Here is a 57,671-nt window from a genome sequence, read left to right on the forward strand (position 1 = left end):
ATGGTAAAATATATAGAGACAGTTTCTTATTTAATTTTTCCAGGAGGATTATGCGATGAAAAAAAGTAGTTTCGTTATTTTGCCGTTAATTATTGGTGCATTCCTCTTGTATTTGTTCTATGGCGACGATTACCAGGTAGTGGAGGAAACGGATGCAGCTGAACACCTGACTGTTGACAGATATACAGCTGAGCTGCAAAATTCTCCGGAAATTCAGGGTTATAAACGTTTTACAGATGAAGAAGAGAAAACGATAGTAGTCCTTTCGCTCGGCAGTGATAACCAGGGAAAAGGAATCGATGTAGCCGGGGTTGTCAATGACGAAGAAGGTACTGTCATCACTGTAGAGTTCACCGAAGAGGAAACGGGAAAGGACAATCCATATATAATAATCAGTCTCGATAGTGTCACGGATCCCCTCTTCGTTCAGACAGAAGGCGGACTATTTTTCGAGGAAATTGAGTAAATAAAGTGAAGCACCAGACTCTTCTTTTTGGGAGGGGCGGTGCTTGTTTTATAGTTTAGTGTTATATCTAGGCTAGGCTGGATGTTGTTTGCTGGACAAATTTTTGTTGAAAAGGTTGGATTTGTCCAGATTAGAAGATTTGCTGGACAAATCAGGACGTAGAAAGCGGAATTTGTCCAGAAAAAACAGTTTGCGGGACAAATATCAATAAAACAGCTAAAATTTGTCCAGAGTAAGTAGTAATATTTTGAATAAATTACTTTCATTAACTATTTTATGGACAAATTTTCGTTGAAAAGGTTGGATTTGTCCAGATTAGAAGATTTGCTGGACAAATCAGGACGTAGAAAGCGGAATTTGTCCAGAGAAAACAGTTTGCTGGACAAATTTGCTTAAACTTGTGACAATTTGTCCAGCAACAAAGTTGTAATTGTGTTTAAATAGTATAAGTGTGAAATTCCTGAATATTTGTGCCCTCAGGGTTTTACCAAAGTAGAATATTAAAGTGTAAGGGGTCTTTCCGATGAAGAAATTTTTATTGTTTATTTCACTATTTTTAATATTACTGATGGGTCTGCAGATAGTCTCCGGCATTTTGTTAACTCTGCAGTATACTCCGGACATAGCAGGGAGTTACGAGGGTGGAGCAGCAGGTGAGATGATGCTGGGCAACAGAAACCTCATTACAATACTTATACCAATAGCTGCCGCTTCGATTGCTTATATCCTTGCAGGGAAAATAGGCGCGGAAAAAGCAGCCTGACTAAAAAGTATAAAAAACATACTAACATTAGTAGCACAGACCAAGGCCATGGTCTGTGCTACTATTTTTTTATAGTAGAAGTGAAGAAAGGCCGAACAGCCTCTGGGACCAAGATAAGAGTCCGTATCAAAAAACCGGCCAACTTCACACCCTTGTTTGAATCAGTTTAGTATGTTGGGTCCAAGAGATCGTGTATAAGAAAATGGAATCAATAAGGCGCTGTGAAGACTTCTATGATTGGCTAAAAAGGAGAAGGTTCGTTTGAAGCATGTCATCGCACTTGATGTCAGTAAAGGAAAAAGTACTTTTGCTATTTATGACCGGTATAAACAATGTGAATTGGAAGGGGAATTAACTCATACTCGGATTGATTTTGAACGGCTTCATCACAGAATTGAAGAAATGACGGTTTTGGATAAACAAGCCCCCGAAATTGTGTTTGAAGCAACAGGTATTTACTCAAAACCACTGGAAAAGTTCCTGGCGACTAAAGGCCATACATACTGCCGTATGAATCCATTGGAAGCGAATTTACAAATGGCTAAGATGCGTCGTCATAAAACAGATATTAGCGATGCCCACGAGCTTGCGAAAACACACTTTAGTATGGCTCGCGAAGCGACATACCAACAAGATGACTACTTTGAACAAATGCGGGCGATTACACGTTACTATGATGAAATTGATGAAGAGATGATCCTCTTACGCAGTAGAATGCATGCGATTTTACATCTATCATTTCCGGAATTGGAACAGCTCATTACACCAAGTTCCGCGTTATTTTTAAATCTCGTACAGCTCTATCCCCATTCGGCACAATTACGAGCACTTTCAAAAACGATTATTAAAAACCGTTTGAAAGAGAACACCCGAAAGAATTTATCTTTAAAACGCGCAGAGGAGAAAGCCATTGTATTATTGAAAGCTGCCGAAAATTCGTATCCAGCTATTGATCCGTCGGACATTCGTTGTGATCAAGCAAGGGATTATGCTCGACGTATTGCGGATTTGATGGAGAAAAAGGTTCAGCTCGTCAAACAAATGGTAACTATCTCAGAAGGGAGAAAAGAATATAAGGTCTTGCGTTCATTTCCAGGAATCGGAGATTCAACAGCGTGTCGACTGATTGGCGAACTAGGGGATATCCGCCGTTTTAAAAACGCCAAACAGTTAAACGCTTACGCGGGCATTGATATCATGCGCTATCAATCCGGTAATATGCAATATCGTGATCGAATAAATAAAAGAGGTAATAAGAAGCTGCGGAAAATTTTATTTTTTATGATTTGTTCAATGCTTATGGCAAAAGGAAAACCTAATCACTTCGTGGACTATTATTACAAATTAAAAAAGCAACCTCAGAGTAAGCCTCATAAGGTCGCTGTTGTGGCGTGTATGAATAAGTTCCTGAAAGTGACGTTTCAACTTATCACACACGGCATATTGTACGATTATGAGTCCGCACTACCAGCTCAAAGATCGTAACGAAGTTTGATTCAACTATAGCACATTGACCTTTCGAAAAACAGGAAAGCGTAAGGTCTTTTTGTGATACAAAAACTTGGGTGTAGGAGGAAGGGGTCCCCCTTCCTCCTACACTCAAAAATGAAATGTAAAAGAAATTAACAAAAATGCGTTGACTAAAGGTAAGAAAGAGGCTGTCCTTTAAAGATCGCAATTTAGCGACCTTTTGGGACAGCCTCTTTTTATAAAAATGATTTAATAAAGACAGGTTCTTAGTGGGTTAAAGGAGATCGCAAACCATCTTACCCCCTCGTAAGGTGGTTTGCGATCTTCTTTATGTTCTGTGCGATGGCTGTCATCAGTGCTTGTTCACTGGCGCCCTTCACACTTCTCAACCGGCAGTAGCGAAGCCCGTGGAGTTGTTTCGCATCCGCAAAGCTTCGCTCAATCGTTTCTTTTCTCTTTTTATAAAGTAGTTTCCCTTCGGGAGACAGCCGGTTTTCCCTGACCTTCTCTTTACTTTCTTCCCATACATGCCTCGTCATCACCTTTTTATGATTTCTGGAAGACGTACATTGAGAGAGGAAAGGACAAACCCTGCAATTACTCGGATCTGAATGGTACTGCCTGTAACCTTCCCGGTTCGTTGTAGAGTAGGTCAACGTGCTTCCGTTGGGACAAGTATAGCTGTCTGTCTTTTTATCATAGGTAAACTTCCATTTTGGAAATAAGCCTTTCTTGGGAGTAAAGCGCCGATGGGCGATGACGCCCATAATGTTTCGCTTCTCCAGCCCATGGCAAATAGGGACGGTTAAGTAACCTGCATCCAGTCCAACAGCTTCTACTTCAAAACCAAAACGCTCTCGCTGGCGGTCCAAACGAGACAAATAAGGACGGGAATCATGGACGTTTCCGGGAGTGACATAGACATCTGTAATAATGTTATATTTCATATCTGTCGTGCGATGATCCAGATAAAAGAAGCCTTCTGGTTTCCCTTCCCGGTACATATATCCGCTATCTTTATCGGTTGTACTAACCTTGACTTCCTTTTCTTCCACCTCCTTCTCTTTTTTTCTTAAGGGCTTTTTTCCATGGGCTTTGCGATCCTCCTCAACGGCTTTATCAAGCTCTTCTATATATTCCTGCGTTTCTACCTGTACTTTTTCCTTAACGAACTTATGCTTATTAGCATTTGCCTTTAAATGAGTGGAATCTGTAAAAAGAACTCTTCCTCCTACCATCCCGTTTTCAGCCGCAAGCAGGACAATGTCATCAAAAATATCCTGAAAGACGGTAGTATCGTTAAAACGTTTATGGCGATTAAAGCTAATCGTGGAATGGTGGGGAACTTTATCTGTTAAATTTAATCCAAGAAACCATCGATAAGCTACATTGGTTTGAATCTCTTTTTCCAGCTGCCGCTCTGACCGGATCCCAAAGAAGTAACCAACAAGCATCATCTTAAAAAGCATTACCGGATCAATTGGCGGCCTGCCATTATCTTCACAGTAAAAAGGCTTCACTCTGTCATAAATGAAGTTAAAATCGATCTTTTCGTCTATTTTTCGAACAATATGGTCTTCCGGCACGAGCTGATCAATAGAAACCATTTCAAGTTCAACTTGTTTTTCCCTTATTGGACGTAACATTCTTTTCACCTCGGATAAGGAAATTTTGAATCAAAACTTTATGTATATCTTGCAATCGAAGAAGAGAAAGACGGCGACTCCTGCGGGAAAAGCAATAGCTGAAGATCCCCTCCGGAGCGCTTTTCAGCTCCGGAGGTAGCTGAAGCATTGCCCGCGGAAAGCGTCCGTCTGTAGCGAATGAGATTGTACAAATTTTAAGAACCCTATCTTTATTATACTATTTTTATCTGAATAATTGGATAATTAATCAAAAAAACAGGCTGTTGAGAAGACTTTCTCAACAGCCTGAGCACAGCCATTGGCTGTGCTTTTTCTCAAAGCTATTAACGGGAGTAGAACTCAACGATAAGAGCTTCTGTAATTTCAGCTGGAAGTTCAGAACGCTCAGGGAAGCGAACATATTTACCTTCTAAGCTGTCAACATCGAACTCAAGGTATGCTGGTACGAAGTCGTTAACTTCAAGTGCATCCTTAACGATGTCAAGGTTACGTGATTTTTCACGTACAGAGATTGTCTGACCAGGTTGTACACGGTAAGATGGAATATCTACGCGCTGACCATCTACAGTGATGTGACCGTGGTTAACAAGCTGACGAGCCTGACGGCGTGTACGTGCAAGACCTAAACGGTATACAAGGTTGTCAAGGCGGGACTCAAGAAGAATCATGAAGTTCTCACCGTGGATACCTTGCATTTTGCCAGCCTGGTCGAACAGGCTGCGGAATTGACGCTCATTCATGCCGTACATGTGACGAAGCTTCTGCTTCTCCTGAAGCTGAAGTCCGTACTCAGAAAGTTTTTTACGTTGGTTGGGACCGTGTTCACCAGGTCCGTAAGGGCGCTTTTGGAGCTCTTTTCCAGTTCCGCTTAAAGAAATTCCTAAACGGCGGGAGAGCTTCCAGCTTGGTCCAGTATATCGAGCCATAATATAGCTCCTCCTTTATATTTCAGTTTTAGTGAAATAAATAACAGTGGCAATCCCACTCACAAGGACATTTTATCTTCATGCACCCTCGCCTCGACAGCTAGAGGTTACGCGATGCACCTCGTTTTATAGCAGAGGCGTCCCTCTGCGGCGCATCAATGCGCCAGCACAGCTTACGTGCTATCAAACGGGAATAAAATGAACCACATGATGTTTACCGTGGCTGTCTTATTTGCACAAAGTATAGTGTATATTTTTTAGAGTCTGAAGTCAAGGGAAGGTTCTGTATTTTTTATACTGGGAACCTTTTCCGGTGTAGTGGGATGCTTTTTAAACGATTAGCCCGCTGGAGGGGAGGGAGCGTAAGTCTTGTTGTGGTTAGCGAGGTGGGGGACCATAAGTAAGGGATTGCGGTACTTGAGAAGGAAAAAAACGTTACTCAAGGGATGCAAGAGTTTCTTGCGGTACTTGAGCAGGAAGAACCGCGCTGCTCAGGGAGTGCAAGAGCGTCTTGCGGTACTTGAGAAGGGAGAACCACGCTGCTCATGGGATGCAAGAGCGTCTTGCGGTACTTGAGAAGGGAGAACCACGCTGCTCATGGGATGCAAGAGCGTCTTGCGTTACTTGAGAAGGGAGAACCAGGCTGCTCATGGGATGCAAGAGTGTCTTGCGGTACTTGAGAAGGGAGAACCAGGCTGCTCATGGGATGCAAGAGTGTCTTGCGTTACTTGAGAAGGGAGAACGACGCTGCTCATGGGATGCAAGAGCGTCTTGCGGCCCATCTTCTGGGTACTGACCCTATTTTTTGAAAAAAGAAAACGCTCGTTTCCTTCAGAAGTTTCCCTATTACTGTCACGGCATTTTATCACCGGAACATTGGGCTTGAGTTTTTCCCCCTGTACCAGGATTAAGCAGGTAGGGTAAAATATAAGGCAGGTGGATTTCATCCTTTCGATCAAAAATCGTGGAAGAAAACCACCTGCTAATATACGTGCAATAAATTATAACTTGTTTACTAATGTTTTAACAAAGAGCTCAAGTCCCTGCTGGTCTTCTTCCGTGAACCTGTTTTTCAGCGGACTGTCGATATCGAGTACTCCCAGCAATTCTCCATCTTTAACCATCGGTACGACGATTTCTGAATTTGAAGCAGCGTCACAAGCGATATGGCCAGGGAATGCATGGACATCTGCTACCCGCTGTGTTTTTCTTTCCGCAGCGGCTGTACCGCAAACTCCTTTACCACTGGCTATTCTTACGCATGCAGGAAGGCCCTGGAAAGGTCCTAATACCAGCTGGTCTTCTTTCCATATATAAAAGCCTACCCAGTTAGTATCGTTAAGGAACTGGTTTAACAGTGCAGAGGCATTACTTAAATTTGCTGTTAAGTCTGTTTCTCCTTCAAGCAATGCGTCAAGCTGACGGGAGAGGGATTCATATTGCTCCTTAAGGGAGCCGGAATATGCAGTAGTCTGAAACATGTGATAACCTCCTGGGATATTTTTCGAAAAGTATACCACAAACAAAAAGCTGTGTGTGATATTAGCTCTGAATCTGTCGATATTTTTATAAAGGAAACAACGGTAAAATCGAGAATTAAAGTAGTAACAGCATAGTTATCACAGGTATACAGGTGGTGTGAAAAGATGGCAAAAAAAGCTTCAAAAGAAAAAGTAATAAAAGCGGCGGTGGAGCTGTTTAATGTGCAAGGTTTTTCAGGCACTTCCGTCAGGGATATCGCACAAAAGGCGGAGTGTAATGTAGCGTTGATATCTTATTATTTCAGAAATAAACAAGGTCTCCTGGAACAGCTTATAACGGATTTTCTTGAAGGATATACTGCAGTAATTGAAGTGCAGGTCGATAAAGCATTAAGGGAAGAAGATAAAGCATACGACTGTCTTTTGCAGGCGATCTGGAATGTACTCGTATACCAGCAGAAAAGGCCCCACCTCGCCAGATTTGTTCACAGAGAGATTACACTTGACACGACGCTTGTCAGAGAGTTGATGAGCACATACCTGGCAAAGGAAAAACATCTCTTCAGCACCTTGCTGAAGAAGGGCTACAGTAATGAAGAAGTGTATGACCTTCCTGATGAATTTTTTGTTATACAGCTGAAGGGGATGCTGAACATGCCTTTTCTCCATCCGCAGTATATCAGGGAAGTCTATCATCTGATGCCTCATGACAGTAATTTTCTGGATAAGTATTTTTCACAGCTTGCACACTGGATTGGTGTCCATTTTAAAGAAAAAACAGTAAGCTGAGGGAAGCTAACTATTAAAGTTTTCAGAGAAAAATGGCAGCTTCCTCAGCTCTTGTATCCCCTGGCCCAGCTGTTGGGGATCATGGGCATCTGAACCGTAAACAAGACTGATCCCCTCTTTTTGGGCGGCTCTGATCCATTCTTCCGGCGGATAAAGTTCTCCGCAGTATGGCTTAATCAAGCCGGCCCCATTGATGTCAAGGGAATAACCTTGTTTCTTCAGAGCCTGTAATAAGGGTGTGAGATAGTTTTTATCATCAAAATGCCGTGGGAATAATTTTTGAAACTTCCTAACAAGTGTAATATGACCTATCCTCTTCGGCTTGTACGGTCCGAGGTCGGCTTCGACGGAACAAAGCAGCGTATCATAATATTTTTTATAAACAGCCTCGAGAGAAGAAAATTTCTCTGTCAGCAGTTTGAATGAATCAGGCGAATAGTCCAGGCAAATATAGCGGTTGTCCGGCAGTCTTAGAAAATGAACCGATAAAATTGCCTCATCCAGCTCTTTCCCCCAATTATCGAGAAACTCTTTTGTTTCTCCTTCAAATCCTTCAATAAAATCAACTTCAAGCCCAATATTAATTTCTATATCCCTTCGGTAACGTTCTTTTAATTGTCTTAAGTCTCTTATGTATGAAGGCAGGTCCCTGAGCTGCATTGCAGAGTCTTTTTCAGGTACAGGATCGGTAAAAGGTGCAGGAAGTGGGGCATGCTCTGTAAAAGTCATGCTTTTATATCCAAGGGAAATCGCTTTGTTTATGTATTTTTCAAAAGCGTCGCCAGAACCATGGGGACAGTATGGGGAATGTATGTGCCCGTCTCTCATTTAATAACACTCCTGTTTAAAGTTTTTAGTTGAAAACACAACAAAAAATGCGTAAAAAGTTATATGAAATTACCCTCCAGTTACATTACGATAAAAAATAAGAGAAATTGATCAAAAAAAGATAGATTTTGTAAGTAATTTCTTGTTTTTCTATGCTAAGATAAGATTATCTATTTATTATACTAACAATTCAAATTTTGTCGATGTATGAAATTTTATAAATAACCGGATCACGAAATAAAAAAACTAATAAAAGGAGAGGCCTTCAATGATATTTTACGTTATTTATGCATCCATAGTTGTCTTTCTGCTTGCAATCATTTACGGGGCATGGTCCAGAAAGGCGATCTATAAAGAAGTGGACAGGCTTGAAAACAGAAAAATACAGCTTATGAACGAGCCTGTGACCGAGGAACTTTCTAAGATTAAATCACTTAAAATGTCAGGGGAGACGGAGGAAAGGTTTGAGCAATGGCGCAAAGAATGGGATGAAATAGTCACAGTTCAGCTGCCTGATATAGAAGAAAAGCTGTTTGACATCGAAGAATCTGCAAATAGGTACAGATTTAATAAAGGAAGAAGGATTGCCCGCTTTGTTGATGAGGAGCTTAACAATCTGGATACACATTTGAAAGAAATGTTTGCAGATGTGGAGCAGCTCATCGACAGTGAGGAACAAAACCGGCAGGACATACATAGTGTCAAGGATTTGTACCAGGAGACGAAGAAAAAAATGTGGGCGCAGCGAGGGATACTTGGAGCTGCTGGCGCGAATGCTGAAAAACGAATTCAGGATCTCCAGGAGCTCTTTACATCTTTTGAGGAAGAGACGGATCAGGGGAACTACCTCCAGGCAAGGGAAATCCTGCTCCAATTAAAAGAAGAGATTGGTTTCATTAATGAGGCGATGGAAAAGGCGCCGGAATTCCTTGTTCTTCTTCAGAGAGAATTGCCCGCACAGCTGCAGGAACTGGAGAGAGGTTTCGAAGAGATGGAAAAGGAAGGGTATAACCTTGAACATTTCTCTGTTAAATGGCAGACGGAAGAGCTGAAAAAGCAGATCGGAACGCTGCTTCCGCTGGCTGAGGAGCTTAAACTCAATGAGGTGGCAGAGCCGGTTGATTCTATTCAGAAAAATATTAATGAAATATACGAGAAGCTTGAGTATGAAGCTCTGTCTAAGCAATACTCGGAAAAAGAACTGCCGGTACTGGAGCAGAAACTCGTGGCCATGTCGGAACAGTATGAAGCACTCATAAAAGAAATAGAAACACTGAAGCTTAGTTACAGGCTGACAGAAGAAGACGACGATAATCTTTTGAAAACAGAGAAGCAGTTCAAATCACTGGTGAACCAGTATACAGTAATCAAGGCGTCTGCTGAGGAAAAGAAACAATCATTTACCTCAATCAGAAAGCTGATTGAAGAGTTTAACGGAAAACTGGCTGAAGCGGAAAAGGATATGGCGGACAGAAAAGAACGCCTCAATCATCTGAGAAGTGATGAGCGGGATGCTGGAGAAACAATCAGGCAACTCAGGGAAACACTCCTGTCAGGACGTAAGAAACTAAACAAGAGCAATCTTCCTGGTGTACCATCTGAACTGCTGGGGGAACTTGAGGAAGCTGGAAAAGCTGTAGAAGAGGCAGCAAAGAAATTAAATGAACTTCCTCTTTCTATGGATGAAATCAGAATTAAAGTGGAAGAAGCAACGAAACATGTAGAAAGCTGTACAGAGTTGCTTAACAAGGTTATTGAAGAAGCCAGACTGGCAGAACAGGTTATCCAGTACGGCAACAGGTACAGAAACAAATACGACGAATTAAATATTAAACTTCTTCAGGCTGAAAGCTGTTTCAGGCAGTATCAGTATGAAGAAGCACTTACAACCGCACTTAAAGCAGTCGAAAAAGTTGAACCTAATGTACTTGAAAAAGTCTCTGCCAACAGAGAACTCCTGACAGTCTGATTAATAAAGGGGGAGAATTAGATGATAGCCCGATGGAGCTTGTTAATTGGAACGGCAGTCGCTTGTATTTCCGTCTGGTCCGTACTCATTTTCTCTTTTCTCCCGGACAGGGAAATTGAAACGGCGGATTTTGTTGGGGAGGGTCTGGACGTTCCTGTGGATGAAACAGGTGATCTGGAGTCTGACAAATCCCAGGTTTTTTCTGAACTGGAAACAGATAATTTTGAAGATCCGGGGCTTAAGGATCATACGGACAGGGAAACAGAAGACCGCTCCGGAGTGGACTCTCTGACAAACGAACAAATAACTGAAAACAGACAATTTGCTGTCAGAGGTATACATCCTGGCGATTTTAATGATATCGCACCAGATAAAATTATTTCTGTGGATGACCTTATTGAAAGAATCAGTAATGAATCCGATTAAGGAAAGAAAAAGCAGAAACGGAGAGAGCCGTTTCTGCTTTTTGTTTTTTCCTCTTATCAGAGGACCCGCATTTTTCAATCGTGTAATTATAATTTTAAAGAAGGGGACGATTACTTACCGGCTGCCGAGACAGCGTTTACATTTTAAGAAATGCAGTTACACCGGTGACTTTTGATTATATCGCCGTCAATTTCTTCTAAGCCCCTCCATTTGTTTGTTTTCGTGCCAAGTAACACAAGCATTACACTGTAAGTTACGTTGAGATTGTTCATATTTTACGCGTTAGAATGCCCCCAATTATACCTCCAATTACAGCCGGAATGAGCCAGGCGATTCCGTATGCTGAAAGAGGCAAAGCATCCATTAAAGGCTGAAACAAACCAGAGAAGAGAGCTGTGCCGCTCAAACCATCAGGAATACTGACGAGGGCCGCTCCTGCAACTGCTCCTTTAAAAACTCCGGAGGACTCATTGAACCTGTCTTTCGCTAACGACAGAATTATAAGCACTATAGCAACAGGGTACAGCATAATAAGCATAGGCAGAGAGAACTGGATAAGCTGAGTAAGCCCCATGTTAGCCATAAGAAGGCTGAACAATGTTATGGCTGCTGTAGTAACAGAATAATTCAAGGATGGAATAAGCTTGTTTAGAAATTCCCCGAACGCCGAAATTAACCCTACTGCAGTAGTTAAGCACGCTAAAGTGATTACTACAGACAGTAATATAATCCCACCTGTACCGAGAAGTTCATCGGCAACAGCAGTCAGGATGGCGCCGCCATTTTCCTGGTATCCAATTACGCTGACGCTGGATGCTCCAAGAAATGCAAGGGAGAAATAAACGAACATTAACCCTGTTCCGGCAATAAGCCCTGCCTGGATCGTCCGCTTTGTAAGTTCATCTTTTGACGTGATACCTCTTTCCTTCAGCCTTGAAATTATTACAATTCCAAAAACAAGAGCAGCTATAGCGTCCATCGTTAAATAACCTTCCTGAAAGCCTCGGAAAAAAGCGAATTCCTCGTATGCTTCAGCTGGAGAAGCCGGCTCTCCCATTGGACGGATCAGGCCTGTGCCAGCTAATACCGCAATGACGAAAAGAAGAACAGGCGTAATAACTTTTCCAATTCTCCCTACCAGTTTTGCGGGGTTCAGGCTTAGCCAGTAACTTATCCCAAAAAAGATGAACGTAAACAAAAATAAAGATACAGGGGAAGCTTCGCTCATATATGGGAGCACACCTGTTTCATAAGCAACAGAACCAGTACGGGGGATTCCGAATAAAGGGCCGATTGCTAAATAAACAGCCAGAGAAAAAACTATGGCAAATAACGGACTAACCCGTTTGGATATATGCTGAAGATCTCCTCCTGACTTTGCGATGGCTATAATAGCTAAAACAGGCAATCCTACTCCTGTAACTAAAAAACCAGCTGCTGCGGTCCATACTGCGCTTCCGGCTTCCTGCCCAAGAGCAGGGGGGAAAATTAAGTTTCCTGCACCAAGGAACAATGCGAACATCATTAGCCCGATTGCCAAGGTCTCTTTAACAGAAATAGTATTTTTATCCATAGTTGTTACCCTCCGGGTGTTATACAGGCCATGTCATGTTAAGGTCTATGTTGAGTTTGTAAAAGGGGACCAATTGAGGCGAGCCAAAATCAACATCAAAGTGTAACAGTGCCTATATAATTTAATATTTGACAATAACGTCGGAAAAACACAGACGATAAGAATTATATAATAAATTCAATAATTGTAAACAGTTAAAATTAAATAAAATCAATGCAATTATATATGCGATAATTTGTTTTTCCTTTGCACCCCGGTATGTTATGATTAATTGTTGCAGCCTGTCCCTCTTATTCGAGAGGATAATAATGGCTATAATCGACATATATAATATTGGAAGAAAAAGGAGAAAAAACGATGATTTACTTTGATAACAGTGCTACAACCCGCCCATACCCAGAAGTAACTGACACATATTTGAAAGTGTCTACAGAATATTTTGGCAACCCCTCCTCCCTCCATCCTTTAGGGAAGATATCTGAGCGCCTTCTAGTCCAGGCAAGGGAGCGGGCGGCAGAGTTATTGAAGGTAAACCCATCAGAAATTCTTTTTACTTCCGGGGGAACTGAAAGTAATAATCTCGCGATAAAAGGAACTGCCCATCAGTACCAGGGCAGGGGTAATCATTTAATTACCTCCAGTACAGAACATGCTTCATCATTGGAAGCATTTCAGCAGCTGGAGAAAGAGGGCTTCAGAGTATCATACCTTGACCCTGATAATAATGGGATAATTACTGCTGAACAGGTAAAAGAAGAACTTACAGACGAAACTATTCTCGTCTCTCTTATACATGTCCATAATGAAACAGGAAGTATACAGCCTGTTCAGGAAATTGGCGAAGTGCTCTCTCATCACCCAAAAGTATTGTTTCATGTTGATCATGTACAGGGAGCGGCAAAAGTGCCCCTGGACTTCAGAACTGCAAAGGTGGATTTATGTACATTATCCGCTCATAAATTTCATGGCATGAAAGGTAGCGGAATATTATATGTGAGAAACGGTGTCAGGCTCCATTCTCTTCTGTCCGGCGGCAGCCAGGAGAGAGGAATCAGAGCAGGTACTGAGAATGTTGCCGGTGTTACCGCTATGATAAAAGCTCTGAGAATGAGTATGGGGAAATCTGAAACTTTCCTCCCTCAAATCAGAAAAATAAATCGCTGGATTGAACAGGAATGCAGTAATATTCCAGGTGTGGTTATAAACTCACCAGAGGAGCGGGCACCGCATATTCTCAATATTTCTGTACCTGGCATAAAACCGGAAGTAATGGTTCAGGCCCTTGCGGAAAAAGATATTTATGTCTCAACAAAGTCTGCCTGCTCCAGCCGGGAGACGGAACCGAGCAGGACATTGATCGCAATGGGCTACGATAAGGAGACAGCATCAAGTGCTTTAAGGATTTCTTTAACATACGAAAATACATTTGAAGAAGCGGAGAGGTTTATTGCTGAATTCAGTGATATTGTTGCTTCTCTGAAAAAGGTGGTAAACAAACAATGAATTACAATCATATCTTAATACGGTATGCAGAACTGGCTCTGAAAGGAAAGAACAGAAAAGAATTTGAAAAAAAACTTCAGGACAATCTTAAAAGAGCTCTGAAGAAATTCCCGGAAACAAAAGTGATAAGATCATTTGGAAGAATGTTTATCGAACTGAATGGCGCAGATGAGGAAGCAGTTTCCAGCCGTCTGAAAGATATATTTGGCATACATTCCTTCAGTCCGGCGTTAAAACTGGAACTTGACCAGGAACGTATTGATGAAGGTGCATTATGGGCAATAAAAGATGCACTCCCTGAAGAAAGAGGGACTTTTAAAGTATCTGTAAAAAGGGCGAATAAAACTTTTCCGAAAAGATCCCAGGAACTGAATTACCATATCGGCTCTCATATTTTGAGAAATACGAAAGAGCTGACAGTTGATGTGCATAACCCGGATGTGGAAGTTAAAGTAGAGATCAGGGATGAAGCCTGCTACATTATGTGCAAAACAAGAAAAGGGGCAGGCGGCCTTCCTGTTGGTACAGCCGGGAAAGTAATGCTTATGCTTTCCGGGGGTATTGACAGTCCTGTTGCAGGATATCTTGCTTTAAAAAGAGGGGTGGAGCTCGAAGCTATCCATTTCCACAGCCCTCCGTTCACAAATGAACGGGCGAGACAGAAAGTGGAAGATTTAGCCCGTGTGCTTACAAGATTCGGGGGCAGGATCAAACTGCACATCGTCCCTTTTACTGCAGCCCAGCAGGAGATTCATAAGAAAGTGCCAGATAACTATGAAATGACAATTATGCGCCGGTTCATGCTGCGGATTGCAGAAGCGGCAGCTGAAAAAAATGGAGCTCTCGCTCTTGTTAACGGGGAAAGCCTCGGCCAGGTTGCCAGCCAGACGCTCCACAGCATGCATACAATAAATGAAGTTACTAATTTGCCGATACTCAGGCCGCTGGTAACAATGGACAAACTGGAGGTCATTGAGATCGCCAGAAATATTGGCACTTACGAATTATCGATCCTGCCTTATGAAGATTGCTGTACTATTTTCCTGCCGCCTCAGACAAAAACACGGCCATCCATTAGAAAAGCGGCAGCTTATGAGCAGGCGATTGATGTAGATAAGTATGTAAGTGAAGCAGTGGAAGGAATTGAAACAGTAATTATCAAACACGATACTAATATAGAAAAAGAGTTTGAGGATCTTTTTTAACAACTAATCCGATTTATAGTGAATCCAAATCTTTAGCTTAAATACTGAAACTGGGAAATCGGTAATTTAATTTCCAAAAATTGGTCCTGTAACCATCTTTTTAACTGAATTTTTCCCTTTAACTTTGTACAATCTATGATTACAAGGGAGGTGAAAAAGATGGCGAACAACAACAGTTCTAACCAATTATTAGTCCCTGGTGTACAACAAGCTTTAGATCAAATGAAATATGAGATTGCTCAGGAGTTTGGCGTACAGCTAGGTGCTGACACAACATCCCGGGCTAACGGATCAGTAGGTGGAGAGATTACTAAACGTTTAGTTTCAATGGCTCAGCAGCAAATGAGTGGAAACCGTTAATAAAATAAGTGGAACAAAGAAAGCATCTTCCGGTTTCGGGGGATGCTTTTTAAGAGCTTCTAACTTCCTTATAAAAATGGTTCTGTTGAAGGCTGATGTTGACTGTGCGTGTAATGTTGATTATCGCGAAAGGTACGAGCGAGACTGTCTCTTCCTCTGCCAGTTAAGCTCTGCAGAGTATACGTCGAGACGAAGCACATGCTCTTTCCTGCAGGAATAGCATTAGCTGCGAGTGAAATATCATATGATTAAATAAATCTTTGTTTTTTATTAAAATCTGATTGTGTGATACTCTTAATATGGAAAATATCAGCAGTTAAAAGAGAATAAATGGCAGGAGGGGCAGGCTGTGGGAACACTGTGGTACGGTGGTAAAGTGAGAACAATGGAGAATGAGCATGATAGTAAGGAAGCGGTTTTTGTAAAAGATGGAATCATTCGGGGGACAGGGACAAAAGAACAATTGCTATCCGAATTCAAGGAAGAAATTACGAGGATGGAAAATATGGAAGGGGCAGTTATGTACCCTGGTTTTACTGACAGTCATCTACATATGGTCGGGCACGGGGAGAAACTCCTGAAACTCGATCTCTCCGAAATAGACAGTATAGAAATACTCAAAAACACCTTGTTTGAAGCCGCTGCCAAACTTCCGCCGGGGGAGTGGCTCATTGGAGAAGGGTTTAATGAAAATTTATATGCAGAGGCAAAAGTGCCGGACAGACATATTCTGGATGAAGTAACGACAGAACACCCGATTATTTTATCCCGAGTTTGCCGCCATGCTCTCGTTACAAATTCATACGGCCTAAAGCTTGCGGGAATAACGAGGGAAACTCCGGAACCATCAGGCGGGATAATCGTTAAGGATAATACAGGAGCGCCTACTGGATATTTGCTGGACCAGGCACAGGATTTAATCCGGGAAGCGGCTCCGGCTATAAGCTTAAATTATGTTAAAAAGGCTCTGGGAACATCGATAGATGACTTGTTAAGCAAGGGTTTTGTTGGAGGGCATACAGAAGACCTGAATTATTACGGAGATCCTTCAGGCACACTGGCGGCTTTCTATGAAAAAATTGATGGGAAGAAAGTGAAGTTTCGTGCTAATCTTCTTATACACCATGAAGTTGCAGAACAAATACTGTCTGAAATAAGTGCCAGCACAGAACAAAATAATTTTGTGGAACCAGGTTCCGTAAAGATTTTTGCAGATGGTGCTCTTGGGGGGAGAACTGCTCTCCTCAGCGAACCTTATGCAGATGATGAAACAACAAAGGGAGTGGCCATTTATTCCCGGGAGGAACTGCAGGACATTGTAAAAAAAGCCAGGAAGTTAAATATGCCGATTGCTGTACATACAATAGGGGACGCCGCACTTGAGCTTGCAATTGACATTATTGAAAAATACCCGCCATTATTAAAGGGTCAGCGTGACAGGCTTATTCACATTCAGGTTGCAAGAGAAGACTTAATTCACAGGATGAAAAAGCTTCCTGTTATTCTGGATCTCCAGCCAAGATTTGTTGCTTCTGATTTTCCATGGGTGATAGACAGGCTCGGCAAAGAAAGAATGAAGTATTCTTTCGCCTGGAAGACCTTGCTTGATGCAGGATTAATCTGTGCCGGTGGTTCTGATGCTCCGATAGAGCCGGTGGATCCCTTGTTGGGCATTCATGCTGCTGTCACAAGAAGGAAGCCGGAAGAAAAACACGAAGGTTACTATCCTGAGCAGAAGCTCACGTTATATGAGGCTCTGCGTTTATATACGTACGGCAGCGCTCAGGCAGCAGGTAAAGAAAAGAAGCAGGGGCTTATCAGAAGTGGCTATACTGCTGATTTTACCATTTTAAGCGAAGATCTTTTTGAGCTGGATCCGGATGAATGGCTCAAGGTGAAAGTTGAAAAAACTGTGGTGGATGACACGGTAATGTATGACAGGAAAACAGGTACGGTAACCATGCAGAATTAAAACGAAAGAGGCAGGGACGAAAAATCTTCTGCCCTGCCTGGAAAATTATAAGACTTAGATCACAAAAAGCTTCTTCGCACTTTATGAAGGAACAAATTATCTTTCATACGCAAAGTTTTAATTTCTTTTTCTGAGAGCCGGATTTTCAGTTCGTGTATATGCCTTATACTTAGTGCTTCGTTATCTGCTCCAATAATTGGGTGGTCGTTCCCGTCCTGAATGACCTTTAAGACGAGCTCACGATCTTTGTTTAGCAGAAGCGGGGAGCCCAGAGTACGATACTGGTTGTTGTTGATGGAAGATATTTCTGTGAGCTGGAAACCTTTAAGCTTAGGGTCAACAACTGCTCCACCAAGTGATTTATTATAGGCGGTACTGCCTGTAGGAGTTGAAACAACCATTCCGTCTCCACGGAAGGTTTCGAAATATAAGTCATCAATAAACACGTCGATAGCAAAAGTTTTAATAATATTGGAACGGATCGCGCATTCATTCAGACACTGAAAGCTCTGCATTTCGTCGACTGTCACTTCCAGGGTTGGATACCGAAGCACTTCCAGGCCGGATGCCTGCATTCCGGCTTCAATCCTCTCCAGGTTATTCAGGTCAAAATCCGTATAAAAGCCAAGATGGCCATCGTTGATTCCTACATATAAGCAGTCTTCACGGAATTTTGTTTTTCTGATTGCCTGCAGAAAAGCCCCGTCCCCGCCAATACTGGCAATTATATTGGCTTCATCAGGGTTTTTTACGAGCTGAAAGTCGTACTTTCTCCCAAGTTTTCTTAACTCCTGGACTTTAGGCTCTAATTCATCAGAAGGGGTGTAATATAAATAAACATTTCTACGATTAGGCATTACTGTTTTCATCCTTTCTGCAATAAATCATTGAGGTGGAACTTTTAACCGTTCTGATTAGTGGTATTCTCGTTTTTTTCAACAAATCCTGCACAAACGTGAAAAATTAAACAAGTGAATGAATTTCATGTATAGGCTTTGAATAAAAAAAATGTACATTACTTTTCGATTGCAGCGTAAGACGGCGACTCTGGCGGGAACAGCACGAGCTGAAAATCCATTTTTGTCGGCGTTCAGCCGTCAAAAATTAGTTGAAGCCGTGCCCGCAGAACGCGTCCGTCTGAAGCGTAAATCGAACAACAAAGTAACTTTTTAAGATAAAGTTCGCATTCAAGTTGAATTATGAAATTAATTCAAGTTGAATTATGAAATTAATTCAAGTACAAATTAATTATTTGATTTAAGGAGGAACATTATGAGTACAAAACGCTGGATCGCGGTGTTAGCTGCAGCAGGACTTTTTCTGGTTTCTAGTGCGTTCACTATGTTTACGGCCCTTTTTTCAACTGGTATAGATGAGTTCTTTGATGTATCGGACCAGCCATTTGAAGAGAGGGTTGTGGAGAGTGGGGACGGTACTGGAAAGATTGCAGTGATACATTTAAACGGTGTAATAGAAAATAGTTATAATCCCCCTGGAATTTTTCAGGCAGCCGGTTACCATCATGAGAACTTTCTCCGGCAGCTTGATGCGGCAGCCGAGGATGGCCAGGTCCATGGGATTATAATCCGAGTCAATACTCCCGGTGGAGGAGTAGTGGAATCAAGTGAAATTCATGACAAAATCGTTGATATTCAGGAGGAGTTCAGAAAACCTGTCTATGTATCAATGGGAAGTATGGCTGCGAGCGGTGGATATTATATTGCTGCACCTGCAGAAAAAGTATTTGCAAATTCTCAGACGATAACCGGGTCTATTGGTGTTATTATGCAGTCCATAAATGTGAGTGAACTGGCTGAAGATCTGGGTATCAGCAGTGAAGTTATTAAAAGCGGGCCCTATAAGGATATAATGTCTGCTACAAGAGAAATGACAGATGATGAAAGGGAAATTCTTCAGGATCTGATTGATGAATCCTATGAACAGTTTGTAGATGTTATCGAAGCAGGGCGGGATTTCTCAAGAGAAGAAGTTTATGAGCTGGCTGATGGCCGGATATACAGCGGCAGCCAGGCATACGAGGCAGGTCTGATTGACGGACTGGGCCATTTTCACGAGGTAATAGACACAATGCAGGAAGACCTTGGAAGAGGCAATTTAACCGTGGTTGAATACGAGCCAGCATTCGGGCTTCCAGGCATCTTCTCTTTTGCAGCTCAGAGGGTTTTCACAAATGAATTAGACTTATTAGGCATTACTGATTGGGTGCATTCGAACCAGGGTGCTAAGCTTATGTACCTGTATACGGATTGAGGTGGTAAAATGAGCGATATATACGCTGGAACTATTGGGGAAGAAGCAGAAAAGGAAATTCTGATCCCGGAAAAAGCATATGCACCTGCCGGATTCTGGATGCGTTTCTGGGCTTACCTTATTGATTTAGCCGTTGCTGCAAGTATCAATGGAATCATTCTTGCGCCACTATTTTTCCTCACTAACCTGAATGATTTGACTTTAGGAATATATACTGCCGGCGGGTTTCTCACTGCATTAGTAAGTTACTCTTATTTTGTAGTTTTAACAAAATTCTGGGGACAGACTTTAGGAAAAAGAATTATGGGTATTAAAGTTTTGTCTGACAGGCCAGAAGGTTTAGCCTGGAAGGATGTAATAATGCGGGAAGTAGTAGGAAGGTATATTCACCAGTCACTGGCAGTCACGAATATCCTTTATGTGATAGTTGCTTTCCATCCAAAGAAAAAAGGATTGCATGATATATTTGCCGACACTCACGTTGTGCTTGAGCCACGGTCCAAATAAATATACGATTGCCAGACTGAAAAACAATAAACCTGCATGCTGGTGCAGGTTTATTTTTTATTTGCTGGGTGATACTTGCACTATAAGAAAGTATAAAATTTTAGCAAGGGAGCAGTCTCGTCGTAGATAAAATTTTTAGGATTATATAAGTGCAACTACGCCTCTGTCTTCGCCAATCGGCGAGTTTTCTTTAGAAATGAAAGGAGGACTTTATGAATATTTTTCTGTGGATACTCCTAATCCTTATACTTTTGTTAATAGTAATGCCGTTTCTGAAACTCAGGGTACTGGTTACCTATTTACATGATGGTAAAAATGATGACTTATCGTTACAATTCAGTATTTTTCGGATCATCAAATATAATCTCAGCGTGCCTTTAATAGCAGTGGATAAGGAAAGTCCTTCAATCGTATATGAGGAACATACAGACAGCGCACTGGGCGGAACGGAACGAAAACAAAAATTCACTGTTGATGAGTTTTTATTCGATCTGAGAAAATTTGAACAGTTATTACACCATGTAGTTGGATTTCATACTATTATTCGGAAATTTCTGAAGAAGGTTTCCGTACTGAAGTTAAGATGGGTGACACAAATTGGAGCTGAAGACGCGGCGTTAACAGGTTCCTCTTCTGGAGTAGTCTGGATGATTAAAGGAAATGTACTGGGGATCATTTCTAATTATATGCGTTTAAAAACAGCCCCGGAAATTGAAGTAATACCATATTTTCAGCAAATTAAATTAAAAACGTCATTAAAATGCATGGTTTCCTTCCGAATCGGACATGCTATCCTTGCAGGAATAAAGGTATTACGTCATATGAGAAAAGGCAGAGCTCTGTTCAGCAAAAATAATGATCAAACAGCAGGGAGGGATATTCATGTCTGAACATCCAATACAAGGTTTAATGAAAACCGCTATGGAGAACTTAAAAGAAATGGTTGATGTGAATACAATTGTAGGAGATCCAGTTGAGACGCCAGACGGAAGCGTCATAATGCCAGTCTCTAAAGTAGGGTTTGGTTATGCAGCTGGGGGAAGTGAATTTGTAATTGATCAGCCAAGAGGTTCCGCAGCTGGTGAAAATGGCAATAAACATCCTTTTGGCGGAGGTAGTGGTGGTGGTGTCTCAATTACTCCAATCGCATTTCTGGTTGTTAGCAGCCAGGGAGTAAAAATGGTTCATCTTGACCAGAACACACACCTTGTTGAGAAGCTTTTAGACTTTACGCCTCAGGTTGTTGAAAAAATTCAGCAGATGATGCAGTCAGGCCAGCAGAACCAGAAGCAAAATCGTCAGCAGTCCGGAAGCCAGATGGCGGGAAGCCAGCAACAACAGCAACAGCAACCGGATACAGTGGTGCAGAGAACGGAAACAGAGACTTTTACTGAAACAAGAAATGAATAATCAGCCTGGCGCCATTGGAAAGGCGCCAGGTGTTTTTATGTAAAAGAAAATACCGTATTTTATATTATTGCAGGACAAATTCTTGATAATTAAGTCGGATTTGTCCAAAAAAGCAAAGTTGCTGGACAAATCTGTGGTCCGGAAGCGAAAATTGTCCAGAGAAAAACATTTGCTGGACAAATTTCAATAAAAACTTAAAGATTTGTCCAGCATTGGTGAGTAAAACGCTGAATTATTCCATTAAATGTAAAAACGATGGACGAATTCTTGATAATTAAGTCGTTTTTGTCCAGAAAAGCAAAGTTGCTGGACAAATCTGTGGTCCGGAAGCGAAATTTGTCCAAAGAAAATCATTTGCTGGACAAATCTGTGGTCCGGAAGCGAAATTTGTCCAAAGAAAATCATTTGCTGGACAAATCTCAATGAAACCTTAAAGATTTGTCCACATTCCGCTCCTATACGTAAGACAAGAAGGCGTTTTGACCCAAAAAGCGACACCATAGCGAAGAAGTATCAATCAGGAAGACATATTACTGTTTTTTCATCACTAATATATGTTACTTTATGTACATAAAGGAATAATGAGGAGGAGATTCAAAGTGGCAGAAATTACGTTTAAAGGTAATCCGGTAACTCTTAAAGGGAGTAAAGTAGAAGCTGGTGACAAGGCTCCTGACTTTAAAGTTCTTGCAAATGATTTATCAGAGGTAACTCTGGAGGATTCGAAAGGAAAGGTCAGGCTGATCAGCGTTGTTCCTTCAATCGATACAGGTGTTTGTGATGCGCAGACAAAGCGTTTTAACGAAGAAGCGTCCAAACTGGATGGTGTGCAGGTCTTAACAGTTAGTGTAGATCTTCCTTTTGCTCAGAAACGCTGGTGTGCAGCTGAGGGTGTTGAAAATCTTCAGACGTTATCAGACCACAGGGATCTTTCCTTCGGTACAAATTACGGAGTAGCGATTGAGGAGCTTCGTCTTCTGGCCCGTTCTGTATTTGTTGTCGACAGCTCGGATAAAGTTACATACGCTGAGTATGTTCAGGAAGTTACTGATCACCCTGACTATGACAGGGCAATAGAAGAAGCTCAAAAAGCTCTTGATAATTAAACAGCACATACCTAAAGAGAAAAGTCCTCTGGAGAGGCTTTTCTCTTTTTACATGAAATAATTTTTGCTGCAAAAATCAACAGACACACGTGCTCCTCTAATAATTTTGAGCAAAATTTGTTTACGGGATATTATCTTTTGCTAAAATAGTTAGAATGCAGAACGATAATTATTTTCAGGAGTTGAGAATTAAATGGATAATTATAACTTAACAAATACAGAATTGATCTTTAATACTTTAGATAAAGGGGCAAACGTTATTCAGAAAGAGAAAGACGATACATACCTGGATGCTCTGGCCGAAATGGGAGAAGTAATTTTTCATGAAGAGATTCCTTCCTGGCTCTCAGAAACCGGCCGTGCCCAGGTCTCAAAAGCGTTAAAGGAGCTCCCTGAGAAAGGAGCAGCAGCTAAAGAAGAATACCGCCGGGCGGTGCAGCTTGCTGTTCTAAAAGGCATGAAGGAGGCTACACAGCCTCACCATGCAATGACACCGGATGCAGTAAGTTTATTTATTGGCTATTTAGCAGATAAGGTTCTCGGCTATGAGGAGAATGAAGAAGCAAAAGTGATTCTAGACCCGGCTGTAGGTGCAGGAAACCTGCTGACGGCAGTAATGAATCAAGTAAAAACGAAGACTCACGGGGCAGGAGCAGAAGCAGATGAAACTTTGCTCAGATTATCTTTTATAAACGCTAATCTCCAGGAACACTCTGTAGATTTATTCCATCAGGACAGTGTCGCATCTCCGTTAATTAAAAACGTTGATATGATAGTGACAGACCTTCCTGCTGGCTTTTATCCTAATGATGCTGTCGCATCCAGGTATACCCTTGCATCAAAAGAGGGCCATTCATTTGTCCATCATTTGCTGATTGAGCAGGCTGTTAACCACGTAAAACCAGGCGGGTTTATGTTTTTCCTCGTTCCTAATTTTATTTTTGAATCGGAAGAAGCGAAAGAGCTGCATGAATATATAAAGAAGGAAGCAATAATATATTCATTTTTACAACTTCCGAAATCCATGTTTAAAAATCAGAAGTGGGGAAAAAGTATTCTTGTACTGAGAAAACAAAAAGACGGAATAATTCCGCCAAAACAAGCTCTTCTGGCAGAACTGCCTTCTTTTTCAAACAAACAGGCGCTTGCTGATATTATGCAGAGGATAGCGGGATGGTTTGACGACCATTTAAAATAAAGATAAACAAAAACGGGAAAAATAGAGAAAGCGTTCCCAACTGTTATAATTATTAAAAAATTATTTTGTATAAAACACCTTTCACAACGTAAAAACAGTGTAAAAACAGGATTTTATTGTTACAATTCTGTTTTTTGAAATTAATGTAACAGATGTTGCAAATGTGGCATACCCGTGGTTTAATTATCTATGGCGCAATGACTGCAGCGTGTAGAACTATGAAAAATATCGGCATCGGTATTTTTACCGGTGTATGATAATCAGAAATTTGAAGGAGCGGTATATAGTATGTCTAAAATCATGGCAATAAACGCCGGAAGCTCTTCCTTAAAGTTTCAGCTTCTGGAAATGCCCGAAGAAAAGGTGCTTACAAAAGGTGTTGTTGAGCGGATCGGCTTAAAAGATTCTATTTTTACTATTGAAGTAGAAGGAGAAAAAAAGAAGGATGTTGGGGATATTGAAGACCACTCCAAAGCGGTTAAAATCCTTCTTGATAAGCTGACTTCGTACAACATCATCAGTTCCCTGAACGAAATTGAGGGTATTGGGCACAGAGTTGTTCACGGAGGAGAAAAATTTAATGATTCTGTCCTTATTACAGATGAAGTGTTAGCAGGGATAGATGAGGTTTCTGAACTTGCCCCATTGCATAACCCGGCAAACCTGGTTGGTATCAGTGCTTTCCGTGAAGTGCTGCCGGAAGTTCCTGCAGTAGCTGTATTTGACACAGCTTTCCATCAGACAATGCCAAAGGGATCTTATCTATACAGCCTCCCTTATGAGTATTATGAGAAATATGGAATCCGTAAATATGGTTTCCATGGCACGTCACATAAATATGTATCTGAAAGAGCAGCCGAACTACTGGACAGGCCTATTGACCAGCTTCGCCTCATTTCCTGTCACTTAGGTAATGGTGCGAGTATTGCAGCAATTGAAGGCGGAAAATCCATCGATACTTCAATGGGATTCACTCCTCTTGCAGGTGTGACTATGGGAACCCGTTCCGGTAACATTGACCCTGCTCTGATCCCATATATTATGGAGAAAGCTAATCTGAGTGCGGAAGAAGTAATTCAGGTTCTTAATAAGAAAAGCGGTATGCTGGCGCTTTCCGGATTTTCAAGCGATCTGAGAGATATTGAAATAACTGCAAGTGAAGGAAATGAAAGAGCACAACTTGCACTTAATGTATTCACATCCCGAATTCACAAATATATTGGATCTTATGCTGCAAGAATGCATGGTCTTGATGCAGTAATTTTTACAGCAGGTATTGGTGAAAACAGTGATGTAATCAGAGCAAAAGTACTCGAAGGGCTTGAATTTATGGGTATTTACTGGGATCCTTCTCTTAATAAAGTCAGAGGGAAAGAAGCATTTCTGAACTACCCACATTCACCTGTAAAAGTAATTGTGATTCCTACAAATGAGGAAGTAATGATAGCAAGAGACACTGTTCGTCTCACAAAATAATAGTACGTAATCAGCCTTCCCTTTTACTGAGGAAGGCTTTTTTATATTAGGATAGTATAAAAACTGCAGGAAAGCTGTCCGGCTCGCAGGTAAAGAGTGTTGCTCGTGACCAAGGCGCACGCGCATTTCTTAATTTTATTTGCATATAATTATATAGTTTTACAGGCAACAGGAAAGGGGGGAGGGGCATGGCCTGGACGGTAAGGGATGAACAAGTCTGGGAGGAGATTGAGAAGTGGGAGGGGAAGCATTTTTCCAAACAAGTAACCGACTTTTCGCTCACTGCTTATAAACTTTTTAACAGCAGTCTGGAATCACTTGGGCCCATGAACGAAAAACTTCTTGCCAGTCTGGACGATATAATATTTCATTTTCATGCCATTATCCAGCATAGGCACTTTGATGAAAAAAAGATAGCCGGTCTCCTTTCACAGGCGAGAATATTCCGGGAGGATATTTATTATATTGAGGATATGAAAAAACTTACGATTGACCAGCTTCGGTTTATTGCAGAAAAACAGCTGGCAAGACAGAAGGCGGCTGCACTTTTTCAGGGAGGAGCAACAGGTACTGGGGGACTGCTGTTTATGCTGGCGGATCTGCCGCTGATGCTGGCGGTTAATTTAAGAACTATACAACTTACGGCAATGAACTACGGGTACGATTTAAGGAATCCCTATGAGATGATGCTTGTGCTTAAGCTTTTTCATGCAGTGTCATTACCGCACCACTTACAGCTTGAGGCCTGGGAGGAAGTTTTCAGAGAAGCGGAATCCTCACAGGTGGAGGCAATATTTTACGATGGCAAGGAAGATGTAACCAGCAAAGTGTGGATGCAGCAGCCGCTGAAACAGACTGGAAAGCTGCTTGCTTTAGGATTGCTCAGAAAAAAAACAGTTCAGGGAGTCCCGCTGCTTGGAGCAGCAGTTGGGGCTGGGGTTAATTATACATTTGCCCGGCATGTGGCAGAAGCTTCTCATATTTTTTACCAAAAAAGATATCTTCTGGAAAAGAAGAATAAATAGCTGCAGCCTCCTGTATTAGCGACAGGAGGCTGTAAATATTAAGAATGTGTTTTAACCTTCACTTCTTCGCCGGTTCTGTACCAGATCCAGAGATCATTAATTACTGATGCAAGTTCGGCGATCTGGCTGTTCAGTTGGCAGCTACGTTCAAAATTCTCTTCTTCATACAGATCTTTCTGCAGCTTGTTTATTTGTTGTTCCAGAGATTTAATGCGTTCTGGAATATCTCCACGTACGTTTTCCCATTTTGCCAGAGTTTTCTCCTGCAAAACAGGGTCAAGTTCTTCCCAGTCTGTTTGAAGCTGAGGAGTGACAATGCCCAGCCGGGAATCGAAAGTAAATTTTATCGAAGACAAAACTATACCTCCTGAATAAAAGCTTATTCTTCCGCCATATCTGTACGTACGATTAATACATCGCAACGTGCATGGCGGGTGATGTGTTCTGAGACACTTCCGATAAGGAAGCGTTCTACAGCGTTTAAACCAGTTGCTCCGGTTACGATTAAATCCACCTCATGTTTCTTAACAACATCTCTCGTTATCTTAACCTTTGGAGACCCGTACTCAATAATCATGCTGACATCTTTTACACCGGCATTTATTGCCTGCTCTTTATAATCTTTCAGCATGTTCTCCGCATATTTTTCAGCTTCTGTAAATATCATCCTGTCATAATGTTCAATGGAAGCGAAAGTCCTGGTGTCAACTACATGTACTATAAGCAATTTTGCAGTGTTATCCTTGGCGATAGTGATAGCCTTTTTAAGTGCTCTTTTTGCTTCGTCCGATCCGTCAACAGCAACTAATACAGTATTGTAGCGTACTGGCATTTTAACTACCTCCTTTTATGGACAGGGTCCGTATTTAACCGCTGTTTTTTCAGCGATCTGTTCTTTCCACCTTAATTATACCAGAGCATCTCGTGCTAAAAAGCAAATAATGATAATTGATGCTAAATTGTCAAATACTATTTATAATTAAGGGGGTGTTCCATTGAAAGCGAATAAACCTGAATTAAACGAACTGATTTTTGATGAAACAGCGGACACTGTTACAAGAGATTTGCTAATGAGTTCTTACTATCAACGTTCCCACCCTGAAGAAGATAAAACTATGAACTCGGATGGGGAATGAGGGCATGAGCAAGAAATGAACTAAATCAACGTAATCAGCCCCTTCTGAAATTACCGTTCAGCAGCGGGCTGAATTTTTTTACTGGTCAATATCTTTTACAAAGACGCCTGCTCATAAGTATAATAAAATAACACTTGTAATAATACATATTAAATAAACAGCACCAGATATATTATGGAATAAAACAGTTAAATGAGGGAGAGTGGTTCGATGCGCCATGCATTGATCACAGCAGGATCAAAAGGGCTGGGTAAAAAAGTTACAGAACAGCTTTTAGAGGACGGTTTTTCTGTTACGGTACATTATCACAGTGATACAGCCGCTGTTGAAAAAATGAAGGCGGAGCTGGGTGAAAACAGTGAACGTATCCAGTTCATTCAGGGAGATGTGACGAATAAAGAAGATCTTCTTCGTCTCGTAAACGATACACTGGAAAAATGGGGACGAATAGATGTACTCGTTATGAATGCAGGCCCTTATATTTTTGAGAGAAAGAAATTGATGGATTACAGCGAAAATGAATGGTATACAATGATTGACGGTAATCTTAATTCAGCCTTTATACTGTTGAAAGAAATTGTTCCTGTTATGCGGAGACAAAGATTCGGCAGAATAGTTTCCTATGCCTTTCAGGGGGCGGACCATACACCAGGATGGCTTTACAGGTCAGCTTTCGCCGCAGCAAAAACGGGCCTCGTATCGCTTACAAAAACTGTATCGATTGAAGAAGCGGAATACGGAATCACCGCCAATGTTATTTGTCCAGGGAAGATAATTGATGAGTATAAAGAGGCTTCCATCAACGAAGCAAAGAGTATAAGGGATGAAGAAACCCCTGTAGGCCGGCCAGGTACTGGTGAAGATATAGCCAGAACAGTCAGCTTCTTATGTGAAGAAAAAGCAGATTTAATTACCGGTGCTGTAATCGAGGTTACTGGCGGAGTCGATGTGCTGCATAAATTCAGGTAAGATTTCCTCCAGTTTCCTGCATGAGGGGAGTTACCCATTGAGCCCAGAGACTCTTTCCTCTGGTTTCAATAGACGGAAAAATTCCGCTTAATTCGTAATTATTATAAAAAAACACTTAAATAGACGGAGAGTTTCCGCCTATTAACTCGAAAAATTCCAAATTGGGTGATTTTGCTTTGCATAGCCGGAAAAACTTCCCTTATATCACCCAAAAAGAGCTTCCACCTGCATGTAAACGGAAAATCTCCGTTTATTTTACTTTTGGTGAGGATTACTCCATTAAGGAGAGAACTCACAAAAAACCGACAAAATTAATCAACAGAAGTATATATACAGGAAAATCACCTCAAACTGATTAAGAGGTGATCTTTTTGTATAAGTATACTGTTACTGTAGTGTTTTTCACTATGTTTAGTCTGTTTGGGGCTGCAACAATGGCCGGCGCTTCCTTCGACTGGCAGCAATACAGGACGTTAAAAATTACTTTTGAGTCAGAAGAAAAAGTATTTGAATGGGAATATGAGAATCCTTCCTCATTCGAATATGAAGAAGAAAACACGATCTGGCGCGGAGAGACGGCCAGGAAGTCTTTTGAAAATATTCTTGCTCATTTCGACCTGAATGAAGCTGTTATAACTGATGAGACTGCAGCGAAGTTTGAGCGAATGTATTTCGGCCCTCCGGAGAGAATAGTTATTCACTCGGTGGACGGAGAAGATAACGCACGGACATGGCACTGGAGAAAAAGCTAAAAACAGGATTAGGAAGGGCCCTGCCAGTTAAACAGAATAGCCGAAACGGCCGTATTCATGCCTCTCGTAATTTCGGGCAATCAACTCGACAGAAAAACTATCAGATTTTAAAGTTATACGCAAAAAAGGTTTCAATTATCCATTTCGATAATTGAAACCTTTTTAGTTAATAGCAGGTGTTCGTCCCAGTCTTATCTGTTACATACTGAACCGTTATCTTACCTTAATTTTTCCGGTACTACTGTTATATCTTTAGGGAAGATGGTTAATGTTTCATAGCCGTCTTCTGTTATTAAAACATCATCTTCAATTCGTACGCCCAGTTTATTCGGAATGTATATGCCAGGCTCAATGGTAAGAGTCATTCCGGTTTGCAGCGGCGCTTCATTCTGGTCATTCAGAGATGGGAATTCGTGTACTTCGATTCCCAATCCATGGCCAATCCGGTGAGGGAAATAATCCCCATATCCTCTGTCTGCGATTAAATTTCTCGCAGCTTTATCCAGTCCGGAAATCGGATTACCTGGCTTACATTCAGCAAGAGAAGCTTCCTGTGCTGCAAGAACTGTTTCATAAACAATCTGGTCTTCTTCTCTCACTTCACCGAAGAAAACTGTTCTCGTAATATCAGAACAATAGCCATCCTTAACTACACCGAGATCAAAAAGAACGGCGTCACCTTTTTTCAGCTGGCGGCTGCCAGGATTTCCATGAGGGTCTCCTGCTTTTTCGCCGAAAAGGACCATCGTGGAAAAGGACATTTCCCGGACTCCCTCTTTTTTGAGTTCGTACTCGATTTTCGCCAGAACTTCCATTTCAGTAACGCCTTCTTTTAAGGCAGAAATACCTACTTCCACCCCGTAGTCAGCAAGCCTTGCAGCAGCTCTCAGGTTCTTGATTTCTGCTTGAGTTTTTATAACACGCTGTCCAAGCAGGGCGTCATCCCCGTCTATGAGTTCCGCCTCAGGATATAACCCTTCCAGAACTTTCACCCTGTGCCACGGGAGGTTCTGCTCTACAGCAATTCTCTGTGGAGAAACACCCCTCGCAAGGAAGGCTTCTTTAATTTTTTGCCAAGGATCTTCTGTATCGCTGTATCCAACGATCTCACCCTCTGTAAAAACATCCTTTACCTGGTTTACTTCCATTCCAGGGCAAACGAGCAGAGGTTCCGCTTCCTGAAACAGAAATACTCCTACTAATCTTTCATGCGGGTCTGTATCAAATCCGCTTATGTAATAAACATTAGCCCTTGTCTGGCATAAAAGCACATCAATATTACTTTCCTTCATCCAGGATTTTAGTGATTTGTTCTGCTTGTTCAATTTTATCCCCTCCTGTAAGTTACTCTACTAATCTTAACACACGATAAAGAGTTCAGTGCCTTATTTTTTAAAATTTCAGTCTACTGCTGTCAAAGTTAATCGGAAGAATAGGAAGGAAAAATCAGGGGTATCTAGTATATGTGTAATTGTAGGATAAATTACGGGAGGAGAGATAACGAATGAAGGTTTCCTATCATGGACATTCAGTAGTGAAAATTGAAACAAACGGAACAAACATTTTGATCGATCCATTTATTACAGGAAACGGAACAACTGATCTTGAAGTAAAGGATTTACGGGCGGATGTTATTCTTCTGACCCACGGGCATAATGACCATGTTGGTGATACAGTGGAACTTGCGAAGGCAAATGATGCATTAGTAGTTGCGCCTTTTGAGTTAGCGACCTATCTTGGATGGAAAGGGATAAATACGCACCCGCTGCATATAGGCGGGGCGCATGAATTTGGATTCGGTACAGTAAAGCTCACCCAGGCATTTCACGGCTCTGCGTACACTGATGAAGAGACCCAGCAAATTATTTATACAGGTATGCCAGCTGGGATCTTATTTAAAGCCGAAGGGAAAACGATCTACCATGCCGGGGATACAGCGTTATATTCCGATATGAAACTCCTGGCAAAACATGAGATCGATCTGGCGTTTCTGCCTATCGGCGATAATTTCACAATGGGGCCGGAAGATGCACTGACTGCTGCTGAATGGATTGAAGCGAAAAAAGTTGTTCCAATGCATTATAATACTTTCCCTGTCATAGAGCAGGATCCGAAGGCATTTGCTGAAAAAGTAAAAACCGGAGAAGGGATTGTCCTGGAAGCTGGAGATCACCTGGAGCTATAAGTTTTCGGCAAGTATAGTATATTTAAATAAAAAACGAGGCTGGGCAGCGAAACCCAGCCTCGTATATTTCTCAGTCCAGCCTGATGGATGTTCACAATCTCCATTTTTTTAGCAAGCCTGTTGCTCCTTATGGATTTCCCTCTAAGTAGGCTTTTACTTCCTCTTCATAAGCCTGTCCGAGAAAAACTCCGTCAAGCCTTTCTGATTCTTCCATGTAGTGCTTTTCAAGGAGAACAGGCATCAGCTGTTGCCAGATGACAGTCCTCTCTGCATAATCACGATCAAATTCGCGCATGTATTCTTCATATGAGATATTCAGGCCGTTGGAAATTCCCTGAACTGCTGGAGGAAGAGTATTACCGTAGGCTTCCACATTGTAATCAATTTGTGCATCAATCTCTTCTTCCGTAACTTCCACTCCATATTCTGCAGAAGCATACTCTCTCCATGCTGTTTCGAATTCTGCACGATCTCTTGCGAAGGCAGCCATTTCCTGGACGGTGAGACCCTTATCTTCTTCGAAATTTTCTATATAATATCGAATGAACCATCTTTGCGTGTCTTCATCAGAAATGTACAAATTTCTTAGGTGCTCAAGAGCTTCTTCTGTAACTTCCCTGTAATTAACCTCGACAAACTGTGCTGCCCCTTCATCAAAGACCATTTTAACCGGATCTTCTCCCATTGTATGAGCAGCATAAGGATTGGGAGGAGTATTGTTCGTCTGCTGGCAGGCCGGAATAAAAATCAGTATTGCGAGAATAAGAAAAAGTATTTTCATAACTTGACTCCTTTATGTAGGGAATCATTAACTCCTTTCTTTATATTATATTTCACTTAGTAGTATTTGTACCCAGTTAAAACTATCTTTCACTGTTTTTCTGCAAATTTTTAAGATATTACAAATTTGCTGTTCGCGAGGAGCGAAAAATAACAGAAATGATGTTCAAAGGGCAAAGTTTTGGCACAGGCTATTGAAGTCCTTATATGACGCATATATACTTGTATTAGTACAGATGTGAGAAACGATAGAACAGTATAAAAGGGAGTGGCTTGCTCTATGACAAAGCATGAGCAGATCCTGCAGCATATTCAGTCGCTGGATGTGGGTAACAAAATATCCGTCCGCCAGATTGCAAAAGCGCTTCAGGTAAGTGAAGGAACGGCATACCGCGCGATTAAAGATGCAGAAAACCAGGGGCTTGTAAGTACAATAGAACGTGTCGGAACAATCCGGATAGAAAAAAAGCAAAAAGAAAATATCGAAAAACTTACGTACGCCGAGGTGATTAATATTGTTGATGGCCAGGTGCTTGGCGGCAGAAATGGTTTATATAAAACGCTGACTAAATTTGTTATAGGCGCAATGAAGGCCGAGGCAATGATGCGTTATGTAGATGCAGGAAATCTGCTGATTGTCGGTAACCGGGAACAAGTCCATAAGATGGCTATTGAAGCTGGGGCAGCTGTCTTAATAACTGGTGGGTTTGACACTAATGAAGAAGTGAAACAGCTTGCGGACAGGCTGGAGCTTCCGATCATTTCCACCTCGTATGATACTTTCACAGTAGCAACCATGATTAACAGAGCAATATACGACCAGCTTATAAAAAAGGAAATCGCACTGGTAGAAGATATACTTATTCCTCGCGAAAAAACTAATTTTCTTACTACCTCCCACACAGTTGAAAAATGGCACGAGCTTAACAGCCAGACAGGGCACAGCAGATATCCAGTTGTAGACAGTGAAAATAAGCTGTACGGTATGGTAACCTCTAAAGATGTTATTGGAGTAAGCCCGTTTGTTGAGGTAGAAAAGGTGATGACAAAGAGCCCGATATCAGTGAGCCCGAAAACTTCTGTGGCATCCTCAGCCCATATGATGGTCTGGGAGGGAATAGAATTGCTCCCGGTCATTGACCAGAACAAAAAACTAGTGGGCATCATTAGCAGACAGGACGTGCTCAAGGCGCTGCAGATGCTTCAGCGGCAGCCTCATGTAGGTGAGACAATTGAAGACCTTGTTACAAGGCATATGGAGGACGTTTCGTCTGCAAAGGAGGTTTGTTATCAGCTTGAAGTCAACCCGCAAATGACGAACCATCTCGGGACCATTTCCTATGGCGTAATCACCACGATAGTTACTGAAGCAGGGAGCAGAGCGCTCCGGAAGTATAAAAAGGGTGATCTTGTCGTAGAAAATATAACGTTGTTTTTCATTAAACCGGTGCAAATTGAAAATGAAATACTCATTGTTCCAAGAGTACTGGAAGTCGGCAGAAAGTTTGCAAAGGTAGACGTGGAGCTGTTCTATGGGGGACAGATTGTAGGGAAAGCGATGCTCATGGCCCAGCTGATCGACCGTTGATAAAGTGAGGGGAAAAATAAAAGGAACGGCTGCGGGCCGTTCCTCTTGAGTGTTAAATCAGCTCTGTAACTCTGCCTTTTTAATCTCTTCCATTTCTTTTCTTGCAAGCGGCAGATATGTGCGGTAGTTGCGAATTCCAAAAACAATGTTAATTATTCCGTAAACCACAAACACCAGGCCTACAATTGCTGCAACCTGAGACCCGAAAGAATTGTACGAGTTAACAGCAAAGGCAACGAAGAAGACACCGATCGTAATACTGCTTTTCGCAGCGTACCAGCTTTTAAGCATAAGGCCAGGAACTTTGGCCTGCTGTACTTTAAAATAAACGAAAAAGACGAGGGATATAATAATAATTGAAATTAATAACATTGGCTGCATATCTCCTTTGAAGACTTTATAATTTCATTTTGATACTTATATACAAAGCCTTTATTTAAAATGCGGTCTATTGTAAGTTAGCACGACAGGATGAATAATTCAAGCTGTGTTTTTACAGCTGCTGCAAAAATATTATCACACGAGGAGTATGCAATGAAAAAAGATGTTTACGAAAGAATTAAAGAATATGAAAAAATAATTATTCACCGGCATGTCCGGCCTGACCCTGATGCTTTCGGTTCGCAGGCAGGGCTAAAGGAAATCATTCAGCAAAGATTTCCGGAGAAAAAGGTTCTTCTTGCCGGGCAACAGGAGCTCTCCTTATCTTTCCTGGCTTCTATGGATGAAATAAGTGATGAAGATTTTCAGAACGCACTCGTGATTGTTTGTGACACTGCTAACAGAGAGCGCATCGACGACGGCAGGTTTAACGATGGAGATTATCTGATTAAGATTGACCATCATCCTGATGTGGATGTGTACGGTGATATCTCATGGGTAGACACAGAAGCAAGTTCAACGAGCGAAATGATTTGCAGCCTGTTTGAAGAATTTAAAAAAGACGGCGGTTCTATGCCAGATGAAGGCGCAAGATTGCTATACGCAGGTATAGTTGGAGATACAGGGAGATTCCGTTTTTCCAACACAACGGAAAAAACCTTTTATTATGCAGGCGAACTTATTAAACACAAATTTTCCAGGACGGCCCTTTATGATGAAATGTATGAAACATCCCTTCCGCTGCTGCGTCTGGAAGGCTATGTCCTATCAAATCTGGAACTGCGGCCATCCGGAGCTGGCGTAGTTACGTTAACTATGGACAAACTGGAGGAATATGGCGTGACATCAAAAGAAGCCGCTGCAATTGTTAACGCGTTTTCTACTTTAAGAGGTTTAAAGGCCTGGGTCTTTTTTGTAGAAGAATCGCCTGAGCTTATCAGAATCAGACTCCGTTCTAAAGGACCTGAAATTCATAAGCTGGCGGAAAAATATAATGGCGGCGGGCACCCAATGGCTTCTGGAGCGTCTGCTTCAAACTGGGAAGAAACTGAGGAATTTACAGCTGATCTGGACAAAATTTGTTCTGAATTTCCAGGTTGATTGGAGTTTGGGTAGGGAAGACGCTCTAGCGTTCCCGCTTTGCCCGATTTTTTACACGAGCGGGCATGCAAGCCGTTCTTGCGTTCCCGCTTTGCACAATTTTTTACACGAGCGGGTATGCAAGCCGCTCTAGCGTTCCCGCTTTGCATGATTTTTTACACGAGCGGGCATGCGAGAAGCTCTTGCGTTCCCGCTTTGCCCGATTTTTACCGTGAGCGGGTATGCAAGCCGCTCTAGCGTTCCCGCTTTGCCCGATTTTTACCTTGAGCGGGCATGCGAGAAGCTCTAGCGTTCCCGCTTTGCCCGATTTTTTACACGAGCGGGCATGCAGGCCGCTCCACCGTTCCCGAACCCCATATATTTTCAAGAGTTCGGGCAAGCAGCAAGCTCCAATGCTGCCTCTCTCAACAATTCTACACAAAAAAAGAGCGTGACCAACTTTAAGGTCACGCTCTTTCTTTTGGTATAAACCAGGATCCCATGCTGTTTGTATCTTCTATAACTTCAATTCCCAATGTTCTCAGTTCTTTTTTTATGAGATCCGATACTTCCCTCGTTTCTGCATATGCAGAAAAACCTGCCTGGATGGACTGTACCTTTTCCCTTGCCAGCTGGCTGCGGCTCATAACTTTCATAATTTCTTCCTCCTTTATTCATTATTTAGATTCGTGTGGCGGTCCTGAATAGTAAGGCAGGAGGCCCTTAAAGTGTCATTTATAATGATTTTAATATGGAGTAAGTAAACGGATTTGAGGTAATTTGCTTAAAATAAACGGAGTGGTTTATTTTTAAGCGCTTCCTCCCCTGATCATATTATACCCTATGAAAGCTTAAAATGGAAAAAACAGCCTCAGTGTTCAAAAAAATATCACAATTTTTTTTTCAGCAAGCAGAATATGAATGTTACTCTGCCGGCGTGATTCGTACATATATTTCGAGAGAAGTATATAGTATCAGCTGCTCCACCTTCAGCTGATATCTTTTTTCACCAATGATAAAGATTTTATTTTCCACCGTTTTCAGTAAAAAATCTCTTGAACCGGCAATAGTGTCAATATCCTTATTCCTTACTACTTCCAGCTCTCCCTCTACAGCTCCCTTTAATTCGTGATAGGTGAGCTCACTGAGCTTTACATCTTTTTCATTTACAAACGAAATATGAATATCCTGTACGGTTAACTTTTTTTGGTTTTGCTCGTTTATTTCATCCTGGTCTTTTCTCAGTACTTCGATGGTTTGTTCCTGATGCTCAATGGTTGTCTTTTGCCTGTTAATTTCCAGGACGAGTTTCTCATGCACAAGCCCGAAATGATATAGAAAAAAAAGCCAGCCAAAAATAATCCCGATTGCAAGTCCTGCAAAAAAACGCTGCCAGCTTTTATCGTTATAAAGCGGCGGAACTCTCATATTAACCCTCCTGTGTTATCCACTGAATCAGCAGGGTGCCGGTATGAGCTCCGCATAAAGCGATAAAAATCATCATAATCGTTTTGAAAATGTCTGTATGTGTTCCTTCAAATATTCCCCGTTCAAGGCTGGAAATCGCATCAAATGTCCCGCCGATTGCCGCTACAAGCGCCCATATTTTTAAGCTGGAAGCCAGGTCATACATAATTGACAACGGAGGCTTGCCGATTAAATATGCTCCAATACCCCCGATAATACTGCCGCCGATAATAACCCCTAAGGCTACAAAATAATCAATTACAAGCGTTGCAAGAAAATCTTTGTCCAAAACAGCTCCTCCTTCCATGCTCGCCCTTTGTACATTTTTATGGACAACAGGAGCGAGTTATGCGGAGTGAGCAGGAGTTTTTCAGAACGTTGAATTAATGGGAATGTTATATCCTGAGGGATCAGGCTCGGACTGGTCTTAACAGAAGCTTTTTTCTGCTGAATCAGCTGCCAGCAAATTAGATCTGAATTAAGGGTGAAAAGAACAAATGTTTCCGTTACACTTAAAAGAAAGGTAAAATTAGTTTAAAGTGAACCTTCAATCAGTGGGGGTTATTCATACCCCACTGATTGTTAGTTGAACCAATCGGGATGTTAGCGTCCGTTATCTCCCGCCTAAACATCTTCGCTTCTGCTCATGTTTTGAGGCGGAAGTTTTACGGACGGTTACATCGGGATAAAATAAATGTTTTTTATCAAAAGGAGGGAACTGCTATGTCTTTCGTTCATTTACATATACACAGTGAGTTCAGTCTGTTAAGAAGTGCGGCAAAACTGGATGACCTTGCAGCCCGGGCAAAAGCTCTCGGATATACGGCTCTGGCCCTGACAGACATCGATGCAATGTATGGAATTATACCTTTCTGGAAAGCATGCAGAAAACATGGCATCCACCCAGTTCTGGGTGTTGAATTAGCATATGCAGCTGACCATCCCTCTGCTACGGAAAAAATTACGAGCCGGATTATTTTTCTTGCTGAAAATAATGAAGGGTATAAGTCGATATTGAAGCTTACATCAAAAGCTCATGAAAAAAATGGAAGACATGGTCCGTATGTTACAGTCTCTGAAATGCAGGAGTTAACTCAGGGGATTATTGCAATCGTTCCGTTTGAAGAAGGAGCAGTACAGAGGTTTATTGCTGAAGGTGAAATTGAAAAAGCCCGGAAGCATTTTAAGTGGCTGCAGCACACATACCAGAAAGAAAATGTATTTCTTGAAATACAGAATCACTGGCGCCGGTCGGAAAGAGAAAAACTTCACAAGATCTCCCGGTGGGTTCGTGAAGAAGATATCCCTGTAGTAGCCAGCAATCATGTACATTTTCTTACACCTGAACAGGCGGATGCCCATAAAGTTATTCAGGCTGTGCGACTGGGACTGAAACTCGATGAACTCCCTGATGAAATGTCCTCTGCAGAGTATTACCTGAAGTCCCGGGATGAGATGGAGGACCTTTTCAAGGCCTGGCCGGAAGCTGTTAAGGAGACGGAAAGAATCGCTTTCCGCTGCAACGCTGAGCCTGAACTCGGGGGTTCTGTTCTTCCGGAGTTTCCGTTGCCTGAAGGGAAAACAGCGGGGGAATATCTCCGGGAACAATGCGAAAAAGGAGTTGCTGAGCGCTTTGGCCAGCCTGCAGATGAAGTATGGCAGAGACTTGATTTTGAGCTGAAAGTAATTGACCAAATGGGGTACAACGACTATTTCCTTATTGTGGCGGATTTCATGAATTACGCACACCGACAAGGAATTCTTACCGGTCCAGGACGAGGGTCTGCCGCTGGCTCTCTCACCGCCTATGTATTAAAAATCACCGATATTGACCCTCTTAAATACGGGCTCCTCTTTGAGCGATTCCTGAATCCGGAACGAGTTTCCATGCCTGATATTGATATTGATTTTCCGGATAACCGGAGGGACGAAGTAATCCATTATGTAAAGGAGAAATACGGTAAAAACCATGTGGCTCAGATAATTACATTCGGTACACTTGCAGCAAAAGCTGCCATCAGAGATGCAGGAAGGGTGCTGGGCATTGACTCAGGAACTATCGACAAAGTTGCAAAAAATATGCCTTCCCGCCCAAATCTGAAACTAAACGCCGCAGTGGAAGAATCTCAGGCTTTAAGCAGGATGATTGAAGAAAATGATGAGCTAAAGGAGCTCTTCCGTATAGCCGGTGATATTGAGGGCCTGCCTAGACATTCATCTGTCCACGCAGCCGGAATCGTGATGAGCAGCCAGCCTCTTACTGATACAGTCCCTCTCCAGGAAGGGCATGAAGGTATGTCCCTGACCCAGTTTCCTATGGGAGATCTTGAGGAGCTGGGACTGCTGAAAATGGATTTTCTCGGACTCAGAAATTTAAGCTTTCTGGAACGAGTTATAAAAATGGTGCAGTTAACCCGTGGCGAGACGATACGTCTTGAAGAACTCTCTTTCAATGATCCGGACACTTTCAAATTACTTGGCAGAGGAGAAACGAATGGGGTATTTCAACTAGAATCTTCCGGTATGAAAAATGTCCTGCGTAAGTTAAAGCCTACCGAATTTGAAGATATCGTTGCTGTTAACGCACTTTACCGCCCAGGCCCAATGGAAAATATTCCAATGTATATAAAAAGGAAGCATGGAAAAGAACAGGTCTCCTATCCCCACCCTGCACTGAAAAAAATACTTGAACCAACATATGGGGTGCTTATTTATCAGGAACAAATTATGCAAATTGCTGCTGAAATGGCTGGTTTTTCCCTTGGAGAGGCAGATATTCTGCGAAGGGCTGTAGGAAAGAAAAAACAAAAAGACCTGGAAGAAACACGTGCCCGCTTCACTGAAGGCGCTATTCGAAAAGGTTTCTCCACGGAAGAAGCGGGAGAGATGTACAATACGATTCTCCGATTCGCTAATTATGGTTTTAACAGGAGCCATGCGGTAGCATACAGCATTATCGCTTATTACCTTGCTTATATAAAAGCAAATTACCCTCTGGAGTTTATGGCCGGTCTGATGGGAACTGTCATTCATCATCAGGATAAGCTGGCGGAGTATATTGCAGAAGCGAAACACCAGGGAGTAACCGTCCATCCGCCATCCATATCTCACAGTGAAGGCCAGTTTTCCGTAAAGGACGGAGAAATATGGATAGGCCTTGCAGCAATAAAGAATGTAGGTATTCAATCGGTTCAGGAGATAATTAAGGAAAGGAAAAAGCGCCCTTTTACAAGCCTCTTTGATTTATGTGAAAGAATTCCTCCGAGAATCCTTCCAAAAAGATCCCTTGAGGCTCTGATTGCAGCGGGGGCTCTCGACAGCCTGCTGGTGGACAGGGCCCGGCTTCTTGCTTCTGCTGATGATGCGATAGAATACGGAGAAAAACAGCGGGAGATGAAGGAGGGGGGACAGACAGCTCTGTTCTTTGAAGAAGAAAAGGAACCGGAATATATAAATGTCCCGCCGTTATCTGATAAAGATAAACTGAACTTTGAAAAACAGGTGCTTGGGTTTTATGCTTCCGGGCATCCGATAGAAGCAGAGCTCCCAACCCTTTCACAATACAGCCGGGAAACCATTATCGATGCTAAAGAAGGAGCGGGAAAAAGCAGGAAACTAAGGATTGCCGGAATGGCTGAAGAAGTCAGGATAATACAGACAAAAAAGAAAGAACAAATGGCATTTATAAAAATGTCGGATGAAACAGGAGAAATAGACATTACTGTATTTCCTTCGGCGTTCAGGGAACACCGCCATAAGCTGCAAAAGGGCGAACTTCTTTTTCTTGAAGGAACATTACAGGACCATCAGGGAGACATAAAATTTATTCTTGATAAATGCACTGCTGTTTCTGCTCTTAAAAAGAAAAAAGAGCAGGAAAAAAAACCGGTGCTCTATTTGAAGATTCCTGCCGTCTATGAGAAAAAAGAACATCTTGACAGGCTGAAAAGTCTCCTGCAGGACGCCCCGGGAGAGATCCCTGTCATTCTTTTTTACGAAAGAACCAATAAGGCGCTGCATCTTTCTGAAATATGGAATGTTACCGACAGCGAAAAACTTCTGAATGCTCTGAAAGGAATTTTAGGACAAAAAAATGTTTATTTGAAACGGCAAGCTATGTAATGAGCTGTTAATTTGTTATAATATTTAGAGTAAAGTGGTCAGACCACTGGCGATGCTTTTATCAACAGCATTTATTACTGGATAAAGACGGGGTAACATTACGGTTATTGTAAAGACATGCTCCGGCGGCTTTTCCTTTTTTTCATGGAAAACCGCCCTTATCTCTTTAATTACTGAAGGTTAAGAATTATTCAGTTCGGGAAATTGCTATGAAGAAAAAGAAGCTAACACAATAAGGAGTTGAACAGAGTGGCAACATTACGTGAAGAAGCATTACATATGCACCGGGTAAAAAAGGGCAAGCTTGAAACGACTGCAAAAGTAGCAGTACGAAATTCAAAAGATTTATCTTTAGCTTATTCCCCAGGTGTCGCTGAACCTTGTAAAGAGATTTTTGATGATCCTCAGTCTGTATATGAATATACAGTAAAAGGAAATATGGTTGGTGTAGTCTCAGACGGGACAGCCGTTCTCGGACTGGGAAATATCGGGCCAGAAGCAGCAATGCCGGTAATGGAAGGGAAGGCCGTTCTGTTTAAATCATTTGCAGGCGTGGACGCTTTTCCAATTTGCCTGAATACAAACGATGTTGACGAAATAGTTAATACAGTGAAGCTGATGGAGCCTACCTTTGGAGGAATTAACCTGGAGGATATCGCTGCTCCGAAATGCTTTGAAATTGAAGAACGACTGAAAAAGGAAATGAACATTCCTGTTTTCCATGATGACCAGCACGGTACTGCTATTGTAACAGCTGCAGGACTGCTAAACGCTTTAAAAATCACAGGGAAATCTATGCAGGAAATAAAAGTTGTCATTAATGGAGCTGGAGCAGCCGGTATCGCTATTATTAAGCTTCTGAAAAGTATGGGCTGTAAAGATTTTATTCTCTGTGACTCAAAAGGGGCAATCTATGAAGGCCGTACACATGGAATGAATGACTTAAAAGATGAACTTGCAAAAGTGACGAACAGAGAAAGAAAACAGGGCAGCCTGGGTGAAGTAATAAAAGATACTGATGTATTTGTTGGAGTTTCAGTTGCAGGCGCACTGACAAAAGAAATGGTGGAGAGCATGAATCCGGACCCAATTATTTTCGCAATGGCAAACCCGGTACCGGAAATCATGCCGGAAGACGCAAAAGAAGCGGGAGCAAGTGTTATCGGGACTGGCCGATCTGACTTCCCTAATCAGGTAAATAATGTACTTGCTTTTCCTGGGATTTTCCGCGGTGCCCTTGATGTTTACGCTACTCATATAAATGAGGAAATGAAAGTGGCTGCTGTCCACGCAATAGCAGAGTTAATTAACGAAAAAGAACTAAACGCAGATTATGTTATTCCTGGCCCGTTTGATTCAAGGGTAGCTCCAGCTGTTGCAAAGAGTGTGGCAAGAGCGGCTATGGAAACAGGTGTAGCACGCAGAAAAGTGGACCCGGAGGCAGTGGCTGAAAAAACTCGGCAGCTTACTATGATTGAAGAGAAATAAACATTTAACTGTTTCCTGGCGAACTGATCAGGAGCAGCTGAGGACTGCTGTACAGCCGGCTTTCGGGCCGGCCGGGGCAGTGCCTGCGTTAGCATGGAAAATAAGGCAGGTGCCATAATGAGTGAAAAAAGCAAAGTATATCTGAATATTTTAAAAGAAATTAACGCTATTATTCATGAAGATGAATTACTGCCAGGGGATAAGCTTCCATCGGAAAGAGAACTGGCAGACCGTCTGAACGCTGGAAGATCTTCCGTGCGCGAAGCATTACGCGCCCTGGAGCTGCTTGATCTGATTGAAACGAGAAAAGGGGAAGGAACCTTTATCAGGCGTTCCGGCGGACACAAACTGACTGAGATACTGGCCAGCTTTTTTTTGAGAGATGAAGGGGCCAGAAAAGATGTTACTGAAACACGGAGAATTATTGAAGTGGAGGCAGTCAGACTTGCCTGCAGGCGGATAACGGCAGAGCAGCTGGAGAAACTGGAACAACTGCTCGAAACTTCTGCAAAAAAATGGTCCGGCGGAATTCTTCCGGTAGAAGAGGATTATTTATTTCATAAGACTCTTGTGGAATCAAGCCAGAACAGGCTGATGCTGAATATGTGGCGCCCACTGGTTGAATACAGCAAGGTTGCATTAAAAAAGTCCTTGTCCCGGGAAGGGCGGCCGGAAAATGCAATTCTGGAACATCGTTCTATTTTACAGGGACTCATAGATAAAGATGAAGACGCGGCTGTACGGTCTTTAAGGGACCACCTCGAAAACAGTCGTTTTTAAACGAATTTTATTAACACCAGTTACTAATAGCAACCTTGAATAATAATTAATTCCGGTGTATGATGACTTCCACAGAGATTTATTATTCAGGATCTGCTAAAAGCTGATGTTGATTATGAACTTGTTGAATTTCGTGAAAGGTGCGAGACTGTCTCTTCCTCTTCCTGATTAGCTCCGCAGAATATACGTCGAGACAAATCGACGAATTTGCGGAAGAGCTATGCTCTTGCCGGTCGGGAATAGCAACAGCAAGGCATCATGAAATACTGCGAGTTGTCTCGACGGACCTTGCTCCAGAGCGATACTCGCAGAGGAAGTGACATGAACCGCAATGCCCGAGGTAAAGAAAACACTGCGAAAACAAACGTAGTGAAGATTTAGCAGATGTTGTGCTTATGCCTGTGGTGCAAGCGAGCCTCCTGAAGCGAAAATCAATGTTCATAAAGCCATTAATTATAATTTCTAACTTTAAGAGGTGAGGTTGTGCTACGGGACATATTTAACAAAAGAAGAAAATACGCTACTATCCCTTCTGAACAGGCGAAACAGGAAGTTCCTGAAGGTTTAATGACTAAATGCCCAAAATGTAAAACTATTATGTATACTAAAAAACTTAGAAAAGTACTTATGGTTTGTGAAGGCTGTGGTCATCATCACGGTATAACTGCCTACGAAAGAGTCGATCTCACCCTTGATGCTGATAGCTTTACAGAATACGACGCTGATATGATTTCCAAGGATCCTCTGGAATTTCCTTCTTATGCTGAAAAATCTGCAGCTGACCGGGAAAAAACAAATATCAACGAAGCGATCATCACAGGTGAAGGGACTATCGAAGGCTACCCGGCTGTAATCGGAGTGATGGATTCTCGCTTCCGTATGGGAAGTATGGGATCAGTTGTCGGGGAAAAGATTACGAGAGCTATTGAAAAAGCTATTGAGAAAAACGTCCCCTTTATTATGTTCTCGGCTTCCGGTGGAGCAAGGATGCAGGAAGGTGTATTCAGTTTAATGCAAATGGCAAAAACAAGCGCCGCTTTAAACCAGCTCCATGAAAGAGGCCAGCTGTTTATAAGTGTTATGACACACCCTACAACAGGAGGAGTATCAGCAAGTTTCGCCTCTCTTGGAGATATAAACCTTGCTGAACCTGGAGCGTTAATAGGATTCGCAGGGCGAAGAATAATAGAACAGACTATTCGCCAGAAGCTGCCGGATGATTTTCAGACTGCAGAGTTTCTGCTTGAACACGGTCAGCTTGATAAAGTGGTTCCACGTAACGAAATGAGAAAAACACTTGCGGTCATTCTCGATCTGCATAGTCCAGCAGCCTTGGAAAAGGAGGGATAAAATGGCTGATCACCAACTGCCTTTTGAAAAACCAATTATTGAATTAAGAAATAAAATCACTGAATTAAAAGAATTTACAACTGAAAAAGGTATCGATCTATCCGGAGAAATCGAAAAACTGGAAGGGCGTCTGGAACAGCTGGAGAAAGATATATATGGTAATCTTACTCCCTGGGAACGCGTGCAGATTGCCAGGCATACTAAAAGGCCAACCACAAATGATTACATAAACAGGCTTTTTACAGACTTTATGGAATTACATGGTGACCGTTTGTACGGGGACGATAAAGCGATTGTCGGAGGTATTGGAAAATTTAACGGGGTACCGGTAACCGTAATTGGGCATCAGAGGGGAAAAGATACAAAAGAAAATATAAAGAGAAACTTTGGTATGCCTCGTCCAGAAGGATACAGGAAAGCGCTCCGGCTAATGAAACAGGCAGAAAAATTCAGCCGTCCGGTTATTTGTTTTATTGATACGAAAGGCGCAGATCCGGGAATTGAATCCGAGGAGCGGGGGCAAAGTGAAGCCATTGCCCGCAACCTGCTGGAAATGGCGGGACTCAAAGTTCCCATAATATGTATTGTTATTGGTGAAGGAGGAAGCGGAGGCGCGCTGGCTCTCGGTGTAGGAGACAAAATATATATGCTTGAGAATTCAACGTATTCAGTTATCTCTCCAGAAGGAGCTGCTGCTCTCTTATGGAAAGATTCTTCACAGGCAAGACGCGCTGCAGAAACGATGAAAATCACTGCTCCTGACCTCTCGAATCTTGACCTCATTGATGGAGTAATTCCTGAGGTTCGCGGAGGAGCTCACCGGAATGTGGATGAGCAGGCTGCCAATATTCGCCAAATTATTGAGAGCTCCCTTGACGAACTGGGGAAATTAGGAAAAGAGGAGCTTGTAAGCCAACGTTATAATAAATTTAAAAAAATTGGTGAGTACGGCAGTGTAAACGGTATCAATACTATGGTATAAGGTTTTCGCTTTCCCGGGAACGGGAAAGCTTTTTTGTATGACGTCTGATCTCTGTTGTTTTTAATAAATGAAAGTGGTATTTTTAACACATATTAAAAAATGAAGACACTTTAAGAGGTGAGATATACAACTATGAAACGTATTGGAGTGCTTACAAGCGGCGGAGATTCGCCTGGAATGAACGCGGCAATAAGAGCTGTAGTGAGAAAAGCTATTTACCATGACATTGAAGTGTACGGTATTTACTATGGGTATGCCGGGCTTATTAGCGGAAATATACAAAAACTAGAAGTAGGGTCTGTAGGGGATATAATCCACCGAGGCGGAACGATGCTTTATACTGCACGCTGTGAAGAATTCAGAACAGAAGAGGGCCAGCTGAAAGGTGTAGAACAGCTGAAAAAATTCGGTATCGAAGGTCTCGTTGTAATTGGAGGAGACGGTTCTTTTCAGGGTGCTAAGAAACTGACTGAACATGGTTTCCCAACAGTGGGCGTGCCAGGGACAATTGATAATGATATTTCAGGAACTGATTTTACAATCGGTTTTGATACTGCCCTGAACACAGTTATTGATGCAATTGATAAGATTCGTGATACGGCAACTTCCCATGAAAGAACATATGTAATCGAAGTTATGGGAAGGGACGCTGGTGATATTGCGCTGTGGTCCGGGCTTGCAGACGGTGCCGAGACGATTCTTATCCCTGAAGAGAAATATGATATAGATGATGTGCTTAAAAGGCTTAAGCGAGGACATGATCGTGGTAAAACACACAGTATTATCGTGGTTGCCGAAGGAGCAGCTTCCGGCGTGGAGATAGGGAAGATAATTGATGAGCGTGCAGGGCTTGAAACGAGAGTGACTGTTCTGGGCCATATTCAGCGCGGCGGATCGCCGACAGCTTCAGACAGGGTTCTTGCAAGCCGTCTGGGTGCATATGCGGTTGAATTGCTTCTGGATGGAGAGGCAGGGAAAATGGTAGGTGTACAGAAGAATGAACTTGTATCCCACAGCTTCGATGATGCACTGAAATTTGAACATAAACTGGATATAAATATGTATAACCTATCCAAAGAATTATCGATTTAATAAATGCTGCTTTATTATTTTCTTCCCAAAAGGGGAAAATGATCTAAACAGCCGGGACAGGCAGTTTTGTCCTGGCTTTCGTTTGGGAAAAGAGTCTGTAAGGATTTATTTAATGCTTTTTGTTTAAAACAGAGGAGGATATCAAGTGAGAAAAACTAAAATTGTATGTACTATAGGTCCAGCGAGTGAAAGTATTGATAAGCTTAAAGAACTGATTTCAGCCGGAATGAATGTAGCCAGGCTTAATTTTTCCCATGGAGACCATGATGAACACAGAGCGAGAATCCACAACATCCGTAAAGCGGCTGAAGAGCTTAACCAGAATGTGGGAATTCTGCTCGATACAAAAGGCCCTGAAATTCGTACACATACTATGGAAGGCGGAGAAATTGAACTTGAGCTTGGTTCCACAGTAAAAATCTCTATGACTGAGGTAGTGGGTACACGTGAGAAGTTCTCAGTTTCTTATGAAGGTCTCATTAATGATGTAAACGTCGGTTCCATTATCCTTCTGGATGATGGCCTGATCGAACTTAGAGTCACTGAAATGGGAGACAACGAACTTACTGCAGAAGTAATTAACAACGGTGTCCTCAAGAACAAAAAAGGTGTCAACGTACCTGGTGTAAGTGTGAACCTGCCGGGGATCACAGAAAAAGATGCCAATGATATTATTTTCGGTATAAAAGAAGATGTTGACTTTGTTGCAGCGTCTTTTGTACGCCGGGCTTCTGATGTACTTGAAATCCGCGAGCTGCTTGAAGAGCATAATGCAGGCCATATTCAGATTATCCCTAAGATCGAAAACCAGGAAGGCGTCGATAATATTGACGAAATCCTGGAAGTCTCTGACGGTCTGATGGTTGCCAGGGGAGACCTTGGAGTGGAGATTCCTGCAGAGGATGTACCTCTTGTACAGAAAGATCTGATTAAAAAATGTAATAAGCTTGGAAAACCGGTTATAACAGCTACCCAAATGCTTGATTCCATGCAGCGTAACCCTCGTCCTACACGTGCAGAAGCAAGTGACGTTGCCAATGCTATTTTTGACGGTACGGATGCAATCATGCTTTCCGGCGAAACTGCTGCAGGCTCTTATCCTGTAGAATCTGTACAGACAATGAGAAACATTGCCGAGAAAACAGAGACAGGCCTGAAGTATGAAGATATTCTCCGCAAGAGAAGTAAAGAAAGCGAACAATCCATAACAGATGCTATCAGCCAGTCTGTTTCCCATACGGCTTTAAATCTTCATGCTGCTGCTATATTGACAGCTACGGAGAGCGGACATACAGCGAGAATGATAGCCAAGTACCGTCCTGAGTCACCGATTGTGGCAGCAACCAGCAGCAAGCAGGTTTGCCGCGCACTTTCTCTTACATGGGGAGTTTATGCTCAGGTGAGTGAACGGGTAAGCACAACAGACGAAATGCTTCAGATGTCAGTTGATGTGGCCATGAAAGCCGGTTATATTAAACGCGGCGACCTTGTAGTTATAACTGCCGGAGTCCCTGTAGGCAAAAAAGGCACTACGAACCTTCTGAAGGTTCATGTAGTGGGGGAAGTTGCTGCAAGAGGACAAGGTATCGGCCGCAAAACAGCTACTGGTAAAGCTGTGGTAGCATTAAATGCAAAAGAAGCTATTGAAAAAACAACTCAGGGAGATATACTAATTACTCCTGCTACAGACCGTGATATGATGGAAGCCTTTGAAAAAGCATCTGCAGTTATAACGGAGCAGGGCGGTTTGACATCACACGCTGCTGTCGTAGGCCTGAGTCTTGGCATTCCTGTAATCGTTGGAGTTGATAAAGCAGTTGATCTCTTTGAGGATGGTGAAGAAATAACTGTTGACGGCCACCATGGCGATATTTACAAAGGACAGGCAAGTGTAATATAATTTTGTATGAGGAGGGACAGAATCCCTCCTCATTTTTAATATCTTATAAGGATTGACTGAAACAAATCGCGATGCAATTCGTATATATACTGAATACAAGGAAAGTAGGCTGGTATTATGGGGAAAATATTATTATTACTGCTTATAGTTGTCCCGGCTCTGGAAATTGCAGTTTTAATACTGGCAGGCAATACATTTGGTATTCTTGTGACATTACTTTTAATTGTACTGACAGGGGTCCTGGGAGCTGCTCTTGCTAAGAAGGAAGGCTTGAACGCCATAAGAACCGCCCAGATGCAGGCCTCACAAGGCCAGATACCGAGCGGTGTCATACTTGATGGTGTTTGCATCCTTGTTGGTGCTGTTTTGCTGTTAACTCCAGGGTTTATTACTGACGGTGTCGGTTTCTTTTTACTCCTTCCACAAACACGAGCGATATTAAAAGGCTTTCTGCAGCGAATATTTGAAAAACTGATCAATTCAGGAAAAGTTGTTTTTATTAATAACAGACGCTGGTAAAACTCGTAGTCGCGGAAAAAACAGAAAGAAAAGGCTGACCTGCAACCGAAAGCCGGTTGATAGGACAGCCTTTTTTCATCTTGAAGCGCGGAAAATCACGGCGAACGGTAACGCAAGAGAGTCTTGTATGCCCACTGGAGTAAAAATACGTGAAGAGCGGTAACGTGAGAGGTTCTCGCATGCCCGCTTGAGTAAAAATATGTGAAGAGCGGTAACGCAAGAGAGTCTCACATGCCCGCTTGAGTAAAAATATGTGAAGAGCGGTAACGTAAGAGCGTCTCGCATGCCCGCTCGTGGATAAATTCGCAGAGAGCGGTAACACAAGAGTACCTCCCCATGCCCGCTCGAAGAAAAAATCATACAGATCAGTAATGCAAGAGCACCACAATAACGAACCTCCAAAAAACAAAAAAAAAAGAGAGCGCATTAGCATCCTGCTCCGCCTCCCCGCCAGCCTAAACCATAGACAATGCACCGACCAAACGCCCCAAAAATGCCAACCTCCTGAAACTTTTAAAATTATGCTTTTCTGGCGCCATCTTTAATATATTTGCCAATCTCTTCGATTACACCTGCTTTAATGAGTGACTGGGCGATGATAAACAGAGCCGGCCCCATGAGGAGACCCAGCACCCCGAAAATTTGGTAGCTTAAAAATAAAGTAATGAGCAAGGCGAGGGGAGGGATGCCTATATGCCTGGAAATTATTTTAGGTTCAGCCAGCTGCCTCTGGATGATTACTATAGCGTATAAAACAGACAGCCCAATTGAAAGGCTCCATTCCCCTGAAAAAAAGGAGTATAAGACCCACGGTATAAATATCAGGCCTGTACCTAAATAAGGGAATAAATCCACCAGTGCGATGAGCAGAGCTGCTGTGACTGCATATTTGATTTGAAGAATGAGCAGTCCTGTAAGCACGATGATCCCGGTTATTGAAACTAAAATAAATTGTGCAAGAGCATAACCGGTCACAGCCTGTTTTAAATGAAAAATAATATTTCCGGCAAGCTTATTAATTTTCCTGTGAATTTTACTATTCAGCCATTCCATCATTACTGGCCAGTCCTTCGTGATAAAAAAAGAAGCGAGAAGGGCGAAAAAAAACACAGTAAGCGCATTAGGAAGAGACAAAATCAGTTCAGCGAGATTATTAAGGAAATACTGAATAACACTTCCAGCCTGGCTTCCCAGGTCTGTAAGCAAAGATTCTATCTGTGAATCAACGGGCATTTGCTGTTCTTCGTTACTTAGTTTTCTTGTGAAAGCGAGGAGCCTTTCATAAACAGGGAGGACAGTAGTATCAAACCATTCATGAAGCTTGTAAAATCCGTCTTCGATATGTCCAGGCAGCGACTTTGTAAGGTGGTTCAGCCCGGCAGCTATTTCAGCAATGAGCAGTGTGAATGCTGCGAAAAACAAAAAAATGAAACTGGAAATAACAAGGAAAACAGCAGCTGAGCGATGCCAGCCAAACTTGTTTTCAAGAAAGTTAACAAAAGGGAGAAAAATTAAAGATAATAGCAGTCCTATCAGGAAAGGGTATAAATAGACGGTTAATACATACAGACCTGCACAAATAATGATTATCCATAGTACAAGGAAACACACACGGGTAAGCAGCTGAGTATTGCTTCTCATATATTGGCTCCTTCTGAAAATATCCTTAAGACAAGCTATGTTTCTGAAAAAAGAATATGACAGAAGAGGATGAGATAAAGCAGCAAATTGAACTTTATGAGCTAAGTTTTTTTTTATCTTCTTAAGGGTATGTTAATATTATCGTAAGGTTGTATAGGAGGATGAAGTGGTTGCTCAACCAGGCTGTATTGTTTATGCTTGCTTTGCTTTTAATAGGGGTACTGGCTAAAAACCAGTCGCTCATAATAGCAGTTGTTTTTCTGCTTGCTGTTAAATGGGCAGGTTTAGGTGAGAAGATATTCCCATTTGCGCAGCAGAAAGGGATACATATCGGTGTAACCATTATTACAATTGCCGTTCTCGTTCCAATAGTTACCGGGGAAATCGGCTTTAAAGAATTGCAGGAAGCGCTTAAATCGTATTATGCATGGATAGCCCTTGCTTCCGGTATATTTGTTGCTGTCATAGCGGCAAACGGTGTAGAGCTGCTTCAAAACGATCCTCATATTACGGCAGCACTCGTCTTCGGAACTATCCTTGCAGTGGCTGTTTTTAACGGAGTGGCGGTGGGCCCGTTAATCGGGGCCGGGATAGCCTATATGGCGATGAGAGTAGTCCAGTTTTTCTCCTGAAAACAGTGGGAAAACTCGCTTGATTATTCTTACAAATTAAAATAATAGTATAATTAAAAGTTCACAAAAAGTTTAAAAATGGTATAATAGGACTGTGGCGTTCCAGGTTACATATCCTTACCTGTTTGTTATCCAGCAGTATTTTTCGTAACCGCTTACGCGGGGAACGTGGTTACGTGATGATTTGTGCAATAAGGAACACGTTTCAAATAAAGTATTTCCATAAAGCGTTTTTAACTTGATAGCACTGAGTATTTCATCGTTCGTTATTCTGATACGTTTTCCTTTCATAAATCTATCATCTTTATTACTATATTAGGAAAGTTACCCCCTAAATTTTCAACAAAGGAGAGGTAGGTATGAGTACAACTAAAGGTTTAGAAGGTGTAGTTGCAACTACATCCAGTGTAAGCTCTATTATTGATGGGGTCCTCACATATCATGGGTATGATATTGATGATTTAGCGGATAATGCTAGTTTTGAAGAAGTAGTCTACTTGCTTTGGAACCACCGGTTACCTGATTATGAAGAGCTCCAGAGCTTTAAAAAGGAACTGGCAGATGCGGCAGCAGTTCCTGAGGCTGTTATTGAGCAAATGAAATCTTACCCTATTAAAGATGTACATCCGATGGCTGCGCTCCGCACTGCTGTTTCGAACCTGGGATTGTTTGACAGTTCAGCTGATGAAACAAGTGAAGAAGCAAACAGGCAAAAAGCAATCAAGCTGCAGGCTCAGCTTCCTACGCTGGTAACAGCATTTTCCCGCATTCGGGATGGGAAAGATCCTGTTGCTCCAAAAAACGATCTGAGTTTTGCGGCAAACTTCCTGTATATGCTTAATGGGGAAGAGCCTGATGAAATTTCAGAAAAGGCATTCAATAAAGCATTAGTATTACATGCTGACCATGAACTGAATGCATCTACATTTACTGCGAGAGTATGTGTTGCTACACTTTCAGATATGTACTCAGGTGTAACTGCTGCTATAGGCGCATTGAAGGGTCCGCTTCACGGTGGTGCTAACGAGCGCGTTATGAAGATGCTCAGTGAGATTGGCGAAGTGGAAAAAGCTGAACCATATATAAAGGATGCCCTTGACCGTAAAGTGAAAATTATGGGATTCGGCCACCGTGTATACAAAAATGGAGATCCGCGGGCTAAACATTTAAAAGAAATGTCCCGCCAGCTGACTCATATTACCGGGGAAACAAAATGGTACGATATGAGTGTAAAAATTGATGAGATCGTGACAAACGAAAAAGGCCTGCTTCCAAACGTAGATTTCTATTCTGCATCTGTATACCACAGCCTTGGAATTGAGCACGATCTGTTCACGCCAATTTTTGCAGTTAGCCGTATTTCCGGCTGGATCGCTCATATTCTTGAACAGTTCGAGAATAATCGTCTCATCCGCCCGCGTGCTGAGTACACAGGGCCTGACCGCCAGGAATGGCTGCCAATCGAGAAAAGATAATAGTTTTATAAATTAAAGAGAATTACGGAAGGGAAGGAGCCTTTAATTACCTTCCTTTCCTCATGTAATTACATATTTGATCATACTATGAGGAGGAGTTATTTTATGGCAGGCGAAAAGATTACAGTTAATAATGGTGTTCTTAATGTGCCGGATACACCGGTTATCCCATTCATCGAGGGTGACGGCATCGGCCCGGATATCTGGAAGGCAGCTTCCCGTGTAATGGAAGCTGCTGTTGATAAAGCATACAGCGGCAAAAAGAAAATCGAATGGAAAGAGGTTCTCGCAGGAGAAAAAGCCTATGACAAGACTGGCGAATGGCTCCCTCAGGAAACACTCGATACAATCGAGGAATATTTCATTGCAATTAAAGGTCCTTTAACAACTCCAATCGGCGGTGGCTTCCGTTCACTTAACGTAGCACTTCGCCAGGAACTTGACCTATACGCGTGCCTCCGTCCTGTACGCTGGTACAAAGGGGTGCCGTCTCCGGTTAAACGCCCGCAGGATACAGATATGGTTATCTTCCGTGAAAACTCTGAAGATATCTATGCAGGTATTGAATATCAGAAAGGCACTGATGAGGTTAAAAAACTGATCGATTTCCTTCAAAATGAAATGGGAGCTACGAAAATCCGTTTCCCTGAAACATCCGGAATCGGTATCAAGCCAGTATCTGAGGAAGGTACTCACCGTTTAGTGCGTTCTGCGATTGAGTATGCTTTAGAGCATGGAAGAAAAAGCGTAACTATCGTTCATAAAGGAAACATCATGAAATTTACAGAAGGCGCGTTCAAAAGCTGGGGTTATGAGCTTGCTGAAAAAGAGTTCGGTGACAAAGTATTCACCTGGGCACAGTACGATAAGATCGTCGAAGAAAAAGGCCGTGACGCAGCGAATGAAGCTCAGTCAAAAGCTGAAGATGAAGGTAAGATCATCGTTAAAGACGCAATTGCTGATATTTTCCTTCAGCAAATCCTTACTCGTCCGAAAGAGTTCGATGTGGTTGCAACAATGAACCTGAACGGAGACTACATTTCTGATGCTTTAGCTGCACAGGTTGGCGGTATTGGAATTGCTCCAGGGGCGAATATCAACTTTAAAACTGGTCACGCTATTTTCGAAGCAACTCATGGTACTGCTCCAAAATATGCGGGCCTTGATAAAGTAAACCCTTCTTCTGTCCTTCTTTCCGGAGTACTAATGCTTCGTCATTTAGGATGGGTTGAAGCAGCAGATATGATTGAAAATGCTATGGATAAAACGATTGAAAGCAAAGTAGTAACTTATGACTTTGCCCGTCTTATGGATGGTGCAACAGAAGTGAAAACTTCTGAGTTTGCAGACGAACTGATCAAAAACCTCTAAAACGGGATTCCCGGTTGGAAGGAGACGGATAACAATGGCTATTAAACGCAAAAAAATCACTGTTGTAGGCGGAGGCTTTACAGGGACAACAACAGCGCTCATGGCGGCCCAAAAGGAGCTTGGGGATGTTGTAATAGTTGATATACCCCAGAATGAAGATCCTGTAAAGGGGAAAGCGCTGGATATGATGGAAGCCAGCCCTGTACAAGGTTTTGATTCCAATATCACTGGAACATCCGATTATAAAGATACGGCGGATTCTGATATTGTTGTCATTACTGCAGGGCTTCCAAGAAAACCAGGTATGAGCCGTGACGACCTTGTTGCTACTAATGCCAATATTATGAAACAAGTAACAAAGGAGATTGTAAAATACTCTCCAGACTGCTATATTATCGTGCTGACAAACCCTGTAGATGCGATGACATATACAGTTTTCAAAGAATCCGGATTTCCTAAAAACCGTGTTATCGGCCAGTCGGGGGTGCTTGACACTGCCCGTTTCAGAACATTTGTTGCACAGGAGCTTAATGTCTCTGTAGAGGATGTAACAGGCTTTGTACTTGGCGGCCATGGTGACGATATGGTTCCTATGCTGCGCTATTCATACGCTGGAGGCATCCCTCTTGAAAAACTGATTTCTAAAGACCGCCTGGATGCTATCGTGGAGCGTACAAGAAAAGGCGGCGGAGAGATTGTTAATCTTCTCGGTACAGGAAGCGCATATTATGCACCTGCGGCATCGATCGTTCAGATGGTTGAGGCCATTCTTAAAGATAAAAAGCGTATCCTTCCTTCCATTGCTTATCTGGAAGGCGAGTATGGCTATGAAGACCTTTATCTGGGAGTGCCAACTATTCTCGGCGGAGATGGAATCGAGAAGGTAATTGAACTCGAACTGAATGAAGATGAAAAAGAGGCATTGCAAAAATCTGTTGATTCCGTGAAAAACGTCATGGAAGTATTAAAACAGTAATAGCCAGTTCATATTATTCACGATTTAAACAAAGAAGAAATCCGGCCAAGTGCCGGATTTCTTCAAATTTTATGTATAGCAATAGTTAAAATAGCAATAAAGTATAGTATATTTAGATTATATACAGCTAGTTTGAAAGCTCGCGACACAGACAGTAAATGATGAAAGGCAGCTGTCATGCTAAACAGTAACTGCAAGATAAAGCTTTTTGGAAACGCTTACTTAACGGTGGAAGTGAAATGAGCTGAGAGGGAGGACTTTTTGTGTTTACAAAGAAAAGGAAAAAACTAGGAAAGACGATTGATACTTTAAAAGCCGGAGAAAAGATATCTGTTGAGAAAAAGATTGAAGACAGAGATCTGCTGTTGTACCTGGGTTTTACAGATGATGCTAACCCTGTATATATACAGCATGATTATGCTTCACGTACCCCTTTCGAAAAACCTATTGTCCCGAATATAATGATAAATGGCTATTTATCTTCCGCGGTTTCTATGTCCTTGCCAGGGCCAGGAAGTGTAATAAAAAAGATCTCTCTTTCTTACCCAAAGCCACTATACCATTATGGCACTCTTAACCTGGAACTGGAAATATCAGAAGTGCGGCACAAAGAACATCTCGTTCTCATCAAAGCTACAGGGAAAGATGGACTTGGAGATCTCGTCCTGGAAGGGGAGCTGGAAGTCTGCCCGCCTTACCCATGGAAACCGATGACATACGATGCAGGTACTTTTGAAAACTTTTAAAATACCTGAAAAGAGAGTCCACCAGCGTGCTTTATCTGCGACAGGTAACCGCAGGAGCACTTATTACCTGCGACGAGTAACCGCAGGAGCACTTATTACCTGCGACGAGTAATCGCAGGAGCACAAATCAAAAATAAAGTTCAACAGAGATTTTAGTTAAATTACTGCGGCCGTTTCTCCAGGGAGGAGAAACGGTTTTTGGTGTTTCTGGACAGGTTACTATTCCTCGATGGTGGTCTGTCAGGACAAATCCACGGTCAATGGGAAGAATTTGTCCAGGAAACCAATTTTGCAGGACAAATCTGGCAGTCGAAAGCAAAATTTGTCCAGTAAATTGATTTTGCAGGAGAAATTTCAAAGATAAGTTAAAGATTTGTCCAGATTGAAGATATCAAATGCAGCTATATTCGTTATACAAGAACTTTGCAGGACAAATTCAACGCAAGCAGCAAGAATTTGTCCAGGAAACCAATTTTACAGGACAAATCTGGCTGCGGGAAGCAAAATTTGACCAGAATAACGATTTTGCAGGAGAAATTTCAAAGATAAGTTAAAGATTTGTCCAGATTAAACATATCAAATGCAGCTATATTCGTTATACAAGAACTTTGCAGGACAAATTCAACGCAAGCAGCAAGAATTTGTCCAGGAAACCAATTTTGTAGGACAAATCTGACAGTCGAAAGCAAAATTTGTCCAGTAAATTGATTTTGCAGGACAAATTTCAAAGATAAACGAAAGATTTGTCCAGATTCTTCGTAGCACCGATAATTATAATAGACCTGTGCCGGTTATAGTGACGGAACTTGCTACGGACCATACTCCACAACATGATTTTCCCCTTATTAATCACATAGAAAATAGTATTCCTGCTTCCCCTTTTTATTAACTCCGTGGTGTATAGTATATTATAAGTAGGATAAAGTTCATTACCGGATGGGGAGGATCTTTTTTGTGGCGGAAAAAATATTAATTGTCGATGATGAGGAATCAATCATAGCATTGCTACAGTATAATCTTGAGCAGGCTGGTTATGAGGTTATCCCTGCTGCTGATGGAAGAACAGCATATAACCTGGCTCTGCAAAATCAATTCAGCTTAATCATTCTTGATTTAATGCTGCCTGAGATGGACGGGCTGGAAGTTTGTAAAGCGCTTAGACAAAACAAAGTTACAACACCAGTGTTTATGCTGACTGCTAAGGATGAAGAATTTGACAGAGTGCTCGGTCTGGAGCTTGGGGCAGATGATTATTTAACGAAGCCTTTCAGTCCCCGGGAAGTTGTAGCCAGAGTAAAAGCAATACTAAGGCGGAGCAGGGGAAGGGAGGAAGCGGTTCCCCAGCAAAAAGAAGAAATTAAAATTACGGTTGGGAAAGTGGAAATATTCCCGGAAAGCTTTGAAGCTTATGTTGATGGCAAGCTGACAGAATTCACTCCAAAAGAGCTTGAGCTCCTCATATACATGGCTAATCATAAGGGAAGGGTCCTGACACGGGATCAGCTTATGAACGCTGTATGGAATTATGATTACATCGGAGACAGCAGAATAGTGGATGTACATGTAAGCCATCTTCGTGAAAAAATTGAACCAAATACGAAAAAGCCTGTTTATATTAAAACAGTTAGGGGACTAGGCTATAAACTGGAGGAACCTCGGATAGATGAGTAGTTACCGTTCCAGGCTTATTATTCCTCTCACTATTATTATATTCCTCGTTTTCGCAGGAATTGGAACTGTGTTCGGTCCGCTGTTTAAAGAATTTTACTTAGAGAGGGTAAATGACCGGTTATCCAAAGAGGCTGAGGTAGCCGCATTATACCTTGACAGGACAGAGCTTAGTGATACGGAGAATGTGGAGGAGAGCATTAATCAGCTTGCTAGCCGGC

The 57,671-nt window shown here is 42.1% G+C and carries 57 protein-coding genes (1 of these 57 only partly in view); 42 read left to right on the forward strand and 15 right to left on the reverse strand.

Features of this window, described 5'->3' with window-relative positions:
- Positions 1 to 55: 55 nt before the first annotated feature.
- From BK582_RS10665 to BK582_RS10675, 3 genes are all read left to right on the forward strand, one after another.
- Complete coding sequence (locus tag BK582_RS10665) at positions 56 to 466, forward strand: hypothetical protein (protein ID WP_078592562.1); 411 nt, start codon at positions 56 to 58, stop codon at positions 464 to 466.
- A gap of 523 nt (positions 467 to 989) precedes the next feature.
- Positions 990 to 1,229 (forward strand): hypothetical protein, encoded by a 240-nt coding sequence (locus tag BK582_RS10670; protein ID WP_078592561.1) that lies wholly within the window; start codon positions 990 to 992, stop codon positions 1,227 to 1,229.
- Positions 1,230 to 1,490: 261 nt separating this feature from the next.
- Positions 1,491 to 2,714 carry an IS110 family RNA-guided transposase gene (locus BK582_RS10675; protein WP_078593298.1) on the forward strand — a complete coding sequence of 408 codons (1,224 nt, stop codon included), beginning with the start codon at positions 1,491 to 1,493 and terminating at the stop codon, positions 2,712 to 2,714.
- A gap of 281 nt (positions 2,715 to 2,995) precedes the next feature.
- Here BK582_RS10675 and BK582_RS10680 read toward each other — a convergent pair whose 3' ends face one another.
- The 3 genes from BK582_RS10680 to BK582_RS10690 form a co-directional block, all read right to left on the reverse strand.
- Entirely contained in the window at positions 2,996 to 4,345 is a 1,350-nt protein-coding gene (locus BK582_RS10680; protein ID WP_078595020.1) for an IS1182 family transposase, read from the reverse strand.
- A 323-nt stretch (positions 4,346 to 4,668) separates the two neighbouring features.
- Positions 4,669 to 5,271 carry a 30S ribosomal protein S4 gene (rpsD, locus tag BK582_RS10685; protein WP_078595021.1) on the reverse strand — a complete coding sequence of 201 codons (603 nt, stop codon included), beginning with the start codon at positions 5,269 to 5,271 and terminating at the stop codon, positions 4,669 to 4,671.
- 1,001 nt (positions 5,272 to 6,272) lie between these two features.
- Entirely contained in the window at positions 6,273 to 6,752 is a 480-nt protein-coding gene (locus tag BK582_RS10690; protein WP_078595022.1) for a GAF domain-containing protein, read from the reverse strand.
- Positions 6,753 to 6,917: 165 nt separating this feature from the next.
- On the opposite strand from BK582_RS10690, the gene refZ reads away from it, so the two are divergent.
- Complete coding sequence (refZ, locus tag BK582_RS10695; RefSeq protein WP_078595023.1) at positions 6,918 to 7,541, forward strand: forespore capture DNA-binding protein RefZ; 624 nt, start codon at positions 6,918 to 6,920, stop codon at positions 7,539 to 7,541.
- Between the two features lie 6 nt (positions 7,542 to 7,547).
- On the opposite strand, the gene hisJ is transcribed toward refZ, so the two are convergent.
- Entirely contained in the window at positions 7,548 to 8,369 is an 822-nt protein-coding gene (hisJ, locus tag BK582_RS10700; RefSeq protein ID WP_078595024.1) for a histidinol-phosphatase HisJ, read from the reverse strand.
- Between the two features lie 268 nt (positions 8,370 to 8,637).
- Between hisJ and ezrA the strand changes: the two genes are divergently transcribed.
- On the forward strand, positions 8,638 to 10,338 hold the full coding sequence (gene ezrA / locus BK582_RS10705) for a septation ring formation regulator EzrA (protein WP_078595025.1): 1,701 nt from the start codon (positions 8,638 to 8,640) through the stop codon (positions 10,336 to 10,338).
- A 21-nt stretch (positions 10,339 to 10,359) separates the two neighbouring features.
- A complete protein-coding gene (locus tag BK582_RS10710; protein ID WP_078595026.1) occupies positions 10,360 to 10,764 on the forward strand; it encodes a hypothetical protein in 405 nt (134 codons plus the stop codon).
- 268 nt (positions 10,765 to 11,032) lie between these two features.
- On the opposite strand, the gene brnQ is transcribed toward BK582_RS10710, so the two are convergent.
- Positions 11,033 to 12,337, reverse strand: coding sequence for a branched-chain amino acid transport system II carrier protein (brnQ, locus tag BK582_RS10720; protein WP_078595028.1), 1,305 nt, complete (start codon positions 12,335 to 12,337; stop codon positions 11,033 to 11,035).
- A 357-nt stretch (positions 12,338 to 12,694) separates the two neighbouring features.
- Here brnQ and BK582_RS10725 point away from each other — a divergent pair, with 357 nt between their 5' ends.
- The 4 genes from BK582_RS10725 to BK582_RS10740 all read left to right on the forward strand — a co-directional run bounded on the left by BK582_RS10725 (position 12,695) and on the right by BK582_RS10740 (position 17,377).
- Complete coding sequence (locus tag BK582_RS10725; protein WP_078595029.1) at positions 12,695 to 13,840, forward strand: cysteine desulfurase family protein; 1,146 nt, start codon at positions 12,695 to 12,697, stop codon at positions 13,838 to 13,840.
- The gene (thiI, locus tag BK582_RS10730; protein ID WP_078595030.1) at positions 13,837 to 15,045 is read left to right on the forward strand and encodes a tRNA uracil 4-sulfurtransferase ThiI; all 1,209 of its coding nucleotides are present in this window, start codon (positions 13,837 to 13,839) and stop codon (positions 15,043 to 15,045) included. Before BK582_RS10725 ends, thiI begins: the two co-directional genes overlap by 4 nt.
- A 159-nt stretch (positions 15,046 to 15,204) precedes the next feature.
- Positions 15,205 to 15,405, forward strand: coding sequence for an alpha/beta-type small acid-soluble spore protein (locus tag BK582_RS10735; protein ID WP_078595031.1), 201 nt, complete (start codon positions 15,205 to 15,207; stop codon positions 15,403 to 15,405).
- 349 nt (positions 15,406 to 15,754) lie between these two features.
- On the forward strand, positions 15,755 to 17,377 hold the full coding sequence (locus tag BK582_RS10740) for an amidohydrolase (protein ID WP_078595032.1): 1,623 nt from the start codon (positions 15,755 to 15,757) through the stop codon (positions 17,375 to 17,377).
- Positions 17,378 to 17,436: 59 nt separating this feature from the next.
- Here BK582_RS10740 and BK582_RS10745 read toward each other — a convergent pair whose 3' ends face one another.
- The gene (locus tag BK582_RS10745; RefSeq protein WP_078595033.1) at positions 17,437 to 18,234 is read right to left on the reverse strand and encodes an NAD kinase; all 798 of its coding nucleotides are present in this window, start codon (positions 18,232 to 18,234) and stop codon (positions 17,437 to 17,439) included.
- 169 nt (positions 18,235 to 18,403) lie between these two features.
- Between BK582_RS10745 and BK582_RS26940 the strand changes: the two genes are divergently transcribed.
- The 9 genes from BK582_RS26940 to BK582_RS10785 all read left to right on the forward strand — a co-directional run bounded on the left by BK582_RS26940 (position 18,404) and on the right by BK582_RS10785 (position 26,370).
- Positions 18,404 to 18,550, forward strand: a complete 147-nt coding sequence (locus BK582_RS26940; protein ID WP_169910952.1) for a hypothetical protein — start codon at positions 18,404 to 18,406, stop codon at positions 18,548 to 18,550.
- A gap of 99 nt (positions 18,551 to 18,649) precedes the next feature.
- On the forward strand, positions 18,650 to 19,648 hold the full coding sequence (gene sppA / locus BK582_RS10750; protein WP_078595034.1) for a signal peptide peptidase SppA: 999 nt from the start codon (positions 18,650 to 18,652) through the stop codon (positions 19,646 to 19,648).
- Positions 19,649 to 19,657: 9 nt separating this feature from the next.
- The gene (locus tag BK582_RS10755) at positions 19,658 to 20,155 is read left to right on the forward strand and encodes an RDD family protein (protein ID WP_078595035.1); all 498 of its coding nucleotides are present in this window, start codon (positions 19,658 to 19,660) and stop codon (positions 20,153 to 20,155) included.
- Positions 20,156 to 20,367: 212 nt separating this feature from the next.
- Positions 20,368 to 21,045, forward strand: coding sequence for a DUF2953 domain-containing protein (locus tag BK582_RS10760; RefSeq protein ID WP_078595036.1), 678 nt, complete (start codon positions 20,368 to 20,370; stop codon positions 21,043 to 21,045).
- Complete coding sequence (gene ytfJ, locus BK582_RS10765) at positions 21,038 to 21,565, forward strand: GerW family sporulation protein (protein WP_078595037.1); 528 nt, start codon at positions 21,038 to 21,040, stop codon at positions 21,563 to 21,565. The genes BK582_RS10760 and ytfJ overlap by 8 nt, the downstream gene beginning before the upstream one ends.
- Positions 21,566 to 22,164: 599 nt before the next feature.
- Positions 22,165 to 22,671, forward strand: coding sequence for a thiol peroxidase (gene tpx / locus BK582_RS10770; RefSeq protein WP_078595038.1), 507 nt, complete (start codon positions 22,165 to 22,167; stop codon positions 22,669 to 22,671).
- A gap of 193 nt (positions 22,672 to 22,864) precedes the next feature.
- Positions 22,865 to 23,869, forward strand: a complete 1,005-nt coding sequence (locus BK582_RS10775) for a class I SAM-dependent methyltransferase (RefSeq protein ID WP_078595039.1) — start codon at positions 22,865 to 22,867, stop codon at positions 23,867 to 23,869.
- Between the two features lie 288 nt (positions 23,870 to 24,157).
- Positions 24,158 to 25,345 (forward strand): acetate kinase, encoded by a 1,188-nt coding sequence (locus BK582_RS10780; protein ID WP_078595040.1) that lies wholly within the window; start codon positions 24,158 to 24,160, stop codon positions 25,343 to 25,345.
- 188 nt (positions 25,346 to 25,533) lie between these two features.
- Entirely contained in the window at positions 25,534 to 26,370 is an 837-nt protein-coding gene (locus BK582_RS10785) for an EcsC family protein (protein WP_078595041.1), read from the forward strand.
- A gap of 38 nt (positions 26,371 to 26,408) precedes the next feature.
- Here the strand turns inward: BK582_RS10785 and BK582_RS10790 are convergent, their stop codons facing one another.
- On the reverse strand, positions 26,409 to 26,726 hold the full coding sequence (locus BK582_RS10790) for a hypothetical protein (RefSeq protein WP_177344639.1): 318 nt from the start codon (positions 26,724 to 26,726) through the stop codon (positions 26,409 to 26,411).
- Positions 26,727 to 26,749: 23 nt separating this feature from the next.
- Positions 26,750 to 27,202, reverse strand: coding sequence for a universal stress protein (locus BK582_RS10795; RefSeq protein ID WP_078595042.1), 453 nt, complete (start codon positions 27,200 to 27,202; stop codon positions 26,750 to 26,752).
- Between the two features lie 163 nt (positions 27,203 to 27,365).
- On the opposite strand from BK582_RS10795, the gene BK582_RS26945 reads away from it, so the two are divergent.
- The 3 genes from BK582_RS26945 to BK582_RS10805 all read left to right on the forward strand — a co-directional run bounded on the left by BK582_RS26945 (position 27,366) and on the right by BK582_RS10805 (position 29,227).
- The gene (locus tag BK582_RS26945; RefSeq protein ID WP_167553071.1) at positions 27,366 to 27,506 is read left to right on the forward strand and encodes a hypothetical protein; all 141 of its coding nucleotides are present in this window, start codon (positions 27,366 to 27,368) and stop codon (positions 27,504 to 27,506) included.
- 210 nt (positions 27,507 to 27,716) lie between these two features.
- Positions 27,717 to 28,475, forward strand: a complete 759-nt coding sequence (locus tag BK582_RS10800) for an SDR family oxidoreductase (RefSeq protein WP_078595043.1) — start codon at positions 27,717 to 27,719, stop codon at positions 28,473 to 28,475.
- 371 nt (positions 28,476 to 28,846) lie between these two features.
- A complete protein-coding gene (locus BK582_RS10805; protein ID WP_078595044.1) occupies positions 28,847 to 29,227 on the forward strand; it encodes a hypothetical protein in 381 nt (126 codons plus the stop codon).
- A gap of 218 nt (positions 29,228 to 29,445) precedes the next feature.
- Here BK582_RS10805 and BK582_RS10810 read toward each other — a convergent pair whose 3' ends face one another.
- A complete protein-coding gene (locus BK582_RS10810; protein ID WP_088033019.1) occupies positions 29,446 to 30,552 on the reverse strand; it encodes a M24 family metallopeptidase in 1,107 nt (368 codons plus the stop codon).
- 179 nt (positions 30,553 to 30,731) lie between these two features.
- Here BK582_RS10810 and BK582_RS10815 point away from each other — a divergent pair, with 179 nt between their 5' ends.
- On the forward strand, positions 30,732 to 31,412 hold the full coding sequence (locus BK582_RS10815) for a metal-dependent hydrolase (protein WP_078595045.1): 681 nt from the start codon (positions 30,732 to 30,734) through the stop codon (positions 31,410 to 31,412).
- Between the two features lie 127 nt (positions 31,413 to 31,539).
- On the opposite strand, the gene BK582_RS10820 is transcribed toward BK582_RS10815, so the two are convergent.
- The gene (locus BK582_RS10820; protein ID WP_078595046.1) at positions 31,540 to 32,193 is read right to left on the reverse strand and encodes a hypothetical protein; all 654 of its coding nucleotides are present in this window, start codon (positions 32,191 to 32,193) and stop codon (positions 31,540 to 31,542) included.
- Between the two features lie 279 nt (positions 32,194 to 32,472).
- Here BK582_RS10820 and BK582_RS10825 point away from each other — a divergent pair, with 279 nt between their 5' ends.
- A complete protein-coding gene (locus BK582_RS10825; protein WP_078595047.1) occupies positions 32,473 to 33,780 on the forward strand; it encodes a CBS domain-containing protein in 1,308 nt (435 codons plus the stop codon).
- Positions 33,781 to 33,837: 57 nt separating this feature from the next.
- Here the strand turns inward: BK582_RS10825 and BK582_RS10830 are convergent, their stop codons facing one another.
- Positions 33,838 to 34,152: a YtpI family protein gene (locus tag BK582_RS10830; protein ID WP_167553072.1), complete on the reverse strand. Its 315-nt coding sequence runs from the start codon at positions 34,150 to 34,152 to the stop codon at positions 33,838 to 33,840.
- A 162-nt stretch (positions 34,153 to 34,314) separates the two neighbouring features.
- Between BK582_RS10830 and BK582_RS10835 the strand changes: the two genes are divergently transcribed.
- Positions 34,315 to 35,262 (forward strand): DHH family phosphoesterase, encoded by a 948-nt coding sequence (locus BK582_RS10835; RefSeq protein WP_078595049.1) that lies wholly within the window; start codon positions 34,315 to 34,317, stop codon positions 35,260 to 35,262.
- A gap of 446 nt (positions 35,263 to 35,708) precedes the next feature.
- Here the strand turns inward: BK582_RS10835 and BK582_RS10840 are convergent, their stop codons facing one another.
- From BK582_RS10840 to ytrH, 3 genes are all read right to left on the reverse strand, one after another.
- The gene (locus BK582_RS10840) at positions 35,709 to 35,897 is read right to left on the reverse strand and encodes a YtzJ family protein (protein ID WP_078595050.1); all 189 of its coding nucleotides are present in this window, start codon (positions 35,895 to 35,897) and stop codon (positions 35,709 to 35,711) included.
- A 268-nt stretch (positions 35,898 to 36,165) separates the two neighbouring features.
- Complete coding sequence (gene ytrI / locus BK582_RS10845; protein WP_078595051.1) at positions 36,166 to 36,669, reverse strand: sporulation membrane protein YtrI; 504 nt, start codon at positions 36,667 to 36,669, stop codon at positions 36,166 to 36,168.
- Position 36,670: 1 nt separating this feature from the next.
- Entirely contained in the window at positions 36,671 to 37,015 is a 345-nt protein-coding gene (ytrH, locus tag BK582_RS10850) for a sporulation membrane protein YtrH (protein ID WP_078595052.1), read from the reverse strand.
- Between the two features lie 416 nt (positions 37,016 to 37,431).
- Between ytrH and dnaE the strand changes: the two genes are divergently transcribed.
- The 9 genes from dnaE (at position 37,432) to BK582_RS10890 (ending at position 48,941) form a co-directional block, all read left to right on the forward strand.
- Entirely contained in the window at positions 37,432 to 40,830 is a 3,399-nt protein-coding gene (gene dnaE / locus BK582_RS10855) for a DNA polymerase III subunit alpha (RefSeq protein WP_169910954.1), read from the forward strand.
- Positions 40,831 to 41,109: 279 nt separating this feature from the next.
- Positions 41,110 to 42,318, forward strand: coding sequence for an NADP-dependent malic enzyme (gene ystJ, locus BK582_RS10860; protein WP_078597958.1), 1,209 nt, complete (start codon positions 41,110 to 41,112; stop codon positions 42,316 to 42,318).
- A complete protein-coding gene (locus BK582_RS28070; protein WP_269148951.1) occupies positions 42,305 to 42,436 on the forward strand; it encodes a hypothetical protein in 132 nt (43 codons plus the stop codon). The genes ystJ and BK582_RS28070 overlap by 14 nt, the downstream gene beginning before the upstream one ends.
- Complete coding sequence (locus tag BK582_RS10865; protein WP_078595054.1) at positions 42,436 to 43,098, forward strand: FadR/GntR family transcriptional regulator; 663 nt, start codon at positions 42,436 to 42,438, stop codon at positions 43,096 to 43,098. Before BK582_RS28070 ends, BK582_RS10865 begins: the two co-directional genes overlap by 1 nt.
- 483 nt (positions 43,099 to 43,581) lie before the next feature.
- Positions 43,582 to 44,448: an acetyl-CoA carboxylase, carboxyltransferase subunit beta gene (accD, locus tag BK582_RS10870; RefSeq protein WP_078595055.1), complete on the forward strand. Its 867-nt coding sequence runs from the start codon at positions 43,582 to 43,584 to the stop codon at positions 44,446 to 44,448.
- 1 nt (position 44,449) lies between these two features.
- Positions 44,450 to 45,430, forward strand: coding sequence for an acetyl-CoA carboxylase carboxyl transferase subunit alpha (gene accA, locus BK582_RS10875; protein WP_078595056.1), 981 nt, complete (start codon positions 44,450 to 44,452; stop codon positions 45,428 to 45,430).
- 132 nt (positions 45,431 to 45,562) lie between these two features.
- Positions 45,563 to 46,522, forward strand: coding sequence for a 6-phosphofructokinase (pfkA, locus tag BK582_RS10880; RefSeq protein WP_078595057.1), 960 nt, complete (start codon positions 45,563 to 45,565; stop codon positions 46,520 to 46,522).
- Positions 46,523 to 46,667: 145 nt separating this feature from the next.
- The gene (gene pyk / locus BK582_RS10885) at positions 46,668 to 48,422 is read left to right on the forward strand and encodes a pyruvate kinase (RefSeq protein WP_078595058.1); all 1,755 of its coding nucleotides are present in this window, start codon (positions 46,668 to 46,670) and stop codon (positions 48,420 to 48,422) included.
- Between the two features lie 117 nt (positions 48,423 to 48,539).
- Positions 48,540 to 48,941 carry an FxsA family protein gene (locus tag BK582_RS10890; RefSeq protein ID WP_078595059.1) on the forward strand — a complete coding sequence of 134 codons (402 nt, stop codon included), beginning with the start codon at positions 48,540 to 48,542 and terminating at the stop codon, positions 48,939 to 48,941.
- Positions 48,942 to 49,460: 519 nt separating this feature from the next.
- Here BK582_RS10890 and ytvI read toward each other — a convergent pair.
- Complete coding sequence (ytvI, locus tag BK582_RS10895) at positions 49,461 to 50,582, reverse strand: sporulation integral membrane protein YtvI (RefSeq protein ID WP_078595060.1); 1,122 nt, start codon at positions 50,580 to 50,582, stop codon at positions 49,461 to 49,463.
- Positions 50,583 to 50,743: 161 nt separating this feature from the next.
- On the opposite strand from ytvI, the gene BK582_RS10900 reads away from it, so the two are divergent.
- The 8 genes from BK582_RS10900 to pnpS all read left to right on the forward strand — a co-directional run.
- Positions 50,744 to 51,214 (forward strand): DUF441 domain-containing protein, encoded by a 471-nt coding sequence (locus BK582_RS10900; RefSeq protein ID WP_078595061.1) that lies wholly within the window; start codon positions 50,744 to 50,746, stop codon positions 51,212 to 51,214.
- Between the two features lie 359 nt (positions 51,215 to 51,573).
- The gene (gene citZ / locus BK582_RS10905) at positions 51,574 to 52,689 is read left to right on the forward strand and encodes a citrate synthase (RefSeq protein WP_078595062.1); all 1,116 of its coding nucleotides are present in this window, start codon (positions 51,574 to 51,576) and stop codon (positions 52,687 to 52,689) included.
- Positions 52,690 to 52,794: 105 nt separating this feature from the next.
- Positions 52,795 to 54,060: an NADP-dependent isocitrate dehydrogenase gene (gene icd / locus BK582_RS10910; RefSeq protein ID WP_078595063.1), complete on the forward strand. Its 1,266-nt coding sequence runs from the start codon at positions 52,795 to 52,797 to the stop codon at positions 54,058 to 54,060.
- A 34-nt stretch (positions 54,061 to 54,094) separates the two neighbouring features.
- Entirely contained in the window at positions 54,095 to 55,036 is a 942-nt protein-coding gene (gene mdh, locus BK582_RS10915; RefSeq protein ID WP_078595064.1) for a malate dehydrogenase, read from the forward strand.
- Between the two features lie 263 nt (positions 55,037 to 55,299).
- Positions 55,300 to 55,782, forward strand: a complete 483-nt coding sequence (locus BK582_RS10920; protein WP_078595065.1) for a hotdog family protein — start codon at positions 55,300 to 55,302, stop codon at positions 55,780 to 55,782.
- A 198-nt stretch (positions 55,783 to 55,980) separates the two neighbouring features.
- Entirely contained in the window at positions 55,981 to 56,115 is a 135-nt protein-coding gene (locus tag BK582_RS28075; RefSeq protein WP_276328207.1) for a hypothetical protein, read from the forward strand.
- A gap of 621 nt (positions 56,116 to 56,736) precedes the next feature.
- Entirely contained in the window at positions 56,737 to 57,453 is a 717-nt protein-coding gene (locus tag BK582_RS10925) for a response regulator transcription factor (protein ID WP_078595066.1), read from the forward strand.
- Positions 57,446 to 57,671 carry the start of a two-component system histidine kinase PnpS gene (gene pnpS, locus BK582_RS10930; protein WP_078595067.1) on the forward strand. 1,547 nt of this gene lie beyond the right edge of the window, so the window shows 226 of its 1,773 coding nt (coding positions 1-226); the start codon lies at positions 57,446 to 57,448; its stop codon lies beyond the right edge, outside the window. Before BK582_RS10925 ends, pnpS begins: the two co-directional genes overlap by 8 nt.

Source organism: Evansella clarkii, from assembly GCF_002019695.1.
Taxonomy (GTDB): domain Bacteria; phylum Bacillota; class Bacilli; order Bacillales; family Salisediminibacteriaceae; genus Evansella; species Evansella clarkii.

Coding starts and splice junctions, on each gene's coding strand:
- ytrH (WP_078595052.1), bottom strand. CDS start 37,015: ATGGAAGGAGGAGCTGTTTTGGACAAAGATTTTCTTGCAACGCTTGTA.
- BK582_RS10755 (WP_078595035.1), top strand. CDS start 19,658: ATGAGCGATATATACGCTGGAACTATTGGGGAAGAAGCAGAAAAGGAA.
- BK582_RS10795 (WP_078595042.1), bottom strand. CDS start 27,202: ATGCCAGTACGCTACAATACTGTATTAGTTGCTGTTGACGGATCGGAC.
- BK582_RS10865 (WP_078595054.1), top strand. CDS start 42,436: ATGAGTGAAAAAAGCAAAGTATATCTGAATATTTTAAAAGAAATTAAC.
- citZ (WP_078595062.1), top strand. CDS start 51,574: ATGAGTACAACTAAAGGTTTAGAAGGTGTAGTTGCAACTACATCCAGT.
- dnaE (WP_169910954.1), top strand. CDS start 37,432: ATGTCTTTCGTTCATTTACATATACACAGTGAGTTCAGTCTGTTAAGA.
- BK582_RS10815 (WP_078595045.1), top strand. CDS start 30,732: ATGAAGGTTTCCTATCATGGACATTCAGTAGTGAAAATTGAAACAAAC.
- icd (WP_078595063.1), top strand. CDS start 52,795: ATGGCAGGCGAAAAGATTACAGTTAATAATGGTGTTCTTAATGTGCCG.
- ystJ (WP_078597958.1), top strand. CDS start 41,110: ATGCACCGGGTAAAAAAGGGCAAGCTTGAAACGACTGCAAAAGTAGCA.
- ytfJ (WP_078595037.1), top strand. CDS start 21,038: ATGTCTGAACATCCAATACAAGGTTTAATGAAAACCGCTATGGAGAAC.
- BK582_RS10710 (WP_078595026.1), top strand. CDS start 10,360: ATGATAGCCCGATGGAGCTTGTTAATTGGAACGGCAGTCGCTTGTATT.
- BK582_RS10725 (WP_078595029.1), top strand. CDS start 12,695: ATGATTTACTTTGATAACAGTGCTACAACCCGCCCATACCCAGAAGTA.
- BK582_RS10890 (WP_078595059.1), top strand. CDS start 48,540: ATGGGGAAAATATTATTATTACTGCTTATAGTTGTCCCGGCTCTGGAA.
- pfkA (WP_078595057.1), top strand. CDS start 45,563: ATGAAACGTATTGGAGTGCTTACAAGCGGCGGAGATTCGCCTGGAATG.
- BK582_RS10670 (WP_078592561.1), top strand. CDS start 990: ATGAAGAAATTTTTATTGTTTATTTCACTATTTTTAATATTACTGATG.
- BK582_RS10775 (WP_078595039.1), top strand. CDS start 22,865: ATGGATAATTATAACTTAACAAATACAGAATTGATCTTTAATACTTTA.
- BK582_RS10800 (WP_078595043.1), top strand. CDS start 27,717: ATGCGCCATGCATTGATCACAGCAGGATCAAAAGGGCTGGGTAAAAAA.
- BK582_RS10690 (WP_078595022.1), bottom strand. CDS start 6,752: ATGTTTCAGACTACTGCATATTCCGGCTCCCTTAAGGAGCAATATGAA.
- refZ (WP_078595023.1), top strand. CDS start 6,918: ATGGCAAAAAAAGCTTCAAAAGAAAAAGTAATAAAAGCGGCGGTGGAG.
- rpsD (WP_078595021.1), bottom strand. CDS start 5,271: ATGGCTCGATATACTGGACCAAGCTGGAAGCTCTCCCGCCGTTTAGGA.
- BK582_RS10825 (WP_078595047.1), top strand. CDS start 32,473: ATGACAAAGCATGAGCAGATCCTGCAGCATATTCAGTCGCTGGATGTG.
- BK582_RS10835 (WP_078595049.1), top strand. CDS start 34,315: ATGAAAAAAGATGTTTACGAAAGAATTAAAGAATATGAAAAAATAATT.
- thiI (WP_078595030.1), top strand. CDS start 13,837: ATGAATTACAATCATATCTTAATACGGTATGCAGAACTGGCTCTGAAA.
- ezrA (WP_078595025.1), top strand. CDS start 8,638: ATGATATTTTACGTTATTTATGCATCCATAGTTGTCTTTCTGCTTGCA.
- ytrI (WP_078595051.1), bottom strand. CDS start 36,669: ATGAGAGTTCCGCCGCTTTATAACGATAAAAGCTGGCAGCGTTTTTTT.
- BK582_RS10830 (WP_167553072.1), bottom strand. CDS start 34,152: ATGTTATTAATTTCAATTATTATTATATCCCTCGTCTTTTTCGTTTAT.
- ytvI (WP_078595060.1), bottom strand. CDS start 50,582: ATGAGAAGCAATACTCAGCTGCTTACCCGTGTGTGTTTCCTTGTACTA.
- BK582_RS10665 (WP_078592562.1), top strand. CDS start 56: ATGAAAAAAAGTAGTTTCGTTATTTTGCCGTTAATTATTGGTGCATTC.
- BK582_RS10820 (WP_078595046.1), bottom strand. CDS start 32,193: ATGAAAATACTTTTTCTTATTCTCGCAATACTGATTTTTATTCCGGCC.
- BK582_RS10780 (WP_078595040.1), top strand. CDS start 24,158: ATGTCTAAAATCATGGCAATAAACGCCGGAAGCTCTTCCTTAAAGTTT.
- BK582_RS10745 (WP_078595033.1), bottom strand. CDS start 18,234: ATGCCTAATCGTAGAAATGTTTATTTATATTACACCCCTTCTGATGAA.
- mdh (WP_078595064.1), top strand. CDS start 54,095: ATGGCTATTAAACGCAAAAAAATCACTGTTGTAGGCGGAGGCTTTACA.
- sppA (WP_078595034.1), top strand. CDS start 18,650: ATGAGTACAAAACGCTGGATCGCGGTGTTAGCTGCAGCAGGACTTTTT.
- BK582_RS10680 (WP_078595020.1), bottom strand. CDS start 4,345: ATGTTACGTCCAATAAGGGAAAAACAAGTTGAACTTGAAATGGTTTCT.
- BK582_RS10760 (WP_078595036.1), top strand. CDS start 20,368: ATGAATATTTTTCTGTGGATACTCCTAATCCTTATACTTTTGTTAATA.
- accA (WP_078595056.1), top strand. CDS start 44,450: ATGGCTGATCACCAACTGCCTTTTGAAAAACCAATTATTGAATTAAGA.
- BK582_RS10840 (WP_078595050.1), bottom strand. CDS start 35,897: ATGAAAGTTATGAGCCGCAGCCAGCTGGCAAGGGAAAAGGTACAGTCC.
- BK582_RS10785 (WP_078595041.1), top strand. CDS start 25,534: ATGGCCTGGACGGTAAGGGATGAACAAGTCTGGGAGGAGATTGAGAAG.
- BK582_RS10735 (WP_078595031.1), top strand. CDS start 15,205: ATGGCGAACAACAACAGTTCTAACCAATTATTAGTCCCTGGTGTACAA.
- hisJ (WP_078595024.1), bottom strand. CDS start 8,369: ATGAGAGACGGGCACATACATTCCCCATACTGTCCCCATGGTTCTGGC.
- brnQ (WP_078595028.1), bottom strand. CDS start 12,337: ATGGATAAAAATACTATTTCTGTTAAAGAGACCTTGGCAATCGGGCTA.
- BK582_RS10900 (WP_078595061.1), top strand. CDS start 50,744: ATGAAGTGGTTGCTCAACCAGGCTGTATTGTTTATGCTTGCTTTGCTT.